This window comes from Streptomyces sp. HSS9-12 (assembly GCF_054963655.1).
On sequence record NZ_JBUEGC010000052.1, the window covers coordinates 1 to 44034 of the forward strand.

The 44034-nt window shown below is 67.6% G+C and carries 52 protein-coding genes and 2 pseudogenes; 24 read left to right on the top strand and 30 right to left on the bottom strand.

Annotation, left to right across the window (positions count from 1 at the left end; genetic code table 11):
* Positions 1-109: 109 nt before the first annotated feature.
* The 10 genes and pseudogenes from ACY34J_RS23640 to ACY34J_RS23685 all read left to right on the top strand — a co-directional run.
* Positions 110-376, top strand: coding sequence for a hypothetical protein (locus ACY34J_RS23640; RefSeq protein WP_462728621.1), 267 nt, complete (start codon positions 110-112; stop codon positions 374-376).
* A gap of 13 nt (positions 377-389) precedes the next feature.
* Entirely contained in the window at positions 390-1664 is a 1275-nt protein-coding gene (locus tag ACY34J_RS23645) for an AAA family ATPase (RefSeq protein ID WP_462728622.1), read from the top strand.
* Between the two features lie 24 nt (positions 1665-1688).
* A complete protein-coding gene (locus ACY34J_RS23650; RefSeq protein WP_462728623.1) occupies positions 1689-2327 on the top strand; it encodes a hypothetical protein in 639 nt (212 codons plus the stop codon).
* Positions 2324-2947, top strand: coding sequence for a hypothetical protein (locus ACY34J_RS23655; RefSeq protein ID WP_462728624.1), 624 nt, complete (start codon positions 2324-2326; stop codon positions 2945-2947). The genes ACY34J_RS23650 and ACY34J_RS23655 overlap by 4 nt, the downstream gene beginning before the upstream one ends.
* Before the next feature lie 107 nt (positions 2948-3054).
* Positions 3055-3726, top strand: coding sequence for a hypothetical protein (locus ACY34J_RS23660; RefSeq protein ID WP_462728625.1), 672 nt, complete (start codon positions 3055-3057; stop codon positions 3724-3726).
* A 794-nt stretch (positions 3727-4520) separates the two neighbouring features.
* Positions 4521-4772, top strand: a complete 252-nt coding sequence (locus ACY34J_RS23665) for a hypothetical protein (RefSeq protein ID WP_462728626.1) — start codon at positions 4521-4523, stop codon at positions 4770-4772.
* Between the two features lie 449 nt (positions 4773-5221).
* On the top strand, positions 5222-7006 hold the full coding sequence (locus ACY34J_RS23670; protein WP_462728627.1) for a reverse transcriptase/maturase family protein: 1785 nt from the start codon (positions 5222-5224) through the stop codon (positions 7004-7006).
* 139 nt (positions 7007-7145) lie between these two features.
* Positions 7146-7709 (top strand): reverse transcriptase domain-containing protein, encoded by a 564-nt coding sequence (locus ACY34J_RS23675; protein ID WP_462728628.1) that lies wholly within the window; start codon positions 7146-7148, stop codon positions 7707-7709.
* A 235-nt stretch (positions 7710-7944) separates the two neighbouring features.
* A complete protein-coding gene (locus ACY34J_RS23680) occupies positions 7945-8295 on the top strand; it encodes an IS630 family transposase (protein ID WP_462728629.1) in 351 nt (116 codons plus the stop codon).
* A 651-nt stretch (positions 8296-8946) separates the two neighbouring features.
* Positions 8947-9481: pseudogene (locus ACY34J_RS23685) on the top strand (reverse transcriptase N-terminal domain-containing protein); the annotation flags it as partial.
* A 236-nt stretch (positions 9482-9717) separates the two neighbouring features.
* Here the strand turns inward: ACY34J_RS23685 and ACY34J_RS23690 are convergent.
* From ACY34J_RS23690 to ACY34J_RS23705, 4 genes are all read right to left on the bottom strand, one after another.
* Positions 9718-10479, bottom strand: a complete 762-nt coding sequence (locus ACY34J_RS23690; protein ID WP_462728630.1) for an ABC transporter permease — start codon at positions 10477-10479, stop codon at positions 9718-9720.
* Positions 10476-11207 carry an ABC transporter ATP-binding protein gene (locus ACY34J_RS23695; RefSeq protein WP_462728631.1) on the bottom strand — a complete coding sequence of 244 codons (732 nt, stop codon included), beginning with the start codon at positions 11205-11207 and terminating at the stop codon, positions 10476-10478. The genes ACY34J_RS23690 and ACY34J_RS23695 overlap by 4 nt, the downstream gene beginning before the upstream one ends.
* On the bottom strand, positions 11197-11769 hold the full coding sequence (locus ACY34J_RS23700; RefSeq protein WP_462728632.1) for a TetR family transcriptional regulator: 573 nt from the start codon (positions 11767-11769) through the stop codon (positions 11197-11199). The genes ACY34J_RS23695 and ACY34J_RS23700 overlap by 11 nt, the downstream gene beginning before the upstream one ends.
* A gap of 310 nt (positions 11770-12079) precedes the next feature.
* Positions 12080-12211 (bottom strand): VOC family protein, encoded by a 132-nt coding sequence (locus ACY34J_RS23705; RefSeq protein ID WP_462728633.1) that lies wholly within the window; start codon positions 12209-12211, stop codon positions 12080-12082.
* Positions 12212-12226: 15 nt separating this feature from the next.
* Here ACY34J_RS23705 and ACY34J_RS23710 point away from each other — a divergent pair, with 15 nt between their 5' ends.
* The 5 genes from ACY34J_RS23710 to ACY34J_RS23730 all read left to right on the top strand — a co-directional run bounded on the left by ACY34J_RS23710 (position 12227) and on the right by ACY34J_RS23730 (position 14628).
* Entirely contained in the window at positions 12227-12394 is a 168-nt protein-coding gene (locus ACY34J_RS23710; protein WP_462728634.1) for a helix-turn-helix domain-containing protein, read from the top strand.
* Between the two features lie 46 nt (positions 12395-12440).
* Positions 12441-12809: a Rieske (2Fe-2S) protein gene (locus tag ACY34J_RS23715; protein ID WP_462728635.1), complete on the top strand. Its 369-nt coding sequence runs from the start codon at positions 12441-12443 to the stop codon at positions 12807-12809.
* A 55-nt stretch (positions 12810-12864) separates the two neighbouring features.
* Positions 12865-13575 (top strand): type 1 glutamine amidotransferase domain-containing protein, encoded by a 711-nt coding sequence (locus tag ACY34J_RS23720; protein ID WP_462728636.1) that lies wholly within the window; start codon positions 12865-12867, stop codon positions 13573-13575.
* Positions 13576-14016: 441 nt separating this feature from the next.
* Positions 14017-14175, top strand: coding sequence for a hypothetical protein (locus ACY34J_RS23725; RefSeq protein WP_462728637.1), 159 nt, complete (start codon positions 14017-14019; stop codon positions 14173-14175).
* 75 nt (positions 14176-14250) lie between these two features.
* Positions 14251-14628 carry a DUF427 domain-containing protein gene (locus ACY34J_RS23730; RefSeq protein WP_462728638.1) on the top strand — a complete coding sequence of 126 codons (378 nt, stop codon included), beginning with the start codon at positions 14251-14253 and terminating at the stop codon, positions 14626-14628.
* 74 nt (positions 14629-14702) lie between these two features.
* Here ACY34J_RS23730 and ACY34J_RS23735 read toward each other — a convergent pair whose 3' ends face one another.
* The 10 genes from ACY34J_RS23735 to ACY34J_RS23780 all read right to left on the bottom strand — a co-directional run bounded on the left by ACY34J_RS23735 (position 14703) and on the right by ACY34J_RS23780 (position 23739).
* A complete protein-coding gene (locus ACY34J_RS23735; RefSeq protein ID WP_462728639.1) occupies positions 14703-16154 on the bottom strand; it encodes an aldehyde dehydrogenase in 1452 nt (483 codons plus the stop codon).
* On the bottom strand, positions 16154-16402 hold the full coding sequence (locus ACY34J_RS23740; RefSeq protein WP_462761974.1) for a 2-hydroxymuconate tautomerase: 249 nt from the start codon (positions 16400-16402) through the stop codon (positions 16154-16156). The genes ACY34J_RS23735 and ACY34J_RS23740 overlap by 1 nt, the downstream gene beginning before the upstream one ends.
* Position 16403: 1 nt before the next feature.
* Positions 16404-17186, bottom strand: coding sequence for a 2-keto-4-pentenoate hydratase (locus tag ACY34J_RS23745; protein WP_462728641.1), 783 nt, complete (start codon positions 17184-17186; stop codon positions 16404-16406).
* Positions 17186-18220 (bottom strand): 4-hydroxy-2-oxovalerate aldolase, encoded by a 1035-nt coding sequence (gene dmpG / locus ACY34J_RS23750; protein ID WP_462728642.1) that lies wholly within the window; start codon positions 18218-18220, stop codon positions 17186-17188. Before dmpG ends, ACY34J_RS23745 begins: the two co-directional genes overlap by 1 nt.
* Complete coding sequence (locus ACY34J_RS23755; RefSeq protein WP_462728643.1) at positions 18217-19122, bottom strand: acetaldehyde dehydrogenase (acetylating); 906 nt, start codon at positions 19120-19122, stop codon at positions 18217-18219. The genes dmpG and ACY34J_RS23755 overlap by 4 nt, the downstream gene beginning before the upstream one ends.
* Positions 19119-19913 (bottom strand): 2-keto-4-pentenoate hydratase, encoded by a 795-nt coding sequence (locus tag ACY34J_RS23760; RefSeq protein WP_462728644.1) that lies wholly within the window; start codon positions 19911-19913, stop codon positions 19119-19121. The genes ACY34J_RS23755 and ACY34J_RS23760 overlap by 4 nt, the downstream gene beginning before the upstream one ends.
* Before the next feature lie 118 nt (positions 19914-20031).
* A complete protein-coding gene (locus ACY34J_RS23765) occupies positions 20032-20724 on the bottom strand; it encodes a helix-turn-helix domain-containing protein (protein ID WP_462728645.1) in 693 nt (230 codons plus the stop codon).
* Positions 20721-22007 (bottom strand): cytochrome P450, encoded by a 1287-nt coding sequence (locus ACY34J_RS23770; RefSeq protein ID WP_462728646.1) that lies wholly within the window; start codon positions 22005-22007, stop codon positions 20721-20723. The genes ACY34J_RS23765 and ACY34J_RS23770 overlap by 4 nt, the downstream gene beginning before the upstream one ends.
* Positions 22004-22768, bottom strand: coding sequence for an alpha/beta fold hydrolase (locus ACY34J_RS23775; RefSeq protein ID WP_462728647.1), 765 nt, complete (start codon positions 22766-22768; stop codon positions 22004-22006). Before ACY34J_RS23775 ends, ACY34J_RS23770 begins: the two co-directional genes overlap by 4 nt.
* Positions 22769-22950: 182 nt before the next feature.
* Positions 22951-23739, bottom strand: a complete 789-nt coding sequence (locus ACY34J_RS23780) for an IclR family transcriptional regulator (RefSeq protein ID WP_462728648.1) — start codon at positions 23737-23739, stop codon at positions 22951-22953.
* A gap of 436 nt (positions 23740-24175) precedes the next feature.
* On the opposite strand from ACY34J_RS23780, the gene ACY34J_RS23785 reads away from it, so the two are divergent.
* The 6 genes from ACY34J_RS23785 to ACY34J_RS23810 all read left to right on the top strand — a co-directional run bounded on the left by ACY34J_RS23785 (position 24176) and on the right by ACY34J_RS23810 (position 28865).
* Complete coding sequence (locus ACY34J_RS23785; protein WP_462728649.1) at positions 24176-25801, top strand: aromatic/alkene/methane monooxygenase hydroxylase/oxygenase subunit alpha; 1626 nt, start codon at positions 24176-24178, stop codon at positions 25799-25801.
* A gap of 131 nt (positions 25802-25932) precedes the next feature.
* Positions 25933-26178: a toluene-4-monooxygenase system B family protein gene (locus tag ACY34J_RS23790; RefSeq protein WP_462728650.1), complete on the top strand. Its 246-nt coding sequence runs from the start codon at positions 25933-25935 to the stop codon at positions 26176-26178.
* The gene (locus ACY34J_RS23795; RefSeq protein WP_462728651.1) at positions 26175-26537 is read left to right on the top strand and encodes a Rieske 2Fe-2S domain-containing protein; all 363 of its coding nucleotides are present in this window, start codon (positions 26175-26177) and stop codon (positions 26535-26537) included. The genes ACY34J_RS23790 and ACY34J_RS23795 overlap by 4 nt, the downstream gene beginning before the upstream one ends.
* A gap of 15 nt (positions 26538-26552) precedes the next feature.
* Entirely contained in the window at positions 26553-26855 is a 303-nt protein-coding gene (locus ACY34J_RS23800) for an MmoB/DmpM family protein (protein ID WP_462728652.1), read from the top strand.
* Positions 26856-26857: 2 nt separating this feature from the next.
* Positions 26858-27865: a ferritin family protein gene (locus ACY34J_RS23805; RefSeq protein WP_462728653.1), complete on the top strand. Its 1008-nt coding sequence runs from the start codon at positions 26858-26860 to the stop codon at positions 27863-27865.
* Between the two features lie 4 nt (positions 27866-27869).
* Complete coding sequence (locus tag ACY34J_RS23810; protein ID WP_462728654.1) at positions 27870-28865, top strand: 2Fe-2S iron-sulfur cluster-binding protein; 996 nt, start codon at positions 27870-27872, stop codon at positions 28863-28865.
* A gap of 341 nt (positions 28866-29206) precedes the next feature.
* Here the strand turns inward: ACY34J_RS23810 and ACY34J_RS23815 are convergent, their stop codons facing one another.
* The 15 genes and pseudogenes from ACY34J_RS23815 to ACY34J_RS23885 all read right to left on the bottom strand — a co-directional run.
* Complete coding sequence (locus ACY34J_RS23815) at positions 29207-29674, bottom strand: 2-keto-4-pentenoate hydratase (protein ID WP_462728672.1); 468 nt, start codon at positions 29672-29674, stop codon at positions 29207-29209.
* Entirely contained in the window at positions 29665-29991 is a 327-nt protein-coding gene (locus tag ACY34J_RS23820) for a hypothetical protein (protein WP_462728655.1), read from the bottom strand. The genes ACY34J_RS23815 and ACY34J_RS23820 overlap by 10 nt, the downstream gene beginning before the upstream one ends.
* Before the next feature lie 18 nt (positions 29992-30009).
* Entirely contained in the window at positions 30010-30468 is a 459-nt protein-coding gene (locus tag ACY34J_RS23825) for a GlcG/HbpS family heme-binding protein (protein ID WP_462728656.1), read from the bottom strand.
* A gap of 19 nt (positions 30469-30487) precedes the next feature.
* Positions 30488-31321: an alpha/beta fold hydrolase gene (locus ACY34J_RS23830; protein WP_462728657.1), complete on the bottom strand. Its 834-nt coding sequence runs from the start codon at positions 31319-31321 to the stop codon at positions 30488-30490.
* 5 nt (positions 31322-31326) lie between these two features.
* Complete coding sequence (locus tag ACY34J_RS23835) at positions 31327-32385, bottom strand: 2Fe-2S iron-sulfur cluster-binding protein (RefSeq protein WP_462728658.1); 1059 nt, start codon at positions 32383-32385, stop codon at positions 31327-31329.
* Positions 32386-32459: 74 nt separating this feature from the next.
* Entirely contained in the window at positions 32460-33374 is a 915-nt protein-coding gene (locus ACY34J_RS23840; protein WP_462728659.1) for a catechol 2,3-dioxygenase, read from the bottom strand.
* The gene (locus ACY34J_RS23845) at positions 33374-33739 is read right to left on the bottom strand and encodes a 2Fe-2S iron-sulfur cluster-binding protein (protein ID WP_462728660.1); all 366 of its coding nucleotides are present in this window, start codon (positions 33737-33739) and stop codon (positions 33374-33376) included. The genes ACY34J_RS23840 and ACY34J_RS23845 overlap by 1 nt, the downstream gene beginning before the upstream one ends.
* A 1-nt stretch (position 33740) precedes the next feature.
* Positions 33741-34061: a phenol hydroxylase subunit P4 gene (locus tag ACY34J_RS23850; protein WP_462728661.1), complete on the bottom strand. Its 321-nt coding sequence runs from the start codon at positions 34059-34061 to the stop codon at positions 33741-33743.
* Between the two features lie 5 nt (positions 34062-34066).
* Entirely contained in the window at positions 34067-35599 is a 1533-nt protein-coding gene (locus ACY34J_RS23855) for a YHS domain-containing protein (RefSeq protein WP_462728662.1), read from the bottom strand.
* 14 nt (positions 35600-35613) lie between these two features.
* On the bottom strand, positions 35614-35910 hold the full coding sequence (locus ACY34J_RS23860) for an MmoB/DmpM family protein (protein WP_462728663.1): 297 nt from the start codon (positions 35908-35910) through the stop codon (positions 35614-35616).
* Positions 35907-36938, bottom strand: a complete 1032-nt coding sequence (locus ACY34J_RS23865) for a ferritin family protein (RefSeq protein ID WP_462728664.1) — start codon at positions 36936-36938, stop codon at positions 35907-35909. The genes ACY34J_RS23860 and ACY34J_RS23865 overlap by 4 nt, the downstream gene beginning before the upstream one ends.
* Positions 36939-37020: 82 nt before the next feature.
* On the bottom strand, positions 37021-37440 hold the full coding sequence (locus ACY34J_RS23870) for a hypothetical protein (protein WP_462728665.1): 420 nt from the start codon (positions 37438-37440) through the stop codon (positions 37021-37023).
* 117 nt (positions 37441-37557) lie between these two features.
* The gene (locus ACY34J_RS23875; protein ID WP_462728666.1) at positions 37558-39378 is read right to left on the bottom strand and encodes a PEP-utilizing enzyme; all 1821 of its coding nucleotides are present in this window, start codon (positions 39376-39378) and stop codon (positions 37558-37560) included.
* A gap of 90 nt (positions 39379-39468) precedes the next feature.
* On the bottom strand, positions 39469-40575 hold the full coding sequence (locus ACY34J_RS23880) for a PEP/pyruvate-binding domain-containing protein (protein WP_462728667.1): 1107 nt from the start codon (positions 40573-40575) through the stop codon (positions 39469-39471).
* A 783-nt stretch (positions 40576-41358) separates the two neighbouring features.
* Positions 41359-41536 (bottom strand): annotated as a pseudogene (locus tag ACY34J_RS23885) (acyl-CoA dehydrogenase family protein); the annotation flags it as partial.
* A gap of 146 nt (positions 41537-41682) precedes the next feature.
* Here ACY34J_RS23885 and ACY34J_RS23890 point away from each other — a divergent pair.
* Entirely contained in the window at positions 41683-42162 is a 480-nt protein-coding gene (locus ACY34J_RS23890; protein WP_462728668.1) for a VOC family protein, read from the top strand.
* 62 nt (positions 42163-42224) lie between these two features.
* Here the strand turns inward: ACY34J_RS23890 and ACY34J_RS23895 are convergent, their stop codons facing one another.
* Positions 42225-42692, bottom strand: a complete 468-nt coding sequence (locus tag ACY34J_RS23895) for a VOC family protein (protein WP_462728669.1) — start codon at positions 42690-42692, stop codon at positions 42225-42227.
* 552 nt (positions 42693-43244) lie between these two features.
* On the opposite strand from ACY34J_RS23895, the gene ACY34J_RS23900 reads away from it, so the two are divergent.
* Together ACY34J_RS23900 and ACY34J_RS23905 are read left to right on the top strand one after the other, a co-directional pair.
* Complete coding sequence (locus ACY34J_RS23900) at positions 43245-43451, top strand: MbtH family NRPS accessory protein (RefSeq protein WP_462728670.1); 207 nt, start codon at positions 43245-43247, stop codon at positions 43449-43451.
* A partial coding sequence (locus ACY34J_RS23905) for an ATP-binding protein (protein ID WP_462728671.1) occupies positions 43448-44034 on the top strand: 587 nt, incomplete at its 3' end. The genes ACY34J_RS23900 and ACY34J_RS23905, both read left to right, overlap by 4 nt.

A 44034-nucleotide genomic window follows, 5' to 3' on the forward strand; every position in this document is an offset into this window, starting at 1 on the left:
TGTGCCGGCGGGATAAGGACTCTCGATCGAGTTTTACGCCTGCCGGCCGCGGGTGCGCGGGCCGGCAGGCGGTCTTGTACAGGATCAATCAACGGGGAGGTCGATCCGGTTGAGTGACAGCGACCTGATAGTCGATTACGACGAGCTCCACACAATGAAGAGCCACTTCAGCAAGCTCAGCAAGGAGTTCAACAACTGCGGGGCGAACCAGGGGGCGATGTCGGACGCTTACGGCCATGGCCGGATCATCAGCGCCATGGAGTCGTTCTCCGACAACTGGGACGACCACCGCAAAGAGCTCATGGAGCAGATGAAGGGCACGGAAGACCACCTAAAGAAGGTCATCCGGGGCTTCGAGAAGATCGACAGCGAGTAGGAGTACGAGACACATGGGCAACCGACCAGTCGATTGGACTCCTATCTCCGAGGGGGACCCGACGCCGGGCGACCCCTACGACATCCGCGAGGAGGCACGCCGCCTCGAGAACATCGCCTCCACCATCAAGGACCAGGCGCGACTGCTCCGCCAGGCCGGGCAGAACCAGAACCTCAAGGGCAAGTACGCCGACAAGCTTAGGGAGGGCGCCGGCGACCTCGCGGACAAGCTCAGCAAGGTCGAGGGCCGGTACGACAGGGTGGGCGGCCTGCTGCGCGAGTGGGCCAAGGAACTGGAATACGCGCAGGAGGAGACGCGCAAGGCGCTCAGCCAGGCCAAGGTCGACGAGAAGGACGAGGACCGGGTAGACGAGGCCAAGGGCCGCATGGCAGATGCGGTGAGCCATTACCTGCGACTCGGCAACAAAATCGCCGGTCAAATCGAGGACGCGCTCGATGACGACATCGAGGACAGCCTTTGGGACGACACCGTCGGTTGGCTGAAGGACCATGCCGACGGATTCAAGCTGTTCCTCGACATCCTCAGTTGGATCGGGACGGCACTCGCTATCGTGGCCATGTTCATCCCCGGAGTGAACCTGCTGGTCTGGGCCGGCATCGCCATCGGCCTTGCGGTTGTCGCTGGTCGAGCAATGCTGGTGGCTGCTGGAAAGGCAACCTGGATGGACGTGGCGCTCGACGCCGTTGGTCTGCTCACGTTCGCCGCTGGTGGGCTTGCGACGGCCGGGCTGAAGGCAGCGGGTTCCACCGCGCGTACCGCGGCCACCACGAGTCGTGTTGCGGGTCTCAAGGAAGGGCTGGCCGCCACCAAGGGCATGCGCAACCAGCTCTCCAACGCACTCGCCAACGCCGGGGACGACGCCTCGAAGGTAGCCATCAGGTCGGAGATGAACACCCTGCGGAAGCTGATCTCCAGGGACGCCGGAAAGGTTGCGGACGGTACCGCCAATATCGGGAAGCTGGGCAAGGTCCTGAACCAGGGTGACGACGAAGCCATCGGCATCCTCCAGGGGATCCGATCGAACGCCGCTGTGCATCCGGATGCCGTGTCAGGAGCGACAGTCGCCGGTGGGCACGCGGCATACGGTGCCGCGGTCGGCATGCAGTGGACCGGATTCGCCGCGGACATCGGCGACAAGGCGCTCGGCGACAACGACACGTTGAATGCCATCGGCGACGCAACCGGCGGCTGGAAGAAGGACAGTTGGGACGCATACAACGATTTCAAGGGCAACACCTGGAAGGTACCTGCCTCGTCGGCCTGGTAATCGGCTCCCTTCGAAACGCGAGGAATGAGCACTGTGGAAACCCCTAAGATGGCGGTTGGCGGCTACACGATCCTGATGCCGCCAGGATGGGACCGCATCCCACTGAGATCGAAGTCCGAGACGCAGGACGCGATCAAGGGGATCGTGGATCACGCTGTCAAATTCCTGGACCCGGCGACCCCCAAGGACAAGGTGACGCAAGCCCGGCTTGAGCTGCACAATCGGCTCAACCGGGCTGTCGCCGACGCCAGGCGCCGGAACGGCATCGACATCTACATCCCCGTGGAGCCGATCCACGGATTCCTCGTGCCTGCCTCCTTCCTGGTCTCCAAAGTCTCTGCAGGTCTCGCCGCGCAGGCATCGCCGAACGAGATCATGAGTCACCTGACCAAAGACTTCGGGCCGTCGGAGGACATCACGCTGGACGAAGTGCCCGGTGTGCGTTGCCAACGATTTGTCCCCGCCAACCCGAAGAAGGAAGACTCGGTACCCAGCCGGCAAGTCAACTACGTGGTGCCGGTGCCGGATCCTGGGGATGTGAGCGAATGGCTCATCGTCTCGTTCACCACACTCACACCCGACGGTACTCCGCAGGAGTTTCTCGAGATCCTTACCGAACTCTTCGACGCCGTCATGACCACCTTCCGCTGGAGCACAGCATGAGCATTCCGTATGCACTCGACTTCACCGAAGACCCGGCCCCGGAAGCGTGGCTGGCCGTCCCCATCCTTGAGGGGAAGGGCGCTGACCGGCAGCGGCGGAAGTGGGCGAAGAAGTGCGCCGAGTTGCGCTGGGGCCTCGAAGACGGGGGCCATCGTGACAAGTCGCAGGTGAAGTCGCTCGCGCGCGTCCTCGAGGGTTTCTCCGAGCAGTTTCCGCAGAGGATCCCCATGCAGCACCTGTTCGCGTACGCTCCGGATCTCCGCAGGAACCTCTTGCCGTTCTTCTTCTACGCGGCCCGGTCGGAAGGGCCGGTGGAGCAGGTCCTGGACACGCTGGTGCAACGCAACGAGCCCGGAGCCGCGCAGGATCCCCAGATCGAGGATTTCACCACCGACAATCTCGGCAAGGGGCAGCGCTCCATCCGCCACTTCGTGCCGAAGGGCGGTGAAGCTCTTTGCATGTCGGTCAACTACGGATGGCGCGTCGACCCTTACGGCATCGACCTGTCCATGCGCACCATCAGCGACGACATCGGCTGGGTGTCCGCGAATATCGACGCGTTCGACGCGTTCGCCCGTAGCCTGAAGGTGGTGCACCCGAACGACATTGTCGTTGATTGATGGCATGGGGGGTGAGTCCACCGGTTGCCTGGGTGGTTTCAAAGATTTTGCACGCAACTTGTATCCAGCCGATAAATGGCACGGGTAGTTAGGGTGGTAAGTAGATAGTGCGGGAGGAAGGCGACTACGCCGCCGGCGTGGAGGTTGCTTCCGAGAAGCAAGCTCACGAAGGCAGATCAGAATTTCTGCGATGGCTGTTGTTCTACCTCGTTTGCTTGGCCGGGATCACCGGGCTCACATGGTTGGGCCCTGCGGTTCCACTAAAACCGTGGATCAGGGGAGCGGGCTTTGTGGTAGGAGTGTTCATCCTGCCGCTAGCCTCCCTGCTGACGCCGTTCTTCGGGCTTCGGCGTATCCCCAAGAAGAAGAGGAAACTGGCCTGGCAGCTCTTTCCGATGCTTCTTGCCGCCGTAGGGATGGGCGTCTTGTCAGCATTCGCCGGACAGAATGCAGCCTTGAAGGAACGCGGCCGTTTGACCAAGGCCGAGGTCACGGCGGTATCGCGCGGCAAGACCGATCGGTGCACCCTGCAAAAGCCGAACGGGCAGGAGATCTCGCCGAAACTCACAGAAGGTGACGGTTGCGGCAAACGGGTCGAGCCAGGAGACGTGTTGCGGGTTCGATACGACCCTGAGGGGGCGGCCAACCCGGTGGATGAGACCTGGAAGCCGCAGTCCTACGGAGCCGCGATCGCCGGTCTAGCGGCGGTATTTGTGGTGTTCGGCACGTGGGGCAGTATGCGGATGGCCCGGCGGGACCGCGAGTACGTCGACGCATAGCAATCCGCGGGCGACTCGTCAAGTCAATCAACTCACTGCAGGACGAAGCGCCCGGCGTTCAAGGGCGCTGACCGGCAGCGGCGGAAGTGGGCGAAGAAGTGCGCCGAGTTGCGCTGGGGCCTCGAAGACGGGCCCTCGTGACAAGTCGCAGGTGAAGTCGCTCGCGCGGATCCGCCGGGCGGCGCGGTGGTGCTGTCGATCGACGAGAAGACGCAGATCGTGTGCCACGAACGTGGAAGGGAGCATTGATGTAGGAGCTCTTGGAAACGGTGCTGTGCAAGAGATGGAGGTAGGTCCTCCAGGGTCGCCCTGCAAGGGGGAGGTCCCAAACCACCGCAGGCTGCGCCGGTTAAAGGCCGGTCGTGGTGAGCGCTGCGGCAAAAGGCGCGGCAGTGATCGCGTCAGGTATGGGTCAGGAAGGGCGAGCGTGAGCGAACCGCTGATGACGTGTCGTAAATTTCTTCAATGGCGTCGAAACCGGGGCATTATCTGGGCTCCGGGACAAGTGCGGGCGGAGCCTGCTGACTGCCCGGACGGCGTCCGGCATGGAGGCGGCGCGAGCCTGGCCCGGGCTCTTGCACGGAACGTGGGAACCTGTCGCCCCGATACTGTCGCTGGTCGGATTGGCCGGCGGCGAGAGGGAGTATCCCAAGCGGATAAGACCGCGAGGGGTCGAGTACCGATGCGGGGCACGGGGCGGACCGTCTCGTAGTAGTGGTGAAACCTGGTAATGCGGGTGGAGCGAAGGGGACGGGTCGTCCGGGTCTGTTTGGCGGTCAACCGGAGTTCCCGGGATGAGCCGGGCGAGCGGGCCGAAGTCGTTCGAGATCTCGAAACCTCTTGTATTCGAGGCGAACTTGAGGGTCAAGGCCAACAGAGGTGCGGCGGGCATTGACGGCGAGTCGATCGAGCAGTTCGAGGCTGACCTCAAGGCCAACCTCTATAAGCTGTGGAATCGTATGGTGCGCCGTGAGGCGCTTCGTTGTATCCCCGGTGTAGCCGGGAGGAACTCGGAGGGAGGTTCTTGGGTCACCCAGCTCACCTGAGGGCGAAAGCTTGAGGGGAAAAGAGCATGCTGGGAAAGCGGTGACCGTCTGGAGGCGTCCAAGGCGGGGTGCTGCAAGGCCCGCACGATACGGTCAAGGCTGGATTGCCTCAAGTCTAATCCCCAGCGGTGTCAATTCCACACCCGTCGGTATGACGCCTGAAACCGGCGTCACGTCATGCTCTGGCTAGACATTCGAGCCGGAGCAACTTCCGTGGCGTGAAGCGCCGTTCAGTGAGAACGGATAAGGGGATGAGTGGACGGCCTACGTCGTGCTAGATACGTACAGCGAAGACGTACCACGGGATCACCTAAGGAGCGCGAGCTCTAAGGTGACGGAGTGTCCATATTAGTCGCCGGGGTAACGGCCGGCCGCGAAGTCCGGGAAAGCCGGAATGAGGGCGAAGGGACACAGGTAGTCAGGGAGTTCAGACGGGGAGGGATGCGAAATTGCAGAGTGCTGAAACCGTCCTGAGCGTCATCCGGGAACGCGGCAGGCGCGGCCTGCCGCTGGAGAGGCTGTACCGGCAGCTGTTCAACAGGGAGCTGTTCCTGTTGGCCTACGGGCGCATCTACGCCAATAAAGGCGCTATGACGCCCGGGGTTACTGGGGAAACCGTGGACGGTATGTCTCTGGCCAAGATTGACAGGATCATCAGTGCTCTGCGTGCGGAGTCCTATCGATGGTCCCCGGCCAGGAGGGTCTACATCCCGAAGAAACGCGGGAAGTGCCCATTAGGCATGCCGCCTTGGTCGGATAAGTTGGTTGCGGAAGTGGTACGGATGCTCCTAGATGCGTACTACGACGTTCAATTCTCCGATCGGTCTCACGGTTTCCGGTCTGGCCGGGGGTGCCACACTGCACTGGAAGAAGTGGCACACACCTGGACCGGATCACGATGGTTCATCGAGGGAGACATCGCCGACTGCTTTGGCAGCCTTGACCACCAGGTCTTGACCGCCATCCTGGCGGAGAGAATCCACGATGGCCGGTTCTTGCAACTGATCAACCGAATGTTGAAAGCCGGGTACTTGGAGGACTGGAGGTGGAACGCCACGCTCAGTGGCGCCCCACAAGGTGGTATCGCCTCACCGCTCCTATCCAACATCTACCTGGACCGGTTGGACCAGTTCATTGAGCAGCAGCTGGTACCGGATTACACCCGAGGCGACTTACGTCGACGCACTCCCGCATACGCGAGACTGCAATACCGGATAGGTGTGGCCAAGAAGCTCGGCGACCGCGAAACGGTGTCGGCGCTGCGGCGTCAGCTCCGGCAGTTGCCGAGTGGAGATCCGCACGACCCTGGTTACCGCCGTCTCAGGTATGTGAGGTACTGCGATGACTTTCTGCTCGGGTTTGCTGGCCCGAAGTGTGAGGCTGGGGAGATCAAGGCCCGGATTCAGGTGTTCCTGCGGGAAGAACTCTACTTGGAGCTGTCAGAATCCAAGACCCTGATCACCCATGCCGCCAGCCAGGCGGCGCGGTTCCTCGGCTACGAGCTCAAGGTGCAACAGGCCGATACCAAGATCACCTCTGGAAAGCGGTCGATCAACGGTAGGATCGGCTTGTTTGTGCCCGGGACGGTGATCCGGAACCGGTGTGCCAGTTACATGCGCAACGGAAAACCCACGCATCGAGGTCTCTTGATGGACGATCAGGATTACACGATCGTCGCGCAATACGGGGCCGAGTATCGCGGGTTCGTTCAGTACTATCTGCTGGCCCAGAACGTATGTCGACTGGGACGGCTGCGTCGGGTCATGGAGGTATCGCTCTACAAGACCTTGGCAGCAAAGCACAGGTCGACCGTCAGCAAGATGGCCCGTAAGTACAAAACGGCCATCGAGACTCCAGACGGTCCGCGGGTGTGCTGCGAGGCCGTGGTGCAGCGCGACAACGGCAGAGAACCACTGGTCGCCCGTTTCGGCGGGATTCCACTCAAGCGCAAGCGTACGACGGTAATCACCGACACCAGGCCGACCATGGTGACCACCAAACGCAACGAGCTGATCCATCGGCTCCTTGCCGAACGGTGCGAGCTATGCGAAGGAATGGGTGGGCTGCAAGTTCACCACATCCGAAAGCTCGCCGATCTGAATCGGCGAGGTCGGCCGGAACGCCCAGCGTGGGTGCGATTGATGTCCATGCGTAAACGCAAGACGCTCGTGGTCTGCGAACGCTGCCATCAAGACATTCATTCCGGTCGGGCCACAGCCACGACCCGGAATTGATTACTGGAGAGCCGGATGCCCGGAAAGCGGGCCCGTCCGGTTCGGGAAGGGGCCGTCGGAAAAGGACCCCAGCCAGGGGCACCTCGTCGGCGGCCTACTTCACTCGTCAGGCTGCTATTTCCCGCCGCCGGTCAGGAGAGTGGAGATCGACAAGCTGGGAGGCGGAGTCAGGGTCCTCGGCGTCCCGACGGTCGCGGACAGAATTGCACAGACGGTGGTGGCCATGGTGTTGGAGCCTTTGGTGGAGCCTGTGTTCCACCAGGATTCCTATGGCTATCGGCCTCGCCGTAGTGCGCTGGATGCGGTCGCGGTGTGCCGGGAGAGGTGTTGGAAGACGGACTGGGTGATTGATCTCGACATCCGGGGCTTTTTCGACAACCTTGACCACGATTTGGTTCTCAAGGCGGTCGCGCACCACACCGGCTTCCGGTGGGTCCTGCTGTACGTGGAACGGTGGCTCACAGCACCAATTCAGCGGCCGGACGGCAGCCTGCAAGCCCGTGGCCGCGGGAGTCCCCAGGGCTCGGCGGTTTCACCTGTGCTAGCCAACCTGTTCATGCACCTTGCCTTCGATGCGTGGATGGCGCGCGAATACCCTGCCGTCCGGTTCGAGCGCTATTGCGATGACATCGTGGTCCACTGCCGCAACGAGGCTCAGGCGCACCAGGTGCGTCAGGCTATCGCTGGTCAGCCGCATCAATGATTATCTGGTGCGGTGGCTCGTCCACAAGTACAAGGCGATTCAAACGGAAACGAGCACGAGCACGGGAGGCTTTGCGCCGTCATGCCCGGCTGTTCCCGGGGCTCTTTGCCCATTGGAAGTTCGTCACGCCGTGACCGCGAACGACTGGACGATGGGAGCCGTGTAAATCGAGAGGTTTTCGCACGGTTCTGAGAGCGGCGACGGGTGAAACTCCCGCCGCCGACTCACCCAGGCGTTGGACCGGACCCAGCCGGTGCTGCCGGTGGCCTTCGCGGCCACCGAGAAGCGCACCCATGACTACGTGCGCAACGGCCCCACGAACCTGTTCGCCGCCCTCAACGTCGGCACCGGCGAGGTGCTGGGCGAGCGCAAGCCGAACCGGAACGGCGCGAACTTCCTGGAGTTCTTGAAGAAGACCGTCAAGCCGCATGCCGGCAAGGAGATCCACGTCGTGCTGGACAACCTCTCCACGCACACCACGCCGGAGGTGAAGGCATGGCTGACGAAGAACCCGCATGTCCACTTCCACTTCACCCCCGTCGGGTCGTCCTGGCTCAATCAGATCGTGCGACACGAAGCCGCTTGAGAAGAGTGGGAATCACCAAGGAGGTTCGACTGATGTCGAAGGTGTAGGATCCGAGCCAGTGCACAGGGCTCGTTTCCGCCTCAGCGTGCGTCGCGAGTAATCGCGGGGTGCGGAGTCTGAGGAAGTGCCCAAGGAACCTCGTTCCATCCGAGGGTTACAGGCTGGGAAAAGCCGGACGGGTGAACGCAAGTGAATCCTCGATGATGTCTCGTCATGAGCACTCCCGCAGATGGGTCGTGTCAGCGGGTGATAGGGACTTGCCGTTGGAAAGCGGCAGGTGCCGACCGGAGAGATTTGGCCGGTCGGGAGTGCACCGCCGTCCCCGGGGCACAGAGGGCACCCACCCCAGTTGCTTCTCTCTCATGCGGAACGTGACAACCCCGATGAGGTCCAGGCCATTTCGGCTTGGTAAGCGAACCGCAAGGAAGGCCCACATCCTCAGCGGGCGCAGGAGGACCCAATAAGCGAATGCCGGTGGCCGAAAGGCAGCAGGAAACCGGGAACCGTGCGCCGACACCTCCGTCGGCGGTTCCCGCATAACTGGCCGGATAGTGGCCGATGCCCCGGCCTGAAAGAGTGCTGACGTGGGTCTGGTGAGCCTGTGAAGATACGATGACCATGACGCCGGAACCGAAGGGCAAGTTGGACGCCATGGCGACACACGCGGCCGGGGCGGCGCAAGCCGCTGCTACTGCCGTCGACACGGCGAACGGACCGGAGGACGAGATCACCGACTGGTCGTTGATCGACTGGCGGACCGTCGAGGACGACGTACGGCGTCTGCGGCAACGCATCTTCACGGCATCGCAGGCAGGAGACCAAGGTCAGGAATCTGCAGAAGTTGATGCTGCGCTCCCGCGCCAACACACTCGCGAGTGTGCGGCGGGTCACGGAGGTCAACGCTGGCCGTAAGACGGCGGGCGTCGACGGGAAAGTCGTCTTGCTGACCCAGCGGAAGGCCGAGTTGGCCGACTGGGTTCAGCATGACGCGGCCCCGTGGAAGCCCAAGTCCGTCAAGCGGGTGTATATCGCCAAGGCGAATGGAAAACAGCGCCCACTTGGAATTCCTGTGATCGCCGACATCTGTCTTCAAGCTCTGGCGCTGAATGCACTGGAGCCCGAGTGGGAGGCACGGCTGGAGCCGAAGGTCTACGGTTTTCGCCCCGGTCGTGGCTGTCATGACGCGTCGCCATCCACACGACGGCGACCGGTCGACTGGCATCCGCTGGCGGAGAAGGACCCGATCCCCGGCGATCCGGAGGACATCCGGGACGAGGTCCGCAAGATGAAGGACACCGCCTCGACCCTCCGCGACCAGGCCCGCATCCTGCGCAAGGTCGCGGACGGCGACGCGCTACAGGGCAAGTACGCCGACAAGATCCGCGAGAAGTCCGGCGACCTGGAAAAGCACTTCGCCGGTGCCTAGCGGTCCAGTTGGAGGCGTTGCCAGGACGCCAGGGTGGCGAGTCCGAAGGCCAGGGGAACGGTGATGGCGAGAGCGAGGTGGGCGGCCGAGACGGCGCCGAGTTTCAGTGCCCACAGCGCCGGTGCGGCCAGGGGAACCCACGCGCCGACTCCGGCGACGACGGTGACTTGGGCGATGACGACGGTGGCGATGGTGGCAGTGATGCCGGAGAGCAGGCCGCGACCGACAGTGGCGGCCCAGGCTGCGGGGACAGCGAGCCCGGCTGTCAGGACGGTGAGGGCGAGCTGACGCGCCAGGGCGCTGAGGGTGGGTGGGCCGAGAGGGCCGAGGCCGATGGCGAGTCCGGTCAGGAGCAGCGCGAGCGTGAGTCCGGCCGCGACGACGAGTGCCCAGAGCAGGTAGCCGGCGAGCTTGGCCAGGGCGATGACGGGTCTGCTGATCGGCAGGGCGAACAGGCCGGTGATGGTTCCGTCGGCGAACTCGCGGCCGATGGTCCAGCTCAGCACGACACCGAATCCGAGGAGGGCGCCCGCGGCCGTGACCTGCGCTGCCACGCTGAGGAAGAGGTCCCAGCCGCCGGCGTCGGCGAGCAGGCCGAGCTTTGCTCGGACCTGCTGGTTTCCGCTGTCGGCCGCCCAGGTGAGGGATCCTGCGAGCAGGGTGATGCCGGCGATGAGGAGGAGGGTGGCGGTGCGGGCGACGCGAGAGCCGCAGAGCTTGCCGATCTCCACGGCAAGGGCCGCTTCGATGCCGTTCATGTCGTCCTGTTCTGCTCGTCGGCGTGTACGAGAGCGAAGAATGCGCGCTCGATGTCCACACCCTCGGGGTCGAGGGTGCCGATGACGCGCCCTGCGTTGATCACGGTGATGCGATCGGCGACTCGGGCGACCTCGTCGAGGTGGTGGCTGGACACGAGGATCCCGTCGCCGTCGGCGGCGCGGCGCAGGAGCGTCTGGCGCAGCAGGGTGATCCCGGCGGGGTCCAGGCCGTTGGTCGGTTCGTCCAGGATGATCGCGGCCGGGCGGTGCACCAGGGCCGCGGCCAGCCCGAGCCGCTGGCGGTTGCCTTGGGACAGGGAGCGGGCGCGGACTTCGGCGTAGCGGGCCAGATCGAGCTCGGCCAGGATCGCCTCGGCGGCCCGGTCGGCCTTGTGGCGGGGCAGCCCGTGCAGACGCGCTGCGAGCGTGGCATTGGTGCGCGTGTCGAGCTCACCGTAGGCGAACGGCTTGTCGAGCAGGTGCCCCACCCGCGCCCACGTGGTTGCCGTGGCTGTGCGGACGTCGAGCCCGTCGACCATGGCGTGGCCTGCCGTTGGGCGCAGCATGCCGAGCAGCAGCCGCATGAGCGTCGTCTTGCCGGCGCCGTTGAGCCCGACCAAGGCGTGGATCTCCCCGGCCTCGACGACCAGGTCGACTCCGCACACGCCGACTCCGGCGGCGAACTCCCGGACCAGCCCTCGCGCCGCAAGCCGCGGTTCAGTCACCACTGCCCCCCACGGTGTCCAGCGCTGCCGTCACCGCATCGGAGAGCGCAAGGCCGTCGCTGTCGACCCACTCGACCAACGCCGCAGTCAGGGCCGCCAGCACAGCGCTCGCCGCCACCCGCGCCTGCAGCGTGCCGGTGCCGTCGGCGACGAGCTGATCGACGATCAACTGCTCGGTGGTGGCGTTGTTCCGCCACGCCGCGGCGCGCAGCACCTCACTCCCCGCGACAACACGCACCCGCCGCCGCACCACATCGCTTTCCGGCTCGGGTAGCCCACCCCAGGCCTGCCGCAGTCCGGCGACGGTGCGGGCCATCGGGCCGAGGTCCAGGGGCTGGTCCGCGATCGCCGCAGCGATGACCGGGTCGTACGGATCATCGAGGAGCAGCAGCTCTTTGGCCGCAAAGTGGCGGAACACCGTCATCTCCGTCACCCCGGCCGCCGCCGCGACCTGCGCAACGGTCGTTCTCTCGTACCCGTGCCGCTCGAACAGCTCCAGTGCGCAGGCTGCGATGCGCTCTCGCGTCCGCTGCCGCTTGCCTGGGCCGGGGGCCTGCCTCACCATGGCCAAATATTAGTGACTAACATTTTGGTGGGCAACGAGGTGAAGTACGGGGCACGACAACCGGCGGTGCCAGCGGCTCGCTACAACACCCGACGCGGCCATTCCGCGAACGGGCAGCTCAGTCCCATCGCCTACGAACACAGGCACCAGCAGAGATCGGGTATGACGAAGAGTGCTCATGGAGGGGACGACACTCGCTCGCCTTCAAACGCCGAAGCGCCGCCGAAAGGCATGGGGCCGGTGCAGAGCCTGTCGGACCAGTCCGTGTAGTACCGGGAAAACCCCGGACCGACAGGCGCCGGGGGTGTCGTCAGCCGGTCATGGTGAACAGCTCCAGTTGGATGCCGTCGGGATCGCGGAAGACCAGCACCGAGTAGTCGAACGGCTCGTGCATGTCGGTGATGCCCGCGTGCGTGATTCCCAGGTCGTCCAGCCACGTCACCCAGCTTCCAATGCCGTGCTGCTCGAGGCCAAAAGCGTCACCGAGGTGGCCTCCCAGGTGGGTTACGCCAGCCTGTCCCACTTCATCAGCGAATTCAAACGTCACTTCGGGGAGACACCCGGCACGTATGCCGAGCGACTCCGTGGGGTGACGACGTTCTCGCTCCGGGAGACGTCCGGCTGAACGACAGTTCCGTCCTGCACAGCGGAACGTGAGAGAGGAGGCCGGCATGAACCCGGCCCGTAGCAGCACCGCGGCGCCCGTCTCGTGGCACCCCGTCATGCATGCCGAAGAACTGTGGATCGGCGAGATCGCATCCGTCCGGGCAGGAGAGTTGGCCGTCGTCCTGACGAACGCCGACGGCGAAATCCACGGCTTCGAAGACCGGTGCCCGCCCCTCGGCACGCCCTTGAGCGATGGAGAACTCGACGGCTGCACGCTGACATGCACCACGCATCTGTGGGAATGCGACGCGAAGAGCGGAGCCGGCATCAACCCGGGCAACAGCCGCCTCGTCACCTTCGAGACACGTATCGACGACGGCCGGATCTACGTCGCCCTTCCCGGCAACCGATCTTCCGTGAACGGCGGCGCATGAACAACCGGGCCTTGCCCGGCTACGCAACCATCCACCACCCATGAATGGACCAGTCATGACAACTGTCCTCGTCGTACTCTCGGGTTCCGACCACTGGACGCTCGCCGACGGGACCAAGCACCCGAGCGGCTACTGGGCCGAGGAGTTCGTGGTTCCCCACCGGATCTTCCGAGAGGCCGGCTTCGAGGTCACCATCGCCACCCCGGGCGGTGTGCCGCCCACCGTCGACAAGGCCAGCCTGACCCCGGAGATGAACGGAGGCGACCGGGGCCGGGTGCAGGAACTGGGCGACTACATCGACAGTGTCCGCGACGAGCTCGGCTCCGCGACACGGCTGGAGGGTGTCGATCCGGGCGACTTCGACTGCCTCTTCATCCCCGGTGGCCATGGCCCCATGGAGGACCTCGCCGGCTCGGAGGCCCTCGGCGCGCTGCTGGTGGAGATGCTCGACAGCGGCAAGGTCGTCTCCGCCGTGTGCCACGGCCCCAGCGGCCTCATCGCGGCCGAGCGGGCCGACGGCTCATGGGCCTTCGACGGCTATCGCCTCACCGGGTTCACCAACGTCGAGGAGGACCAGGTGGGGTTCGCGGACAAGGCGCGATGGCTGCTCGAGGACCGGCTGCGGGAACGGGGTGCCCCGTTCGCGTCGGGCGACCCCTGGGCCCCCTACGTGGTGGCGGACCGCACGGTGGTCACCGGACAGAACCCGGCCTCGAGCGAGCACATCGCCCGCGAACTCGTCGGCGTGCTCTCCGCGACGGACTGAGCGGCAGCTCCCAGCGGCCGCCGCCCCCGGGCAGTGGCCGCTCCACGGCTCTGAACCGGGGGTACGCCCGGACCGAGGTGCCCGATCGGACGGAGAGGATCCCTGGTGTGAACGCGATGGCCTTCCGGGAACTGACCCTGGTGTCCTTCCTCGAGCGGGCGGCCGCCGTCTTCGCGGACCGTCCCGCCGTGGTCGACGGGAAGCTCCGCCGCACCTATGCGCAGTTCTGGACGCGCGCACAGAAGATGGCCGGGCTACTGGCGGCGAACGGCGTGCGGCCGGGCGACGGGTCGCGGTGCTGGCGCCGAACACGCACGTGCTGTTGGAGGCGCATTACGGGGTGCCGCTGGCCGGCGGCGTCCTCGTGGCGCGCTGAACACCCGGCTGGCCCCGCCCGAGATCGCCTACGTCCTCGAACACAGCGGTGCCCGCCTGGTCATCGTGGACGCCGAGTACGAGGCGATGCTCGCGAAGGCGCTGAGCGGCAGTGAGCACGCGCCGAGGGTGCTCACCTCGCAGCAGTACGAATCATCGCTGGAGGAGGCACCACCGCAGCGGGTCGAGTGCGCCGACGAGCGCAGAACACGGCGAGCGCGGTGAACACATTGATGCGCTGAGCAGCACCGGGCGCTACCGCAGCCGTGAGGCGCACCCAGGACAGAAGAGGAGGGCTTCATGCCTACCCGTGACCCGAACCACCGCGTCGAGGCCGTCCGCGGCGCACAACGCGTCAGGGTGGAGATCGACGGCCAAGTGGTCGCCGAGTCGACCCGGCCCGTGCTGGTGTACGAAACAGGGCTGCCGGTCCGCTACTACCTCCCCCCTGAGGATGTGGACCTCGAGCTCTTCGAACCGACCGAGACGCACACGACCTGCCCCTACAAGGGTGATGCTGCGTACTGGTCGTACCGCGGCGCGGAGGGCGGGACGGGGGCGAGGGCCGACGTCGTGTGGGCCTACCCGGATCCGCTCGCTTCGGTCGCGGAGATCAAGGGCTGCATGTCGTTCTACGACGACGTCGCCGATGTCGTCGTGGAGGGAACAGCTGCCTGACCGGGCACCCGCCGGCCCCACGCGCATGGGCCGCGCCCGGGACCGGGCGCGGCCCACATCCCCTCCCCGGCAGGTCACTGCCGGCCGGCGCCGGCAGGCGAGATCTGCATGACGACGGCCTTCGGCTCGGTGAAGAACTCGCGGCTGAAGTTGCCCCCCTCACGGCCGACGCCGGAGTCGCCGACCCCGCCGAAGGGGGCGCGCAGATCGCGGACGAAGAAGCAGTTCACCCAGACGGTGCCCGCCTTGAGCCCGGCCGAGACGCGGTGTGCGCGGTGCAGGTTCTCGGTGAACAGCATCGCGTTGAGGCCGTACGGACTGTCGTTCACCAGCGCCACCGCTTCGGCCTCGGTGTCGAACGGGGTGACGACGACCACCGGGCCGAAGATCTCCTCGCGGCAGTGCCGCGCATGCGCCGGCATGTCGACGACCACGGTGGGCCGGACGGCCCAGCCGTCGCCGAGTCCGCCGGTGCGCAGTTTGCCGCCCTCGGACTCGACCGTCTCCACGTACCCACGGACCTTGAGGTAGTGCTCCTCCGAGGCGAGCGGCCCGATCTGCGTGCCCGGATCCCGGGGGTCACCCATCATCATGGCGTCGGCTGCGTCGACGAACCGGGAGAGGAACTCGTCGTAGACGGTGCGTTGTACGTAGAGCCGGCTGCCGGCGAGGCAGACCTGGCCGGCGTTGGTGAAGATCGCGCGGATGGACCAGTCGACCGCGTTGTCCAGGTCGGCGTCGGCGAACACGACATTCGCGCCCTTGCCGCCGAGCTCGAGGCTGACCGGCACGAGATGCGCCGAGGCCGCTCGCGCGATGGTCCGGCCCGTCCCGGATTCGCCGGTGAACGTGATGCGGTCCACGTCCGGGTGCTCGGTCAGCGCCTGCCCCGCCGAGTCGGGGCCGTAGCCGTGCACGACGTTGAACACACCGGGCGGCATGCCGGCCTCGAGGGCGAGCCGTGCCAGGAGCGTGGCCGAAACCGGAGTGTCCTCCGCGGGCTTGAGCACGACGGTGTTGCCCCACGCGAGCGCCGGCGCGACCTTCCAGGTCTCCAGCATCAACGGGAAGTTCCACGGCGCGATCGCCGCCACCACACCGGCCGCCTCGAATCGCGTGTAGGTGTGATGGCCGGTGTCCATCGGCAGTACCTCGCCGGTCGACAGCCGCGCATGGTCCGCGAAGAACCGGAAGTTGTGCGCCGCCCGTGGCACGTCGTTGCCCTTGGACTGGGCGATGGGCTTGCCCATGTCGCGGGTGTCGGCGAGCGCGAGCTCGTCGGCGCGCCGCACCACCAGGTCGGCCAGCCGGTGCAGGATCCGTCCGCGCTCGGCGAACCCCATCCGCGGCCAGGGTCCCTCGTCGAACGCCTTGCGCGCGGCGGCGACCGCGCGGCCGGCGTCGCCCTCGCCGCCGAGCGCGACCTGTGCCCACGGCTCACGGGTGAACGGGTCGACCGACTCGAACCGCGCGCCGTCGAGCGACTCGACCTCTTCCCCATCGATCACGTGCGCGTAGAAATCCATCAGCTGCGCCTCTCTCCGTTGTCGGTCGTGCGCTGCTTGTCCGCCGCCGACCCCGCGCCGGTTCGCCGCTCCGCGATCGTCACGTCCCCCGCTGCCCAGTGCGTGGGCGGCACCTCGCGGACCACGACGCGTACGTTCTCCGGCGGCGCCGCGACAGCGCGGACGACCGCCTCGTGTACCTCGTGGACCAGCGACCGGATCTGCTCCGGCGTGCGGCCCTCGACCATGGTTACTTCGACCATCGGCATGTCAGCCTCCCGCGAGGAACACGGAACCGAGATGGGTGAAGTGCGCGGCCATCCTGGCTCCGGGCGGCACGGCGACCGCGTCCGTCATGCCGCCGGTGAGGACGACCCATCCCGGTTCGATCGCACGTCCGCGCCGGCCCAGGTCGTTCGCGGCGAGCGCGAGCGCCTCTGCCGGGTGACCCTGTACGGCGGCGCCGGTGGCCGAGTCGACGACCTGGCCGTCGACCTCTACCAGGCACGCCTCGAGCGCGAGATCGAGCTCCGTCGGCGGCCGGCCCACCGGACCGGTCATGTACAGACCCGACGACGCGTTGTCGGCCACCACGTCGGGGAGGGTGAACCTGAAATCGCGGTAGCGGCTGTCGATGACCTCGACGCCGGCGTGCACGGAACCGACCGCCGCGAGGGCGGTGGCGGCGGTGACCCCGGGCCCGGCCAGCCGCTCGCGCATCACGAACACGATCTCCGGCTCGGCGCGCGGGTGGATCAGCTTGCCCTGCGGGACCGGGGCACCGGCCGGCAGCACCATCGCATCGGTGAGCCACGCGGTGAGCGGCGAGGTGACGTTCATCCGCTGCTGCTTGGCGCGCGAGGTGAGGCCCAGCTTGACGCCGGTCAGCTTCTCCCCGCGGTCGAGCCGACGGCGCAGCGTCTCGTCCTGTACGGCGTAGGCGGTCGCGAGATCGAGGTCCGGCCACTCGTCGGTGATCGGACCACGGTCGGTGCGTGAATCCTCCGCTTCGAGCAGCGCGCCGGCTGCCCGTTCGACGTCCCACGTGCTCATCAGCGTGCTCCCTCGGCGGCGAGTTCGCGTTCCTGGGAAAGCTGCAGCGCGATGTCGATGATCATGTCTTCCTGACCGCCCACGTAGCCGGCCTCGCCGACCCGCTGGAGGATCTCGTGCGCCGGTACGTCGTACCGTTCCGACGCCCGCTCGGCGTGCAGCAGGAACGAGGAGTAGACGCCCGCGTAGCCCTGCACGATCGACGAGCGGTCCATCCACGGCAGCCGCGGGATGAACGGCTTCACCACGTCCTCCGCAGCTGCCATCGCGCCTTGCACATCCACACCGGTGGAGATGTCGAGTCGTTCGAACGTGGCGGCGAGGACCTCGGTCGGCGAGTTCCCCGCGCCCGCGCCGAGCGCGCACAGGGCGCCGTCGATCTGCCTCGCCCCGCCCTGGTAGGCCAGCACCGAGTTGGCGATGCCGAGGGAGAGGTTCTGGTGTCCGTGGAAGCCGACCTGCGCCTGCGCCCCGATCTCGTCCACCAACGCCTTGACGCGGGCCTGGGCATCGGAGAGCACGAGCGCCCCGGCGGAGTCCACCACGTACACGCAGTGCGCGCCCGCATCGACCATGATCCGAGCCTGCTTCGCGAGCTCCCCCGGACCGATCCGATGGGAGAGCATCAGGAAGCCGACGGTCTCCATGCCCAGATCGCGTGCGGCGCCGAAGTGCTGGACCGACACGTCCGCCTCGGTGCAATGGGTGGCGATCCGCGCGACCGACGCGCCGGCGTCGTGCGCCGCCTTGAGGTTCTCGACCGTGCCGACACCGGGCAGCAGCAACACCGCGATCTTCGCCGCCGTCGCCTCGTCGACGGCGGCCCGGATCAGCTGGATCTCGTCGACCTTGGAGAAGCCGTAGTTGAACGACGAGCCGCCCAGCCCGTCGCCGTGGGCGACCTCGATGACCTCGACCCCGGCGCCGTCGAGGGCATGCACGACGCCGCGCACCTGCTCCTCGGTGAACTGGTGCCGCATCGCGTGCGAGCCGTCCCGCAGTGTCGAGTCCGTGATGCGCAGATCGCGAGTCATGCCGTCACCGCCGAGTTCTTCGCGACCGCGAGCAGCTCGCCGACGCGAGCCGCAGCGGCGGTCATGATGTCCAGATTGCCGGCCCATGTGGGCAAGTAGTCGCCGTTGCCGCGCACTTCGAGGAACACTGCGACCCGCGCCTGCCCGGCCCAGATGTCGCGCGGGTCGTCGTACTGCGGCTCCGCGCGCAGCGTGTAGCCCGGCACGTACTGCGCCACATCGGTGACCATCTTGACGATCGACTCGGTGACGGCGGCACGGTCCGCGTCCGCCGGGATCGCACAGAACACCGTGTCTCGCATGATCATCGGAGGGTCGACCGGGTTCAGGATGATGATGGCCTTGCCGCGCTCCGCACCACCGACCTGCTCGATCGCCCGCGCCGTGGTGTCGGTGAACTCGTCGATGTTGGCCCGTGTGCCGGGGCCTGCCGACCGGGACGCGATCGACGCCACGATCTCGGCGTACGCCACGGGCACCACCCGCGAGACCGCGTGCACGATCGGGATCGTGGCCTGCCCGCCGCATGTGATCATGTTGAGGTTCGATGCCGCCAGGTGCTCCTCGAGGTTGACCGGCGGGCAGACCAGCGGGCCGGTCGCGGCCGGTGTCAGGTCCACCGCCTGGATGCCGGCCTCCGCGTACCTCGGGGCATGCGCCAGATGTGCCTTCGCCGACGTCGCCTCGAACACGATGTCCGGCAACTCGTCCTGAGAGAGCAGCCAGTCGACGCCACCTGCCGACGCTTCGACGCCACGCTTGCGCGCGCGCTCCAGCCCGTCCGACGTCGGGTCGACACCGACCATGTAGCGCACGTCGATGTGCTCACTGCGCTGCAGCTTCGCCAGCAGATCGGTGCCGATGTTGCCCGGGCCGACGATCGCGGCCGTCGCCTTCGTCATCCTCGCTCCTTCGTGAAACGCGCGGTCACGCTGCCGAGCCCGGCGAAAGTGGCGGTCACATTGTCACCCTCGGTGACCGGGACCGACGCGGTGACGGAACCGGGAAGCACGACGTGTCCGGCCTGGAGCACGACGCCGTGCGCGCCGACCGTGTTGGCAAGCCACACCAGCGAGGTCAGCGGCGAACCCAGGACCGCTCCGCCGGCGCCCGTGGCCACGAGCTCTCCGTTCTTGTGCAGGTTGCAGCCGGCGAGACGCAGATCCACGGCGGACAGCGGTGCCGGTGTGCTGCCGAGCACCACGCCGGCCGATGACGCGTTGTCCGCAATGGTGTCGAGAATGCCGATCTTCCAGTCCCGGATCCGGCTGTCGATGAGCTCGAGTGCCGGCAGGACGAAGCCGACCGCCGCCGCCGCCTCGGCGACCGTCACACCCGGCCCCTTCAATGGCCGGTCGAGGACGAACGCGACCTCCGGCTCGACCCGTGGCTGAAGGAACCTGTCCGCGGGGACCGGCAGCTGCTCGAGCCAGAACATGTCGTCGAGCAGGTGGCCGTAGTCCGGCTGGTCGACGCCCATCTGCCGCTGCATGGCGGGAGAGGACAGCCCCACCTTGTGCCCCTTGACGGTCGCTCCGGCCGCCAGCCGGCGGCGGATCTGGAGCAGCTGGATCTCGTACGCGTCGTCCAGCGTGAGCCCGTCGTACTTCGCAACCAGCGGGTCCACCGGAACCCGCGTCTCGTAGGCGGACAGCAGCAGGTCGGCCGCCTCCGCCTGAGTGACAGCGTCCACGTGTCACACCACCTCGACTCGCACGGCGTGGATCCCTCGTCGCAGACGTTAGGAGAGGAGGAACCGACGGGGACGGCCCCGTTCCTGAATGCGGAACGGGCCATGGGCAGACGTGCTGTCAGCGAGGCGGGGCAGGCAGCAACGCGGATATCGCCGCGGCCGCCGCCAGCACTTCTCGCGCGGTGCGCTCCACGTCCGGCTCGCCGATCGACACGACGCCGACGCTGGCCTCGGCGGGAAGCCGGCCGACCGTGACGGGTGCGGCCAGCCCCCACGCCCCTGACTCCAGCTCCCCCCTGGTCACCGAGTATCCGCGATCGCGGGCCGCGGTGACCGCCGGACGCTCCTCCGGCTCCGGCGGGCGCCCTGCCAGGATCGCGATCCCCGACGCGCCCCGGTCAGCGGGATGGCGCAGGCCCGCGCGGTATGCCACGTGCGCGAGCGAGCGCGTCGGCTCGACGACGGAGACGACCACGGCTTCGCTGCCCTCGAGGGCGGTGACGAACGCCGTCGCCCCGGCGGCGTCGGCGAGTCGACGCAGCTCGGCCGCGGCCGCCTCCCGCAACCTCGGTCGCACCGCGAGCGCGAGCTCGACCAGCCCGAGCCCGAGCTGATACCGCCCGGACCCGGCCCGCGTGACGATCCGCTGCCCGGTCAGCGCGCCGAGCATCCGGCGTACGGCGTTGCGGTCCAGCCCGAGCAGCCGCGCCAGCTCGGCCAGGCCCAAGCCATCCGGATACTCGCTCAGCGTCCACAGGATGCGCAGCCCCGAGTCGAGCGTCTTCGCCCCAGTGGGCTGCCCGCCGGTCACCCGGCTCCCAGCGGTCGACTCGGCGTGAAGCTCAGCGGCAGATGCTTGATGCCGTTGATGAAGTTGGACACCAGCCGGTCCACCGGCCCGGCCGGCTCCAGGTCGGGCAGCCGCCAGAGCACCTCCCGGTACAGGGCGCGCAGTTGCAGACGAGCGAAGTGCGCGCCGAGGCAGACATGCGGACCGTCCCCGAACGCGATGTGGTGGTTCGGTGAGCGGGTGATGTCGAAGCGCATCGGGTCGTCGAACCGCCGCTCGTCGAAATGGGCGGAGCAGTGGAACACCACCACCTTGTCACCGGCGCGGATCCGCCGCCCCGCCAGCTCGACGTCGGCACTCGCGGTGCGCCGGAAACTGAGCACCGGCGGGTGCCAGCGCAGCGCTTCCTCGATCGCCGAGTCGAGCAACTCCGGGTGTTCCAGCAGCAGTCGCCGCTGCTCCGGGTGGTGTACGAAGGCCAGTACGCCGCCGGGACCGGCGCTGCGGACGGTGTCGTTGCCGGCCACGCAGAGCAGGAAGAAGAACATCTCCAGCTCCGGGTCGGTCAGCCGGTGCCCGTCGACGTCCGCCGTGGCCAGCGTGGTCATGATGTCGTCCGCCGGATGCCGTCGCTTGAACTCGGCCAGCTGCTGGGCGTAGGCGAACATGTCCCGGAGCATCGCGGGGGAGCGGGGATTGACCGGCTTGCCGTCCGGACCTCGGACCACCTCGGCGTGCTCGGGATCCTGGTAGCCGATCACCCGGTTCGTCCACTCCAGCAGCATCCGGCGATCGGACTCGGGGACGCCCAGCAGATCCGCGAGATTGCGCAGTGGGAAGTCGTCCGTGATGTCGACCGGCAGGTCGCACTCGCCGCGTTCGACCACGGCATCGACCAGGCGGCGGGCCCGCCCGGCGACGTCGGCGGCGAACTGCTCGATCCGGCGCGGGCTGAACGCCCGGCCGACGATCCGCCGCAGCCGCATGTGTTCCGGCGGATCGAGGTTGAGGATCATCCGCCGGATGAACGGCAGATCGGCCGGGTCGGGGTCGCGGATCTGCGTCGCCCCCAACCAGGATGAGAACTCCGCCGGCGACCTGAGAACGCGCAGGACATCCGCGTAGCGGGTGACCGCCCAGAACCCCGGCCCGGCCGGCCAGTCGCCGACCTCGTGTTCCACCTGCCAGCTCACCGGGTTCTCGTCGCGGAGCCGTCGGAAGGCCTCGTGCGGAATCCCGGCCGCGTAGGCCCGTGGGTCGAAGACGTTCGGAGCGCTCGTGCCCTCGCTCGTCACCGCGGTCATCGGGCGAGGAACCGTTCGACCGCGGAGGCCAGCGCGACAGGGACTTCGTCGACGGCGTAGTGACCGGCGTCCGCGAAGACCTGCAGCTCGGCATGGGGGTACCACTTCAGCCAGGTCTCCCGCATCACATCGGGGGACAGCGCCGGGTCCTGCCCTCCGGCGACAACGAGCACCGGGACCTCGCTGCCCTGGATCCGCTCGTGGAAGTCGGTTCGTGCCCAGGAGTCGAGGTAGGCGCGGAACGCCGGGACCGAGGTACGGTCCACCGAGCGGCGCACCATCGCATCCAGCCAGGTGCCGGTCAGCCGGCTGCCCGTCGTGAAGTCGATGATCGCCCGCCGGTTCCCGGGCTCCTCGGCGGCGTCGGCGAACAGCTGCCAGCTCTGGTCGTCGAACGGCACGCCCGAGGCGGGGACGGGTGACACACCGACGATCGAGCGCACGCGCTCGGGAGCGATCAGCAGGGCCGCCTGCGCGGCCATGCCCCCCATCGAGTGGCCGAGCAGTGAGAACTCCGGCCAGCCGAGGTCGTCGGCCACGGCGAGGGCGTCCCCGGCGATCTCCTCGACGGTGTAGTCGCCCTCGACGTCCTTCGCTTCGCCGTATCCGCGGTAGTCCAGGAACGCATAGGTGAACGCCGTCTCGTCCAAGTGCGGGCGCAGGCCGTCGAAGCTGGTCCGGTCGCCGAGCCAGCCGTGCAGCGCGATGACGCGGTGCGGGCCGCGGCCGTGGAGCTCGTAGGGGAGAACCTGTCCTGTCACGATCGCCTCCTGGTGATCACATAATGAGCGTTGCGCTCACTATGTGACGAGAATCGGAAAGGTGCCCCGGGACGGGCAACGCTCGTTCCGGACACAGGAACACTCGACTGCCGCGGCGAAGGAACGCGGTGCCGGCGCGATGCCGTCACCGCGAGGGCGTGGCCCCGCGGAGCCCGGGGCGGTCAGAGGCAGAGGACGCGGCTCAGCTTGCGCGCCGCCTCCGTGACCAGGCGTGCGGAGCGTTCGATGCCGTCGCCGTCGATCCGAGTCGGAGCGACGATGGAGATGGCCGCCCGAGCGCGCCCCGCATGGTCGCGGACCGGCGCGGCCACGGACGTCAGTCCGACGGACGCCTCGTCCCGGTTGACCGCGACGCCGCGCCGCCGTATCTCGTCGAGCGCACGATCCCAGGCCATCGGGGTGCGGATGGTGGACGAGGTGAGCACGGGGAATCCGGCCTCACGTCGAAGCTGGGCGAGCATGGGATCGAACGCGGCCATCACTTTGCCCGAGCCGGTGCAGTGTGCCGGCAGCCGGCGCCCGATGTCAGCGAACAGCTGCACGCCGTTCAACGACGGCAAGCGCTCCACGTAGAGGACGTCGGGGCCTTCCGGCACCGACAGGTGAATCGTGCAGCCGGTGCGCTGCCGCAGCTCTTCGAGCATGGGCAGCGCGGCCTGCCGGACCCGGAAGCGGCCTGCCGCCAGCAGGCCCAGCTCCAACAGATGCAGCCCCAGCCGATACCGCCCGGTCTGGGGGTTCTTCTCGATCAGTCCGCGCGTGCACAACGTGGTGAGCAGCCGGTGGGCGGTGCTCTTCGCGACCCCCAGCCGCCGGGCGATGTCCGAGACCCCCAGCTCGTGGGCGGTCCCGAAACAGTCCAGCAGTTCCAGCGCGGTCGCAACCGATTTCAGTCCGCCGTCGACACCGGAGCGGTCCATGGGGGTGTTGGTCGTCTCGGGCACCGTCACTGGCCCACCACCTGCGTGGGTACGGCAACGGCCGGCGGGAGGGGCCGGGCGGGAATCCGGGTGGTTCTCGCGGTATCACCACCGGCAGCTACGGGCGGGAGTCGGTACGGCCGGCCGGTGCGCATGACGTGCCTCCGAGATTGGTTGACGTCATTTCAGATGCCGTAGGGCCAGGCGGAAGCGGGGTGTTCGCCGGGCGTCGCCAGGCCTCGACTGGCTAAAACGTAAACCTCCGCAGGCAAGGTGGAGAACGAGTGCGACGACACCTCTGCCTCCCGGGGACGAAAACATCCCCCGGCATTCGTCCTTGCGAGACAGGAACGTGCGCGTGTCCGGCAGAGACGAGCTGCTCCTCGCGCTCTTCATCCGGGACCTCCGGTGAATCAGCCGTTCCGCAAGAAGGAACGTCTGGCGCGGACGGGCCGGCGTCCCGTCCATGCTGAGCATCGCCACGAAGAGCACTGCCCGTGGCGGGCGCGGACCCGCTGCCGGATGCGAGTACCGGCGGATGCAGGCCGATGCCGTCGGTGACGAGAAGGGAGAACCCATGCCGGGCCTTGCCCGTTCCGAGTGGTACGACCTCACCCGGGACATGAATTGGAAGCTCTCCTACGTCGAGGAGGACCAGGCGTGGCCTGAGAACCTCTCGAACAGCTTCGGTGTTCCGGCCGAGAGCTGGTGGACGTGGGACGAGCCCTACAAGATCACCTACTCCGAGTACGTCCACAACCAGGTCGGGAAGGACGCCGGGGTGTTCTCGGTGAACAACGTCGTCGGGCGATCGCGGCTGTTCGACGACCTGGACCCGGGCTGGAAGGCGGCGATCACCGCCCACTACGGAGCCATCCCGATCGGGGAGTACCTGGCGGGCATCGCGGAGGCGCGGATGGGCCGCTTCGGCCGAGCCGCGGCCTGGCGCAACATGGCCACCTTCGGCTGCCTCGACGAGACCCGTCACGGCCAGCTGCAGACGTACTTCCCGCACCAGCTGCTGTCCAAGGAGCCGCGGCTGGACTGGGCCCACAAGACGTTCCACACCAACGAGTGGGGCGCCATCGCGGCGCGGAGCCTGTTCGACGACATGTTCACCGCCAACGACGCGGTGTCCACGGCCATCCAGCTCACCTTCACCTTCGAGACCGGCTTCACCAATCTCCAGTTCCTCGGCATGGCGGCCGACGCGATGAAGGTCGGCGACATCGACTTCGGCGCACTCATCTCGTCCATCCAGACCGACGAGGCCCGGCATGCCCAGCAGGGTGAGCCGACGATCAAGGTGCTCGTCGAGAACGGCAAGAAGGACGTCGCCCAGAAGCTCGTCGACCACATGTTCTGGCGGACGTGGAAGGTCTTCTCGCTGCTGACCGGTCTGTCGATGGACTACTACACCCCCCTCGAGCACCGGTCGCACTCGTTCAAGGAGTTCATGGACGAGTTCATCATCAAGCAGTTCCTCGACCAGTTCCGTGACTTCGGTCTCGAGAAGCCGTGGTACTGGGACGAGCACTTCTCCACCGAGCTGAACTGGCTGCACCACGCCTACCACCTCGGCGTGTACTTCTGGCGCCCGACCGTGTGGTGGAACCCGGACGCCGGCGTATCCCCCGAGGAGCGGGACTGGCTGGAGGAGAAGTACCCCGGCTGGAACGACACGTTCGGCAAGTACTGGGACGTCATGGCCGGCAACGTCCGCAAGGGACGGCCCGAGCTGACCCTGCCGGAGACCTTCCCGATGGTCTGCAACATGTGCCACATCCCCGTGTGCACACCCTCCGGCTACCTGACCGGTCACCTGGACAACCCGGCACCCCTGCTGCTCGACCTGGACGGCCGCCGCTACACCTTCTGCTCCGAACCCTGCAAGTGGGTCTTCGAGGAGAGCGCGGACCGCTTCAAGGGCCACCTGGGCATCGTGGACCGCTTCCTGGGCGGACTGATCCAGCCGCCGACGATGGAGGGCGCTCTCGCCTACATGGGTCTCTCCCCCGAGGAGATGGGGCAGGACGCGACCGACTACGAGTGGGCCCACGCGGGTTCACCGGTCAAGCTCGCCGCCTCGTAGTAGCCACCGCCCAGGTGGTGTCCGGTGAGTCACCGGACACCCGACTGGACCAATCCGCATTCGGGCACCGGATTCCGCTTCCGGGTTCCGCGACGCCGGACCCCGGAACCGGAAAGAGAGAAAGGCTGACCATGGCTCTGTTTCCCGTGCAGGGCATATTCGAAGGCGACTTCGTCGTCGTCCTCGTGCCCATTGACGACACCGACCCGATGACGGTCGTCGCCGAGAAGATTGCCCATCACGTGGTGGACCGGCGGGTGGCGCCGCAGGAGCGCCCCATGCGGGTGCGCCACCAGGGGCAGTTCCTGCCTCCGGAGGCGACGGTCGTGGACGCGGGCGTGGCGCCGCTGGACGTGCTGGAAGTCCTCTACTCATGACCGGCGAGATCCGGTGGGTGAGCGCCGTTGAGCGAGAGGAGCTCTGGGAGGGCGACATCCTCGACGTCGAGGTCGAGGACGAGCAGGTTCTGCTCGTGCACCTGGCCGGCGGTGACGTCAAGGCCTACCAGGGCATGTGCCCCCACCAGGAAGTTCTGCTGGCCGACGGCAAGTGGGACGAGGATTCGGCCGTCCTGCTGTGCGGTGGCCACAACTGGGAGTTCGACATGAAGACCGGCGCCGGGCTCAACCCGACCGGATGCCGGCTGTACGAGTACCCCGTCCGGGTCACCGAAGACCAGATCAAGGTCGGTATCCCCCAGGACGGCCTGCGGCACCACAACCGGTTCCAGGCCTAGTGAGGAAGAGCATCCATGGAGCAGACACACGTGAAGATGGTGGGGCCGGTGATCCGCGGGCTTGATGCCAACCTGGCGGACGCCGTGATCGCTGCCATCGAGACGGACAACCCCGGCGCCGACGTCGACGTGGACGACCAGGGCGGATACATCCGCATCGGCGTCCCGCAGCGCTGCCGCATCACCCGGGCGAGCCTCGAAGACGCACTGGGCCGCAAGTTCAACCTTCCTGAACTCGAGCCCGCGCTCTCGGGCTTCGCCGGCCGGATGAAGCTCACGGACGACGAGGTCGTCTGGTACCTCGAAAGGCAGGACTGACCATGGCGACGAGAGAGCGCCGACCGGCGAAGACCTGGACCCTGCTCGGCGACGTCAAGCGCAAGCCGAGCAGCTACGAGGTGACCGCGGCGAAGTTCCACTACCACTTCCGTCGGGAGCCGGCCCCGTTCGAGATCGACCAGCGAGCGCCGATCAACGAGTGGTACACGACATACCGGGAGGGCTCGCCGCTCAACGTCGACGACTGGGAGCGGTTCCGTGACCCGCACAAGCTCACCTACACGGACTACGTGGCGCGCCAGCACGACCGGGAGACCTACCTCGACCTGCTCATCGACCAGCACGAGGACACCAACACCGCCGCCGGTCTCGACCCCGCGTGGGTGAGCACCCTCCGGCGCCTGTACGTGCCGGTCCGGTTTCCCTTGCACGTCCTGCAGATGCACGGTCTGTACGTCGGGCAGATGGCGCCGTCCTCCTTCATCACCAACTGCGCCAACTTCCAGGCCGCGGACGAGATGCGCCGTACTCAGCGCATCGCCTACTGGACGAAGGTGCTGTCCAACGCGCACGGCGAGGAGCTCGCGCAGACGTCGACGGCACGCGGCGCCTGGGAGGACGACGCGGCGTGGCAGCCGCTTCGCGAAGCTCTCGAGCTGCTGCTGACGACGCACGACTGGGGCGAGGCGTTCACCGCTCTCAACCTGGCCGTGAAGCCGACCGTGGACACGCTGCTGAACTCGCAGTTCGCCGGCCTCGCCCGCCGCAACGACGACAACTTCCTCGCGCTGCTGTTCGCCGACTTCGAGCTCGACAGCCGGCGCAGCCGGGACTGGACCGCCGCCCTCGTTCGGTACGCCCTGGAGCGCCGGCCGGAGCTTCGTGACGTTCTGGGGGGCTGGCTCACCGCCTGGCAGCCGCGAGCACGGAAGGCGGTCGAATCCCTGGCCCTGATATTCGAGACCGCTCCTCGGCCCGTGCCCGCGGACCAGGTCGTCGGCGCGGTGGAGGAGCAGCACCGCGCACTCCTCGACGCCTGCGGCCTCTGATCCCATGACGGCGCGGACCCACCGGGTCACCCTGGCGAACACGGGTGAGGCGTTCGAGGTCTGCGAAGGCGACCGGATCCTCGCCGCCGCACGGCGTGCGGGGATCTGGCTCCCCTTCGAATGCGGCTGGGGCAGCTGCGGGACCTGCAAGGTGACCGTCGTCGAAGGCGAGGCCGACCTGCTGTTCCCGGAAGCCCCCGCGGTGAATCCCCGGGACGCGAGGCGGCGGCGCATGGTGACCTGCCAGAGCACGCCGACCTCCGATCTGGTGATCAAGCCATCGTGGGCCGGCGACCAGCCCCGCGCCGAGCTGCCGACCGCGGACCACCGCGCGCGGCTCGTGGAGGTCGAAGAGCTGGGGCCGGAGATCCGCAGGTTCCGCTTCCGGCTCGAACGCGAGGCGGTGTACCGCGCGGGGCAGTACGCCCTTCTCGAGATCGCGCCCGGACTGCGACGCTGCTACTCGATGTCCGGCCTGCCCGGTTCCCCGGTCGTCGAGTTCATCGCCAAGCGGTACGAGGACGGTCCGGGCAGCGAGCAGCTGTTCGTCCTGCCCCTGGGCTGCCACATCCCGGTCGAGTTGCCGTACGGCGACATGTGGCTCAGGGACGGCGACCGCCCCGTCGTCCTCCTGGCCGGAGGCACCGGTATCTCCCCGGTCCTCGCGCTGCTGCGGCAGCTTGCGGCAGCCGGTGACCGACGCCCGGTCCACGTCTTCTACGGCGCGACCACCCGTGCGGAACTGGTCTGCTGGGACGAACTCCGGGCCTTGGCCGAAGGCCTGCCCGACGGCAGTCTCCGCGGGGCGCTGCTGAAGCCGGACACCGACTGGGACGGCGCGACGGGGTTCGTCACCGACGCCCTCTCGCCGTACGCGGACGGTCTGGCCGACAGCGACATCTACCTGGCCGGCCCCCCGCCCATGGTCGACGCCGTTCGCGCGCTGCTGCGTGAGCAGGGGGTCCAGGTCGATCGGGTCCACTACGACAGCTTCGGGTGACACCACCGAGTCTCCCGCGAAGCCGAGTGTGCACAAGGAAACCTGCAACCAAGGCGAACTCTGACGCCAACGGAGGTGTGGAGAGCATGGCCGACCAACTGAAGCTGTTCTCATCCGAATGGTGCGCCGCCGCCAAGGAGGCGGTCAACCGTACGTAACCTCGCCCTCCTCCTCGACGAAACGGCCGCACGCGCCCAACGCATCGAAGCCAAACTCCACCCGCTGCTCCTGATCCCCGCACCCGACAACCGCTGATCCACACAAAATCCCGTCCTCCGCTCTCACCCCGAGAGCGGAGGACGAGGTGGAGGTGGGCAGCGGTTACGGGTGGCAGATCCGCCTCATGTGCATCGTGGACCATTCCGGCCCACGCATACGCTGAACCGCCCGTCGAAGGCCGCGGACACCGTGGCACCAGGGGCCAGCGGTACGGCGGGGGTCAGCCCGCCGGTGATGATGAGGTCCCCGGGCTCGAGCCGGCCGCCGCGGGCAGCCAGTTCGCCCGCGAGCCAGGCCACCGCGTCCGCGGGATGCCCCATCGCAGCCGCCCCCGTGGCTTCGGAGACCAGCCGGCCGTCGCACGCCAGCACGACGTGCACTCCGGCGAGGTCACCACACCCCTTCAGTACCGGTCCGAGCACGACAAAGGCGGCCGACGAACCGTCAGCCGTATTGTCCTCGATCCGAAACCTGTAGTCGCGCCACACCGGGTCGACGACCTCGAGCACGGCACGGGTCTGCGCACAGGAGGCCAGTACCTGATCCCGCGTCGCGCCCGGCGGAACCGGTTCCGAGAGGATTACAGCGATCTCCGGTTCGACCCGGGGTGGACGACTCCGTCACCGATGACGTCCCCGTCGCGCAGCACCATGCGATCGGTGAGCGGCGCGAAATTCGGTCGGTCGACACCCATCTGCTCGCGCATCGCGAGCGAGGTGTAGCCGAGCTTCCAGCCGACCCGTCGCTCCCCGCGCTCGATCCGAGCGGACAGAACACTCGCTTGGATCGCATATGCCTCGTCGAGCGTCAGCGACGTCTCGTCGGAGATCGGGTCCAGCAGCCGGCCGTTGTGCCGCGCCGTGACGATCACATCGGCCCACAGCCGCATGCTCTTCTCCGTTTTCATTCGCCGGCGGGTATTCGCTCAGGGCCGATGGGTGGTTTCCGGCCTCGAAGCGACCTGTGGTGCCGCAGCCGCCGCACCGCGTTCGGCGACCAGCCGGTCCTCTTCGGTGCTTCCCCCCGAGACACCGACCGCCCCGACCACCTCGCCGTCGACGACGACGGGCACACCTCCGCCGAAGACGACGAGGCGATCGGACTTCACCATGCCGTGCAGCAGGGCGGGTTCGTCCTTGATGAGGTCGAACCACTCGTGCGTCGGCAGGCCGAACGCCGCCACCGTGTACGCCTTGTCCTGAGCCAGCTGCGCCGACAGCAGTGGGGCACCGTCCATCCGGCCGAACGCCAGCAGATGACCCGCCCGGTCGGCCACCGCGACGCACATGGGGACACCGAGCGACGACGCCCCGGCCACGGCGGCGTCGACCGCGCTCTGCGCCGCGTCCAGACCGATGGTGCGGGCGTTGATCAGCGCCGTCATACTGCTCTCCTCTGAGTGCTCAGGTTGCCAGGAAGTCGGACACGAGCCGGTTGAACTCCGTGCTCCACTCGATCTGCGTCCAGTGCCCGCACCTGCCGAAGACATGCAGTTGCGAACGCTCGATGAGCTGGTGCAGGCGCAGTGACGCCTCCAGCGGGATCACCTTGTCGTCACGCCCGTGTACCAGGAGTGCCGTGTGCGGCAGCCGCGCGATCTCGTCATCCGGTGTCGCGAGCGCGTCCACCCAGCGCTGCCGCGGCGCCGGGAACATCGATGCGAACGCCTCCTGGAAGCCCGGCTGAATGCTGGCCCGGTAACGCACCTCGGCGAGTTCGTCGGTCAGTAGCTCACGCGAGTGGGCGAACACGTCGAGGATGCGCCGCATGTTCTCCACCGACGGCCGGTATCCCCAGACCGCGTCGAGTCCCGGTGTGATCGGGAACGGCACGCCCACGCTGCCCATGAGCACCAGGCGGTTCACCCGGTCCGGGTGCCTGGCAGCCGTCCGCAGCGCGACCGCACCGCCGAAACTGTTGCCGACCAGCGAAACGCGCGGCATTTCCATCGCGTCGAGGAACCCGACGAGCTGGTCGACCCACGTCGACATGTCGTACGTGACGCCGGCCGGGCGCTCGGTGTAGCCGAAACCGACCATATCGGGGGCGAGCACGCGCAACCGCCGGGCCAGCGCCGGCATCGTCAGCCGCCAGTTGGCGTACGCCGTGACTCCCGGCCCCGATCCGTGGACGAGCACCACGGGCTCGCCCGACCCGGCCTCGAGGTAGTTGGTGCGTATGCCGCTCGCAACCACCGACGAGCCGATCTCGGGCTGCTGCTTCTCCACCGTCGTCACGGACGTCACCTCTTGAGCAGCGGGCTCTTGAGACCGCCGTTCGCCTTGTCGGACTCGTCGAAGAAGTCCTCGCGGTAGATGTCGCGCGGGAACAACCTCTTGCTCATCAACATCTTGATCGCCGCGTCCACCATCGGCGGCGGCCCGCAGACGTAGGCGACACGGCCCCGGCAGCCGGCCATATCGCGGTCGAGCACCTCGGTCACGAGCCCTGCCTCGAAGCCGCCCACCTGCTCCTCCGACAGACACGGCCGGTAGCGGAACCGCTCCGGGTGCTCCTGCTCGAGCCTGCGGAAGAAGCCGACGTCGTAGAGCATGTCCAGGCGGCGCGCCCCTTGATAGAGCGTCAGCCGCTGCTCGCCCTCGCGGGACAGGACGTGCCGGATCATCGACTTGATCGGAGCCAGCCCGGTGCCGCCGGCGATGAGGATCGCCGGCTCCTCCCGCGTCTCGCGGAAGAAAAACCGGCCGTACGGGCCGGAGAGCCGCAGCTGGTCGCTGACGGCCAGGTCCTTGAACACCCAGCCGTCGGTGGCACGCCCGCCCGGCACGCGGCGGACATGCAACTCGATGCGGCGTGGCTCGCCGGGCGGGTTGGCCATCGAATATGTCCTGGTCACCTCGGTGCCAGGGACCGACACCTGCAGGTACTGCCCCGGGTTGAACGCGATGTCGTCATCGAGGTCCACGATCAACCGCCGGGTATCGCGTGCACAGTCCTCGATGCCGGCGACCACGCCGGTGAAGTCGCGGACCGGATGGGTGGTGATGCCCTCCTCGACGTCCACGTCACCCTCGACCGTGACGTCCGACCGGGGCCGGGCGCAGCACAGCAGGGCCTTGCCCTCGTCCCGCTCGAACTCCATGAGTGCGAAGGCCGAGGCCTCCCCGTGGTCCACGTCGCCGTCCAGCACCTCTGCCTTGCAGGTGCCGCACGTGCCATGGGTGCAGGCGTGCGGCAGCCACACGCCGGCGCGCAGGCAGGCATCGAGAATCGTCTGGTCCTCCCGGCAGGAGACTTCCTTCCCGAGCGGCTCAACGGTGACGGTGTACGCAGCAGACATCGCACATCCTCCGGCGAGGGGTGGGGTGCGCAGCCGGGAGCGGGGGAGCGCCCCCGGTCACGCGAGTCATCGGGTCAGGTGAGGACGGTGGTGAACCGCTCGTTCAGTTCGCGGCTGATGTAGAAGATGCCCTTCGCGAGCTGGTCCGGCGTCCAGGTGATGGTCGGGAAGTCGGGGTAGGTGATGTAGCCGCCCGAGAAGACCTCGTTCCGGTTGCCCGACGGATCGAAGAAGTAGATCGTCTCGCCGCGGGTGATGCCGTGCCGGGTCGGCCCCACGTCGATGGACACGTCGTCCATCGAGAACAGGTCACCGGCGTGACGGATCTCGTTCCAGTCGTTGAGCCAGTAGGCGAAGTGGTGCAGCTTGCCGTTGGGACCCTTGATGAACGCGATGTCATGCGGGGTGTTCGTGCAGAACATCCACGAGCCGATCAGATCGGCGTCCTTGTCCAGCCCGGTGACGACGCGCTCGGAGGGCTTGAAGTCGAGGCACTCGGCGAAGAACCGCTCGAGCGTCGCAGGGTCCTCACAGGCGACGAGCGCGTGGTCGATGCGCGGCACACCGACGCCGACGAGGTGGCGCGGGAACGGGTCGGGGTTGAGCGACCCGGTCTCCGTGCCGGCGAAGTCCATCTCGGAGTACAACTCGAGCACGTGCTCCGACGGCAGCACGACGCGGATGCCGTCGCCGACGGAGAGGTTCTCGCCCTTGCTCATCCGCTCGGTGACCGCGCCGAAGGACTGGATGCGGTTCTCGAACCTCGCGATGTCGTCGGGCGTCTCGCACTTGTAGCCGAGCTTGACCAGCCCGACGCCGCCTTCTTCGAGGACGACCGAGTGGTGGTCGTACTCGTCCCACGCCTTGAGGAACAACTTGCCCGGCTCCTCGGCGACGACCCGCATCCCCAGGGTGTCGACGTAGTGCCTCCGGGACTCCTCGAGGTCCGTGACACGCGTGTGCACGTACCCCAGTCGCATGACACCCATCAGTTCCTTCCCTTCTGTTCGGAGGTGTTGCCGCTCGACCCGCCCTGGACCGCTGCCGCCAGGAACGGCGCCACGCATCGCAGCCGGTCGTCCTCGCGGAGGCGGATCACCGAGTCGGCGACGGGGACCGCCCGGCAGGACAGACACGCACCGGCGGCACGCTCGTCCGGAGTGAGAACCTCGGCGGACACCGTCACCGGGTAGTCGACCTCGCCCTCGACGAGGTCGACCTTGCAGATCCCGCAGCCGCCGCGCTTGCAACCGACGCGGTAGGCATAGCCGGAGCGGAAGAGCCCGCTGAGGATCGGCTCGCGCTCGCGCAGTTCCACCGTCACGTCCGCTCCGGCCACGGTCAGTCGCGCCACGTCACACCTCGAAGGTGAGCAGGCTCTTGTGCCCGACGCCCAGATCGGCAAGCGACCGGTGCGGCTCGGGCGACAAGGGCGCGTCGTCGAGCGTCCAAGAGCGAGCCGAACCCGGTACGAAGCCGGGGTCCGACGCGGCCCACGGCTCGACCACTCCGGCGATGAAGTCAGCCCATGCCATGGCCTTCGGTGCGCGGAAGCAGGCCGCAGCGCAGAACGTCATGTTGTTCCGCCAGAGCACGTGCACGAGCTGGTCCTCGCCGTACAGCTCCTGCCGGGAGCGAGAGGGGAACTCGTACGCTCCGATCGATCGCACCGCCATCGTGCTCAGCTCCCCTCAGCCGTCGAAGCGGCGGCCGGCTCGCTCGTGTGCCAGCGCTGCCAGTCGAGGTGGTCGAGCGACCCGATGTACTCGCCGTTGTCACCGTCCTGCAGGCCGTACCAGGCGAGGACTTCGGGCACCGAGGGGCCGCCGCAGTTGCCCTGGTAGATCTGGTGCACCGGCATCCAGGCCTGGACGTACTTCTCCGGCTCCCGGTCGAAGACCCACTTGCAGCCGTCCGAGCAGAAGTCGAACCGTTCGCCGTTGTGGACGCTGTGCCGCTGGCAGAGCGTCCTGGGGTCACCGGGTTCGGTGAACACCATGGGGATCTGGCAGGTCTGGCACAGCTGAGGCAGCCCCTGGAAGAAGAACCGCCCGCCACCGTCGACGATCTCCTGCGCCCTGTCCCAGCGCGGCTTGTAGAGCGTGGGGAACGTGTCCGGGTACTGCTCGGCCAGCCACGCCTGCTCGCCGGCCTCGGGCACGGTGGTCGTGAACCCCGCGGCGAAGGAGAAGGAGTACAGCGTCCAGTAGACCTGGTGACTCAGCACGTCCTTCTCGCCGACCGCGTGCTCGACGTGGCGCGGCGGCCTGATGCCGTAGAACTCCAGGTCCTTGAAGAGGCCGCCCAGCATCTGCTCCTCGAAGTAGAGCTCGAACGCCTCCTTCCAGCTCATCACCTTCCGGGGAAGCATGTAGTCGAGCATTCCGGCGACGAGCGCGGTGACCCGGTACCCGCGCCAGAACCACTTGTCGATCCACTCCTGCACGATCGGGACGTTGTCCTCGTCCTGCTCGAGCAGGAACTTGATGGCCTCGAGGCCCAGCGTCATGTGACGGCTCTCGTCGCTCTGCGCGGAGAAGCCGAAGGTCATCGACGGCAGATCGCCGTTGAAGCTGGCACCGCTCATGAACGGGACGAACAGCAGATTGGTCAGCAGGTACTCGAACGAGAACCCGATGGCGATGAGGAACTCGAACGGCCCGGCCGAGATCGCGTCGTCGAAGAACGACTTCGGCACCGAGAGGTACCACACGCGGTCGTGCATCTTGCTCCACGAGTGCAAGCCACCGTAGTACTTGTTGTAGTTCGACAGCGTGTGGATCTCGGTCTGCAGATGACGCAGTTCGTCTATCGACTGGCACAGCGCGGCGAACCGCGGGCCGGGTCCGTTGAAGTGGCGGGCGAGATAGGCGAAGTTGCGGTGCGCCTGGTACTCCAGCGGAGTCACGCCCTGCAGGAACAGCTTCATCGCATTCAGGTAGCGGGCGTCCGAGAGCGTGAGGTGACCCTGCGACTGCGCGAAGCCGTCGAGCACGGCGTAGAGCCGTTTGTCCTTCTCCGCCTGGTACTTGCAGTATGCGTCGATCGTGAGCCGGAACGGGTCCTCCCACTTCGACCAGTCGTGAATCTTGATGCCCTCGAACCTCGTGTGCGGGAACAGTTGGTCCTCGCTCACGTAGGACGGCGCCCAGTCGAGGTCACGCGTCAGCGCCGAGTAGCGCTGCTTCATGGAGAGCTTCTTGGTGTTGGCCATCGTCGGTCGGCTCCTCAGTGGTCCCACTTGATGACGATTTCGTCGTCATCCCACTCGGCGATGTGGCCGTAGTACGAGACGATCGCGAGCTGGAACTCGTGGGTCTCCCACGGGCGGCCGAGCAGGTCCTCGACGGTTTCCCGGCGGACGACGAGGCGTCCGGGGGCCTGGATCTTCACGAGTCCGGGCAGGTAGCTGACGGTGGCGTCCTGGTTGTCACGCTCGATCGCCTCGACGACGCGACGGGTGTCCTCCGTGGACTCCTGAAGATCGACGCCGACCTTGCGGACACCGGTGGATGGGGTGGTCATGCCGTCTCCTCGGAGTTCGTCGCGGTCTCCTGGCCCATGTCCAGCGCGGCGGTGAGCTCTTCGGCCGCCAGCCGCACGGCGTCGACGGCGTTCGCGTCGACGACTCGGTCGATCGCGGCGGCCAGCGCGGTGACCGCCTCGATGACCTGCGGCAGACGCGCGGCCACGATGCTTCCGAGTACCGTGCGATTGGCGGCGGCGTGCTGCTCGTCCGCGAGCCACGCGGCGGTCAGCGCGTCGACCCAGCGACGGTGGTCGGCGAACCAGGCGGTGAAGTGCTGCGCCACGAGGCTGTACGCCCCGGCGCCGCTGAACAGGGCAGCCTCGTCGAGGTGGTGGTACAGCAGCGGGTAGAGCAGCCGGTCGACGAGGTCGAATCCGATGACCCCGGTGGCCCAGTCCGGCTCGATCAGCAGTTCCTCCACCAACCGGCGCAGGCCCTGCATGCTGTCGTCGTCGACCCACGCCCGCTTCGCGTCGGCGAGAGCGTCCGCCGTGCCACCCGCGGCCGCGATGCCCACGCGGCTGAGCAGCTGCGCGTTGCCGATGCGGTCGAAGGCGGCATACGACAGGCACTGTTCCACCGTCGTGCCGTACGCGAACCTGGCGCCGTTCACGGTCACCAGCTGCGCACCGGATTCGTAGTGGCGCAGGGGCACCATCAGCCGGGTCACCAGCGTGCGCCAGCTCTCCGGAAGCCGGTCGAACAGGTCGTGCTTCTCGAGGTACTCCAGTGTCTTGCCGAACGCATCGTGCAGCTGCGCCCGCGACGTGACATACGGCGCGTAGTAATACTGCCGGGGGTCGGTGAAGGAGTACGGATCGGTCAGCTTCAGCGCGGAGTAGTCCTCGTCATACAGCTCGTGCGCCGGGTCCCACAGGGGGCGGTAGTGGAAGTGCTCCGTCGCCTGCACGTCGATGGTGCCTTCCTCGTACCGGGTCGCCGTGCGGTCGCCGTACCGGTCGATGAGGTTCTGGAACGTCTTGCGCCGCGGCTCGATCACCTGCTGGCGCAGCTCGTACTGCACGCTTCCTCCTTGGGTTGACTGTGACTGTGTGCCGGCCCCCAGCGGGCCCGCCGCGGCGTCCCGCGAGGGGGAACGGATCCGCTCAGCCAGTCGGCCCGCCGGCGACGTCCGGATCGACAAGGAGCAGGAGGAGCAGCGTCTCCACCTCCTGCGGGCCGGACAACTCCCGGGGCTGGCTGGTGCCCACCCCGCTGCCGAGCAGCCGGCCCAGGGCACGGCCCCGGGTGAATCGCGTGACCACCCGGGCGCAGCGATCTCGATAGCGCAGCCGGAATCCGAGCCAGCCGTCGGCGAGCTCGTCCTCGAGCGTGATCAGCTCGCCCCGGTCGGCGAGTACGGCGTTGGCCTCCGACACCAGCTGCTCCGCCAGCGACCTGATCAGGACCTGGTTGTCGGCCCCGATGCCCGCGGGCTTCGGCACGCTGGGCGTGGTCGTCGGTCGGAGCGCCTCGTCGGGAAATTCGCCGACGATGTCGGCCACACGAGCCATGAAGGGCGTCATCGCGATCTCCTCACCAGCAAGCGGCGGCAGCCCCCGTCGCCAGCGATACGATGCGCCGTCTTCCCCCTCCACCGGTGCGGACGTTCCGCGGCGCGGAACACCGGCCGGAGACCCGGGTCAGTCGAGAACGGTGACGACGCCGCGGGAGCCGTCCACCCGGAGGCGCTGCCCGGTCTTGATGGCCGAGGAGGCCGTGCCCGTGCCGATGACGGCGGGCAGGCTGTACTCCCGGCACACGATGGCGGCGTGCGACATCATCCCGCCGATGTCGGTGACCGTGGCGCGGATCCTGCCGAACACGGGGCCCCAGCTCGGCGCGGTGACCGGGGCCACCAGGATCTCGCCCTCCTGGACGGTCCCGAGCTGTTCCGGTCCGGTGATGACGCGGGCCACCCCCTCCACGACGCCGGGGGACGCGGCCATGCCCGTGAGCCCGTCGGCGTCGCCGGGATCGCCGAGCCAGGAGGCGATCCGGTCCGAGGTGATGCCCCAGAGCATGATGGTGAAGGGCTCGGTGATGACCCGCGGCGGCTTGTTCAGCGCGGGCTCGGGGCGCGTGCTGGCGAGGGCGTCGACGATGGCCTTGCGACGGGCGATTTCCTTGGGCCAGTACGACGGCCCCACCGCGGGCGCGCCGGCTGCCCACGCGTTGGCGTAGTCGAACAGGGCCTGGCGGGCCTCGTCACGGCGGAGGTAGAGCAGGTCGTCGGGTTCATTCCAGAATCCGGCCTGGTGGAGCATGCGGGACAGCTCGCGGACCTTGCGCCAGAAGACACCCATGGTCCAGTGCTCGATGTAGAAGTTGTGGTTCTCGACGTACGGATAGACCGTGCGGGCCAGGCCGAGCTTGGCCTCGAACTCGGCCCTGGGACCGTCATCGAGCAGCTCGCCGTACTCGGTGGTGATCCGCTCCCGCTCCACGATCAGTTCCGCGACAGGGCGGTCGATGTCGTCGCCGCGTTCCAGGCGGCCGACGTAGTCGGCGATATAGCCGAGAGGAATGGACGGGTGGTCCAGCCAGTACTGGTCGGAGCCGTAGAAGCCGTTGCCGGAGGTGAAGTTGAACCAGGGCTGCTTGGTCTTCTCCCACGCCGTCAGCCACTGGTCGCCTCCTGGGGCCGTCGCGACGGCGGACAGGCACTCACCGGCGTCCTCGGAGCTGCGCACCGCGTCGGCGATGCCCAGCGAGACCGCGAGCTTCGCCAGTGATTTGAGTTCGTCGTCGGGACGGAACAGTTCCATGTCGACGCCTTGGACCATCATGGCGATCCCCTGGTCGGGAATGCCCGGGAACTGCTGCTTGCAGAACTCGAAGAAGTCCAGGTAGGCGGCGTAGCCGAGGTTGAGGAACTCCATGTGGTACTGCCAGTTGCGGTAGCACAGCTCGATCAGCTTGTCGTAGCCGTTGAACAGGCCGGCGCTGCCATCGAGGCCGAGACCGGACTCGACGTCCGCGAACGGCACCGCGTCAGGCAGGGGGGTGAAGCTCAGCTCCTCGATTTCGGCGATGGTGCCGAGCACCTTCCGCTTCCAGTTCTCCAGCAGCGTCTCCCAGTTGGCGTAGTAGTGCCCGGCGCGCCGGAGGAACTCCGGAGCCCGGGCCGGAATCTCCTCGGGCGGTACGGCGACGGGGCTCAAGTACACGTATCCGTTGTGGACCCGGTATTCGATGCCGTTGGCGGACGGAACGAGGAAGTGCCGGGTGTTGTACTGGCCCAGAGCGCGCACGGCGAACTCGACGCCGATGGTCTCGAACGGCTTGAGGGCGACCGGCCAGTGCTGGCTGTCGCAGAACCAGAACTTGCGCTCCTCGCGCTCACGCAGGTCCGGCTGGAAAACCAGGTGGTAGGGGTAGAGCTGCTCCCATCCTTCAGCCCCTGCCGGTGCGGCGAGCTCGTAGGGGCTGGGGAACCGGGTCCGGCTCGGCATGCTCGACATGCACCTACGTCCTTCTGAGCGGCGGAAGATGGGCCAGGGCGGTGGTGCGGGGGTGCGGGCTGCGGGGATTGGGTGACGGCCTGGAGCTCGTCAGGGGTTGTCGTCAGGGCCTTCCTCATGGGTATGCCCGCCGTGGGGCAACTGACCGAGCAGAGTCCTGAGGATGCTGTGCGCGCCCGCCCCCGCCGAAGCGGCGGGGGAGGTCCGGGCCCGGCGGCTCCACACGGTTTCCGGGCGGCTCTGCAGCAGCACCACGTTGCCCGGGGACGGGAGGCCGGCGTCGATGGCCCATTCGACGTCCTGCGGGTTCCGGTAGTGCTTCTCGGCGGCCTTGGCCAGCCGTGCCACCTCGACGACCTCGTCGGGAGTCAGGCACCGTTGCGCGCGCCGCGTCCCGTCGACCGGGCGCCTGACCAGGGTGCGCCCAGCGGCGTCGGCGACCAGTTCCTCGGCCTTGACCGAGACGGTCGTGCAGACGGGCGTCAGCATGACCTTGTCGACCACGTAGTTGTCCGGGGTCACCTCGCCGGAGACGACCAGCTCCCCGATACCCCAGCTCGCGTCGATGACGATCTTCGAGCGGTCCCCGTTGACCGGGTCCAGGGTCATCGCCACTCCCGCCACCCGGGCATTGACCATCTTCTGCACGACGACGGCCATGGACAGGCCCTCGGCGGCGATGCGGTTGCGCCCGCGATAGGTGAGGGCGCGGGAGCTGTACAGGCCCGCCCAGCACCGCCGGACGGCATCCAGCACCGCGTCCGCACCTGTCACCCACAGGCAGGTGTCCTGCTGCCCGGCGAAGCTGGCGTCCGGGAGGTCCTCCGAGGTCGCGCTCGATCGCACGGCGACCGGGACCTCGGTACCGCATGCCGCGCACAGGGCGTCGTAGGCGTCGTACAGCGCGGTCCGGATGCCGCCGGGCACGGGCTGCTCCCGCAGGACCTTGCGGATCGCGGCGCTGCCCGTGTCCACCGCGTTCACGTCGTCGAGGTCGATGGCGGCGATGGTCCGGTCCACCCAGTCACCGAGGCCGCCCCGGGCCAGGACGGCGTCGAACGCCTCGGTGGTGACCGCGAATCCGGGCGGTACGGGGGCCCGGGCGGCGGTCATCGCCGCGAGGCCGGCGCCCTTCCCGCCGAGGAGGACGGGGTCGATGTCGTGGCCGCTGTCGAGGTGAAAGACGTAGGGGCTCATGGACTGGCCCTCCCGCTAGGCGGTTCACCCGGAGCTTGCCACGGCCGTAGTCAGCCCTCAATATCGCGAACAAGAAGATCATCATCCACGGCTGGTCACCGCCCGCCTGAGTCTGCTGCCCCTCGCAGCCGATACGGCGAGCGTTCCCGGTCACGCGGCGGCCTACCGTGGAGGCATGAGCGAGATCGTCGTCGTGTACGAACTCGACAAACCCGTTACATCGCGTGCCTCCCCAGGGGCATCGCGTGGTGGGAAACAGCCTGTCCGCCGGGTGCACGCGGCACCCGCCGCCCCGGGAACGCCCACGGCAACCGGACCACGGACCCTCTGCGGCAGGGACACCTTCGCCATGGCGACCGCCGATTGGAAGCCGTCTGAACCCTCTGGGGCACCGTGGTACCCACCGGAGTACGCATCCGTGATCTGCCTCGACTGCGATGCCGTGATCGAGACCTGACCGGTATACCCGTCTCCCTGACGTCGCTGCTCATCCGGAATGCGCAAGCGTCCGCCTCCACGAGTGAGTCATACGCGGCTACTGCGCAACGCACAGCCGTGACCGGCCGCGCTTCCATCCGCTGACCTGCGTTTACCTGGGAGAACCGCCCCAAACAATCTCGACGGCCCCGGCCATTACCTCTTCAGGCCAGGCCGCCGTTGGCCTGTCGGCGATCGCTGGGGTTCGGCCCGGGCGCCCCGCTGTGTGCGGTGCCCGGTGCCGGGCTTGCCGTTGTGCCCACCTGTCCGAGACGCCGGCCGCAGGCGACCGGTGCCGCAGGCGACCGGCGCCGGGAGGTCGACCAGGGCCGCGAGCGAGGCCTGGTGGTGGCCGGGGGTACCGAGCGCGATCTGGTCGCTTGGCGCGCTTGAGGAACAGATGCACGGGCAACTCCCAGGTCATGCCGATGCCGCCGTGCAGCTGAAGGCACTCCTCCGCGGCCCGGACGGCGACCGCGCCGCAGTGCGCCCTCGTAACGCCCCGCGACAGGTGTGGCGGGAATGCCGCGTCGCCGACGCCCTGGCATTGTCAGTGCCCCGAGGGACGATGTTGCGGTAAGAGACCGGTCGGTACGGGTACCACACACCCGCGATCAAGGAGGGATCAAGATGAGCACCGACGCGCTCACCACATGCCTGTGGTTCGACGGGCAAGCCGAAGAGGCAGCCAACCACTACGTCTCGATCTTCAAGAACTCCAAGCTCGGAAGAGTCAGCCGCTACACCGATGCCGGGCCGGGTCCCGCAGGCACGGTCATGGTGGTCGAGTTCGAGCTGAACGGCCAGAAGTTCGTCGCACTGAACGGTGGGCCGGAGTTCACGTTCAACGAAGCCATTTCGTTCCAGATCCGCTGCAGTGACCAGGACGAGGTGGACTACTACTGGACCAAGCTCACCGAGGGTGGCCAGGAAGTCGCCTGCGGTTGGCTGAAGGACAAGTACGGCGTGTCCTGGCAGGTCGTTCCCACCGTGCTCATCGACATGATCAGCGATCCGGACCCGGAGAAGGCGAAGCGGGCCACCGAGGTCATGCTCTCGATGACCAAGTTCGACATCGCCGCACTCCAGAAGGCCTACGCGGGGGAGTGACCAGCGGGCGCGGCAGGCCGGCCAGTGCGCCTGTACGACCACCCGGCCGGCGCAGGTGAGCCTCAGGCGGAGCCCATCAGCTCAGCCGCCCGCCGTGCCAACTCCTCCGGCGCAACATCCTCGATGTGCGTGGAGACGTTCCAGCGGTGGCCGAACGGGTCCTCGAACTGACCGGACCTGTCCCCGTAGAACTGGTTCTGCACTGGCTGAATCGGATGTGCTCCCGCGCTCACCGCCTGCTCGAAGACGGTGTTCACGTCCTCCACGTATACGTGCAGGGTCACGGGTGTGCCGCCGATCGACTTCGGACCACGCATGCCCATGTCGGGGTACTCGTCGGCGAGCATGATGACGGACTCCCCGAGCCGCAGTTCGGCGTGGCCGATCTTGCCGCCGGGTTCCGCCATCCGCACCCGTTCGGTCGCGCCGAACACGGCACTGTAGAAGTCGATGGCCGCCGCGGCGTCGTGCACGCACAGATACGGCGAGACCCGAGGGTAACCCTCCGGAACAGGATTGACGCTCACCATGCCACCTCCCTCGGCACTGCTGCCCTCAACGACCAGCGTGGCACGGCTGCCGAGGCCCCGCAGTTTGAGCCGGACGCGCCCCGAACTCGGGCGGGCGTGCCGACCGGCCATCGAGCCCGTCCTGCCTGCCCGTCCTGCCTGCCCGGCGCCCACGCGGCGTCGAGGTCTTCAGGGACGGTGCGAGTAGTTGACCGCTGTGAGAAGGATCTGGTGCTCTGCGGTGAACCAGCGGGGCTGGATCTCCGTGAGAGATAGTGAGCTGCGCGGTGGACCTGGTGGAGCAGGAACCCCCGGCAGCTTCCCGAGCACCACTGGCGGCTCGGGAGGGTGGCCGCTTCGACTCCCGTTCCCCCGTCGATCGGAGCGGCCACTCAATCGTGCCCTGAAACCGCTCGCTCAACCCTGCCGGCGCCTGTAGGGGCGGATTGCGGCCTTGAACTCTGCAGTGCCCCATTCCGTGTTGGTGAGTGTGGGGATGGCCCGGCGTCCAGGGGCCGCTGGGCCACCCCCCACCATCGCCGGGAACGCCCCGACACGGAACGGAGATCAGCGATGCGCTATGCGAGCCAGAGCGGGGACGGAACCTTTCTACTGCTGGAGAACGGCCAGAATCAGTACTGCCTCTGGCCGGCCGACGTTCCCATCCCCCGAGGGTGGGTCCCCGTTCTGCGGACCGGCGACCGCAAGGAATTCATCGACTCCGTGCTCGCCGAGGTGCCCGAGATCCGGCCCGTGACCTTCGTCAAGAGCGCATCATGAGCGAATGTCCGTCGCCGGCGTCGGCCGGCTGCACCGAGGCCGACCAATGGGTCTGCGACATCCACATCGATGCGCAACGATGGATGGTCCGCGTCGTCCGGGCCGCGCTGCGGGCAGCGCTCCACGAGCGTCACTCGCCTCAATTCACCGATATGGCATGCCTGCTGGCCACGGAGATCGTCGGCAATGCGCTCGTCCACACCGAGCAGCCGGTCCTGGTCCGGCTGCGAGGCGACGGCTGCGTTCTGCGGTGCGCGGCGCGTGACCAGGTCCCGTTGCTGCCCATGACGCGGCCGGCCGGCGCGGAGGACGAGAGCGGACGCGGGCTGATGCTCGTGGATGCCTGCGCGACTCGCTGGGGCGTACGGCGGGCTCCTGACGGCTCGGGCAAGGAAGTCTGGTTCGAACTGGAGGAGCACAGGGGCACCGACCGTGGCCACTGCGATGCCGACGGTCCGAAGGCGACTGTGGCGGATATTCGCCGTTCGTCCCCGTCCCTTTCCACCGCACGGACGCTCCCGCCGCGCGATGAGGGCGCGGCTTCGTGGCGCCGCTCGCCTGCCGTGGAGGTCTGGGCCACCCC

Excerpts from the sequence above, each read along its gene's own strand:
- ACY34J_RS23745 (WP_462728641.1), bottom strand. The coding sequence starts at position 17,186 with ATGAGCACGTGGGACGTCGAACGGGCAGCCGGCGCGCTGCTCGAAGCG.
- ACY34J_RS23870 (WP_462728665.1), bottom strand. The coding sequence starts at position 37,440 with ATGACGCCCTTCATGGCTCGTGTGGCCGACATCGTCGGCGAATTTCCC.
- ACY34J_RS23650 (WP_462728623.1), top strand. The coding sequence starts at position 1,689 with ATGAGCACTGTGGAAACCCCTAAGATGGCGGTTGGCGGCTACACGATC.
- ACY34J_RS23655 (WP_462728624.1), top strand. The coding sequence starts at position 2,324 with ATGAGCATTCCGTATGCACTCGACTTCACCGAAGACCCGGCCCCGGAA.
- ACY34J_RS23740 (WP_462761974.1), bottom strand. The coding sequence starts at position 16,402 with ATGCCGATGGTCGAAGTAACCATGGTCGAGGGCCGCACGCCGGAGCAG.
- ACY34J_RS23900 (WP_462728670.1), top strand. The coding sequence starts at position 43,245 with ATGCGCTATGCGAGCCAGAGCGGGGACGGAACCTTTCTACTGCTGGAG.
- ACY34J_RS23730 (WP_462728638.1), top strand. The coding sequence starts at position 14,251 with ATGCCTACCCGTGACCCGAACCACCGCGTCGAGGCCGTCCGCGGCGCA.
- ACY34J_RS23880 (WP_462728667.1), bottom strand. The coding sequence starts at position 40,575 with ATGAGCCCCTACGTCTTTCACCTCGACAGCGGCCACGACATCGACCCC.
- ACY34J_RS23795 (WP_462728651.1), top strand. The coding sequence starts at position 26,175 with ATGACCGGCGAGATCCGGTGGGTGAGCGCCGTTGAGCGAGAGGAGCTC.
- ACY34J_RS23755 (WP_462728643.1), bottom strand. The coding sequence starts at position 19,122 with ATGACGAAGGCGACGGCCGCGATCGTCGGCCCGGGCAACATCGGCACC.
- ACY34J_RS23810 (WP_462728654.1), top strand. The coding sequence starts at position 27,870 with ATGACGGCGCGGACCCACCGGGTCACCCTGGCGAACACGGGTGAGGCG.
- ACY34J_RS23860 (WP_462728663.1), bottom strand. The coding sequence starts at position 35,910 with ATGACCACCCCATCCACCGGTGTCCGCAAGGTCGGCGTCGATCTTCAG.
- ACY34J_RS23645 (WP_462728622.1), top strand. The coding sequence starts at position 390 with ATGGGCAACCGACCAGTCGATTGGACTCCTATCTCCGAGGGGGACCCG.
- ACY34J_RS23690 (WP_462728630.1), bottom strand. The coding sequence starts at position 10,479 with ATGAACGGCATCGAAGCGGCCCTTGCCGTGGAGATCGGCAAGCTCTGC.
- dmpG (WP_462728642.1), bottom strand. The coding sequence starts at position 18,220 with ATGACTCGCGATCTGCGCATCACGGACTCGACACTGCGGGACGGCTCG.
- ACY34J_RS23735 (WP_462728639.1), bottom strand. The coding sequence starts at position 16,154 with ATGGATTTCTACGCGCACGTGATCGATGGGGAAGAGGTCGAGTCGCTC.
- ACY34J_RS23790 (WP_462728650.1), top strand. The coding sequence starts at position 25,933 with ATGGCTCTGTTTCCCGTGCAGGGCATATTCGAAGGCGACTTCGTCGTC.
- ACY34J_RS23720 (WP_462728636.1), top strand. The coding sequence starts at position 12,865 with ATGACAACTGTCCTCGTCGTACTCTCGGGTTCCGACCACTGGACGCTC.
- ACY34J_RS23850 (WP_462728661.1), bottom strand. The coding sequence starts at position 34,061 with ATGGCGGTGCGATCGATCGGAGCGTACGAGTTCCCCTCTCGCTCCCGG.
- ACY34J_RS23665 (WP_462728626.1), top strand. The coding sequence starts at position 4,521 with ATGAGCCGGGCGAGCGGGCCGAAGTCGTTCGAGATCTCGAAACCTCTT.
- ACY34J_RS23800 (WP_462728652.1), top strand. The coding sequence starts at position 26,553 with ATGGAGCAGACACACGTGAAGATGGTGGGGCCGGTGATCCGCGGGCTT.
- ACY34J_RS23840 (WP_462728659.1), bottom strand. The coding sequence starts at position 33,374 with ATGGGTGTCATGCGACTGGGGTACGTGCACACGCGTGTCACGGACCTC.
- ACY34J_RS23715 (WP_462728635.1), top strand. The coding sequence starts at position 12,441 with ATGAACCCGGCCCGTAGCAGCACCGCGGCGCCCGTCTCGTGGCACCCC.
- ACY34J_RS23805 (WP_462728653.1), top strand. The coding sequence starts at position 26,858 with ATGGCGACGAGAGAGCGCCGACCGGCGAAGACCTGGACCCTGCTCGGC.
- ACY34J_RS23785 (WP_462728649.1), top strand. The coding sequence starts at position 24,176 with ATGCTGAGCATCGCCACGAAGAGCACTGCCCGTGGCGGGCGCGGACCC.
- ACY34J_RS23700 (WP_462728632.1), bottom strand. The coding sequence starts at position 11,769 with ATGGTGAGGCAGGCCCCCGGCCCAGGCAAGCGGCAGCGGACGCGAGAG.
- ACY34J_RS23890 (WP_462728668.1), top strand. The coding sequence starts at position 41,683 with ATGAGCACCGACGCGCTCACCACATGCCTGTGGTTCGACGGGCAAGCC.
- ACY34J_RS23820 (WP_462728655.1), bottom strand. The coding sequence starts at position 29,991 with ATGAAAACGGAGAAGAGCATGCGGCTGTGGGCCGATGTGATCGTCACG.
- ACY34J_RS23895 (WP_462728669.1), bottom strand. The coding sequence starts at position 42,692 with ATGGTGAGCGTCAATCCTGTTCCGGAGGGTTACCCTCGGGTCTCGCCG.
- ACY34J_RS23875 (WP_462728666.1), bottom strand. The coding sequence starts at position 39,378 with ATGTCGAGCATGCCGAGCCGGACCCGGTTCCCCAGCCCCTACGAGCTC.
- ACY34J_RS23855 (WP_462728662.1), bottom strand. The coding sequence starts at position 35,599 with ATGGCCAACACCAAGAAGCTCTCCATGAAGCAGCGCTACTCGGCGCTG.
- ACY34J_RS23770 (WP_462728646.1), bottom strand. The coding sequence starts at position 22,007 with ATGACCGCGGTGACGAGCGAGGGCACGAGCGCTCCGAACGTCTTCGAC.
- ACY34J_RS23835 (WP_462728658.1), bottom strand. The coding sequence starts at position 32,385 with ATGTCTGCTGCGTACACCGTCACCGTTGAGCCGCTCGGGAAGGAAGTC.
- ACY34J_RS23825 (WP_462728656.1), bottom strand. The coding sequence starts at position 30,468 with ATGACGGCGCTGATCAACGCCCGCACCATCGGTCTGGACGCGGCGCAG.